The sequence below is a fragment of the Flavobacterium sp. FG19 genome, assembly GCF_057809475.1.
In genome coordinates this window covers 115344-173014 of the sequence record NZ_JBMDKA010000011.1, presented here as the reverse complement: position 1 = coordinate 173014, position 57671 = coordinate 115344, and the positions used below count along the sequence as shown (strand labels likewise).

Below are 57671 nucleotides of genomic sequence, written 5' to 3'. Positions count from 1 at the left end.
GATGTAATGGCCGCAGATGCGATTGGAAAACTTCCGGATCGTAATGCAGCTGAAGCGGTGCAGCGTATGCAGGGTGTAGCTGTTGCCCGTTATCACGGAGAGGCCGATCAGGCAACGGTAAGAGGTACTCCTTTTGCATGGACTTCTACTTTATTTAACGGAAATCGTCTTCCGAGTTCAAACGTGATGGGAAATCGTTCATCGGTTTTAGATGCAGTTCCTTCAGAAATGATACAGTATGTACAGGTTTCAAAAGCAATTACTCCCGATATGGAAGGAGATGCAATTGGTGGTTCTATCAATTTCATCACGCGAACTGCACCATCAAAACGTATACTAAATGTCAGCGCTGCCGGTGGATATAATACTTTCAGTGAAAATGGTACTTATAACGGTTCTGTCACTTACGGAGATCGATTTTTTAATAACAAACTGGGAGTGATTGTTTCGGGAGCAATCTGGAGCAGACAATGGGGTTCTGACGAATTTGCTGCTACTTATAATACAGGAGCAGCTGTAGTCGAACAGAAAAAATCACTCAATACAGTACTTTTTAAACGTTACATGGGAGAACGCGAAACTAAAGGCCTGAATGTAGGAGCTGAATATAAATTGACACCATCTGATAAAATATTCTTTAGAGGAATGGCTAATAAGTTTGACGATATTCGTCCTGTTTATGAATCTTATATCGATTATACCAATTCTCGTTTTCAATACAATTACAGATATTCTCATTATCAGACAGCCTTAAACGGTTTTGAAGCTGGCGGAGAACATCAGATGAGCGAAAAATTCAAACTGGACTGGAGTTACAGCAATCATAAATCGGAATATTATTTGGATACTCCTCCAACTTCAGGTAATAAAGGACTTCCTATTGCAACTTTTCGTCAGAGAATTACAGGAGGTTTCAACGATCTTTCAAACGACGGAAAGCGTTACTGGGGATTTGATTCTCCAAACGGAGTTGGCGGCACAGTAGATCATTTTGAAACCGGTATTGCAAATCCTGCTGAAGTAATGGATCCGACAAAACTGCTGTTAAATCAGTTGGTAATTGCACAGCTTGATAATAGTGAAAGAGACCAGATTGCACAGGTGAATTTAAAGGTTGAAGCAACTTCTAAAGTGAATTTAAAGTTTGGCGCTAAATACCGTCACAAAGACAGAACAAACAGTTATGGCTCTAATTATGTATATCTTCCGGGAGCAGCCGTTGGAATTCCAAACTCACCTGCTTTAGTACCGCTTGCGTCACTGCAAACCACAAATTTCCCAAGCGGAAGTAAATTTTTCGGAAACATGAACGGCGATTTCAGCCAGTTCATTGTAAATCCATTGACAAAAAATCAATTGTTTGATATGTACGGACAATCTTTCCAAACCGCAAACGGATTTATGGATTTTACTTCCAAAACAAATGCTACTGCTTTCTATACAGGCGATGAAGACGTAATTGCCGGATATATAATGGCTGAAATTGATGCCACAGATAAATTAAAAATTGTTGGAGGTGTGCGCAATGAATACACTGCTATGACTTTGAACGGAACAAAAGCGACTACAGAAGGAACTCCTGCTGTAATTACATTAAGCCCTTCTATGGTAGAAAACAATTACACTTCGTTTCTTCCAATGCTTCATTTAAAATATCAGTTAACCGAAAAATCAAATCTTCGTGCTGCTTATACACGCACGTTTGTACGTCCGAATTTTGGCGATATGACTCCCGGAAGCTCGACCAATACAACCGCATCTCCTAATACGATTACGCAGGGAAATCCGGATCTGAAACCAACTTTCAGTAACAATTTCGATGTAATGGGAGAATACTACTTTGATAATGTTGGAATTCTTTCCGGTGGTGCATTTTACAAAAACATTACAGATGTCGTATTTACGGATGTAAGTATGCAGAATATCGACGGAAATGATTATCTGGTTACTCAGGCAAAAAACTTAAACAAAGCTTCTCTAATTGGATTTGAGGCTGGAATCAATAAACGATTTGATTTCCTAAATGGCTTCTGGAGCGGATTTGGAGTTGAATTCAACTACACCTTTTTAGATTCAAAAACGGAAGTTCCCCGTGTTAGCGGAACTACGACGGTAAATGATAAAACAAGTCTTCCAAACCAATCTAAAAACTTATTTAATGCGATCCTTTTCTACGAAAGAAATGGGGTAATGGTTCGTCTTGCCGGAAACTACCGCGGTAATTCTGTAGAAACCATAAATCAGCAGCTAGGTCCTGATTATTACATCTGGTCAGATTCTAATTTCACTATTGATGCTTCAGCAACTGTTAATATCAATAAAAGACTTAAGGTATTTATCGAACTGAACAATTTAAGCGATTCTCCTGTAAAAATGTATATGGGAGATAATAAAAAACGTGTCACTTCTCAGGAATGGTATGGAAGCCGCGGACAGGCAGGTTTACGCTACGACATCTTTTAAAAACAAATAATTTAATTCAATATAAAAATGAGAAAAACAATAATTATAGCTGCAATTCTGGTTCAGACATTGGCAAACGCTCAGCTAACAGACAGTATAAAAAGATTGGTTCCGGTAAAAGGAGCATTAAATTTCAGAGATGTGGGCGGATACAAAACTACAGATGGAAAAGAAGTTGTCTGGGGAAAAGTATACAGAAGTGCCGGCATTGATAAACTGACACCGGAAGACATCAAACTTTTAGATAAAAAGAAAATCCATACAGTTGTTGATTTTAGGGGTGTTGCCGAATCGAAAGCCGCTCCGGATCGCCTGCCGCAAAACACAGATTATACTTTGAGTCCGGCTGGAAGTGACAGCATTCCAAATGCTGCACAGATGGTTAAACTTTTAAAAGAAGGCGGTTTTCTTGAGAAATTTTATGGTATAGATGCGGTAAAATACAGTGGTGACCGATTCCGCCCTTTGTTTGTAAAACTACTAACTGCTGATAAAAAAGAAGCGGTAATGTACCATTGCACCGGCGGACGCGATCGTACAGGTATGGCCACCGCACTGTTTCTTTATGTTTTACAAGTTCCACAGAATACTATTGAAGAAGATTATGTTGCCTCTAACATTTATCTGAAAAAAATGAATAAAGGAATGATGGCACCTCTCGCCAAAATGAGCGGTATGACTGAAGCCCAGATTGAAAACGAAATGGCACTCAAACCAGAACTTATTCGTTCATTCTTTGGCGGAATTAAAACACAGTACGGAAGCGTAGAAAACTTCCTGCAGCAGGAAATAGGAATTGGACCTAAAGAAATAAATCTCTTAAGAAAAAAATATACTAAATAGTATTTTCAAGTTGTTGTTGATGTTTTTGTAAAAGCGGTTGATTTATTCAATCGCTTTTTTGCATTTAGCTGCTTTTAGCCTCATTAATCATTTCCAAAACAACATCAAGAGCAATCAGGCTCTTTAAACGCGTTCCGCAGCTTAAATAAATCCAGGTCCCCTTGACTTCGTCTGCCGGAAACATACAGGTAATATGATTAATATTGACCGTATACTGTGTAAGGTCATCTGTTCTGAACTGGATTGTTTTCATAGCATAAAGATTGAGGCAGTTAAATTAAATTCTACTCTCAAAATTATCTAATCTATTCTATTTTTATCCACCGGAATATTTAAAACAACATTACAGCTTTTTAAAAAATCTTAAAGAACAATCCACAAAAACTACTCTTCAAAAGTGATAATCGGTTTAATTATTAATAAAATGAAAAATTAAATACTTCGCTGCGATATCTCTTACAGCACTCTGATTTATTAATTTAATATTAGATGAATTTGATAAAACTGTCGCAAAAAAATCCGATCATTTAGATCAGACTTTTCAAAAACAATTTAGGATATTTTATGGGCAGCTGCAATCCAACTGTAAATTTCAGTCTGTGCCCGTCTTGGATTTTCATTATCGTCATTTTCTAATTCACTATTGCCCTGACGGTTTATAATTCTTCTTTTGGTATTATCTTCTAACTGCAGCTGAATTACTTTATTTATTTCTTCAATATGTTTTTCATCGTATATTGGAAATGCCGCTTCTATCCTTCTGTTTAAATTTCGACTTAACATATCTGCAGAAGATAAAAAGATTTTTTCGTGTCCGTTATTTGCAAATTTATATATTCTGGAATGCTCTAAAAACATATCGACAATGCGGTAGATTTTTATGTTTTCTGATACTTTTCTAATTTCTGGCAAAAGCGTGCATATTCCGCGGACTATTAATGTAACTTCTACACCTGCTTTATCAGCTTCAATAAGTTTATCAATAATATCTTTTTCATCCAACCCGTTTACTTTTAAAAATATCGACGCCGGTTTATCTGCTTTTTTATTTTTTATCTCAGTGTCCATTAATTCCAGTAATTTTTCCTTCATATTAAATCCAGCGGCTAAAATATGCTTTGGCTCTGCCCCTTTTTTCTTGGTTTTTAGAAAGGCAAAGATCTTTTTTAAATCATTGGTATACGCCGTTTCTGCTGTAAAAAAACCAAAATCCGAATAGACATTTGCCGTACTTTCATTAAAATTTCCTGTTGACAAATAGCCATAATTTTTTTTATTGCCGTATTTGTCTTTCATCGTAATCATCGCGGCTTTGGCATGCACTTTTAAATTAGGAAGACTTTGAATGATTTTAATACCGGCATTTTTCATTTCTTTAGACCAGTACAAATTATTATGTTCATCGAAACGTGCCTTTACCTCAACAAAAACGGTTACTTTTTTTCCATTCTTTGCTGCACTTATTAAAGCATTTGCAATTAAGGATTGAGAAGAAATACGGTACAACGTAATTTTAATCTCCGTAACATTTTTATTGATTGCGGCCTGATTAAAAAATTGAAGTACGTAATAATACGACTGATAAGGGAAATGCAGTAATTGATTCTGTTTTGTTATGACATCAAAAATCGATGTTTTGTTTTCAAAAGGCAGATGCGGAAGATTTGGATAATATTTTCCCTGCAGCTTTGGTTTAACCGGATTTGGAAATTTGAATAAATCGAAAAAATTATGATGGCTTCCGCCTTTTATCATTTCACTTTTATAAAGTTTGAAGGCTTTTTTACAGATCGAAAAAGAATCGGCATCCATATTAGAATCGTACAAAAATCTTGTGGCCGAACCTCGTTTGCGTTCTTCGATTTTTTCTTCAATTTTGGCTATTAAATCACCTGTATTTTCGTCTTCAATCAGATAATTTTCATCCCGGTTTAATTTTATGGCGTTACACGAAATGATTTTATCTGCCGGAAAAATCAGTGGCAGACATTTTCTGATTATAGTATCGATTGAAATAATATAATGAGTATTTTCCAGGCTTTGCAGCTGTTTAAAACGATCCAGTTTGTCTGACGGAATATTTAAATAAGCAAAATTATAATTGCCTTTGCTGTCTCTTAATTTTACTAAAAAGTATAAACTGCGATTATTTAGAAAATAGGTTTTAGGTTGATTCAACGTGATATAAACAACCTGAATATAAGATAAAATTATACTTTTAAAGTAGTATTCGATTTCCTCTAAATGTTCTGGCAAAAGTTCCTGATATTCATAATATATAATATCATTTAGAGCTAATTCAGTTAAAATTGAATAACTCCATATTTTTCCAAATCTATTTTGCTGTAGATTTACCTCACTTAAAACATCTTGTAAAAGATTGGTGTTTTTCTTATTCTTTTTTTGCAGTTTATATATTTTGACTCTGAAAAACTCATCTAAATTAGAGGAATGAATGGCCAAAAATTTGATTCGGTCATATACTGCATTATTTAAGTCTTCCGCTTCATCCAAAATACAATTATTGAAAGAAAGCCATGAGGTTTCTGAAGGAATAAGATGCTTTTGCACGTTTTATGTTTTGATGGTTAGAACTGAATTAACAATACTAACTTCGTAAATTTACCTCATTAATTTTTCTCTCTTTAATCATAAAATCAAGCAATTAACCAAAAAATAATCAATTGCTAACATTAATCAAATAGTAGACTCTGTAATTTAAAAGCATTTGGAGACAGTTGATACTATTTTTTAGTTCTTCAGAACCATTATAAACTCTATGAAGCAAAAAAGAAATTAAACAGAAATTGAATCTTCAGCTAAATTATAACTTGAAAATGTGTAACAAGTTTTTGGCAGCAATCCTCCCAAAATTAAAAGATACAATCAGTTTACTTAAATTTAATTAATCCACTACTTTTACCAGGGTTAGATTAATTCCTAACGGTTTTTTTATGATTTTACAGATTAAAGGAAACTCCGGATTTTTTACAATCCACATTTCGGTTTCGTCAATCTGGGCTTTTATATGCAATGTTTCTATTGTTTTTCCGTCAATTGAAATGCCGTTTTTATCTTCCCATTTATTTTCTAAAGCGGCTAAAACGGTGTTGAAATTCCAATGCGGGATTTCGATTTCTATATTATTCTTCGCTTTTAATTCACTTAAAAAGGAAATTCCAATTTTGACATTTAATTCTTCTTTTCCGGAGTTTCCAAAAGAAAGCAACGCTCCAGTTTTCTTTCCGGAATCAAATTGTGCTTTTTGATTGTTGTAAAATTTTCCGTCTTTAAAAGTTACATATTTAGCAATCGGCTGATCGAAAACAGCCCAGAAATAAACCGTATAAGCTCTTCCGTTGTTCCAACCTCCTCTGATTCGGCTATACCCTCTTACTTCGGTGTCCGAAACTATTTCGATCTGCGAACCTACAAACTGTTGTGCTTCTCTGGCATCAGGAATCTTTTCTTCTCCAAGGAAAAATCCCGGGTCTATTTTTAATTCTTTTGATTTGTTTTTTGGATAAGTAATTCTGTAAAATGAAACTTTCTCTCCTGTCGTGATTTCGGTTTTAATATTGTTTTCTTTGAAAACCGTTTCATAATACCCCAGTTTTACATTTTCTTCTGCTCTGAAAGAAGTCTGATCCATTTTATCCAAAGCTCCCGAAAATGGCATAATGGAGATGTTTCCGTATTTTGGTCCTCCGCCGGTTCCGCTCACGTGTACCTGACTAAATCCTGTTACTTCTTTGGGCATTGGAAGCCATCCGCTGTTTGGACTTACGGTACAATCCGGACTTGGTTTTACCATTCCATACGGACATGAGGGACCGATGAAAACCCTGCCCACTCCTTCTGAACCAATCATTGGTTCAACGTATTGATGAACGGTTTGCTGGGCAAATCCTTCCGTCATCAACAGCAGTAATCCTGATAAAACTACAGCTTTGATATATATCCTCATTTTTCCGTTTTTTTAGCCTTTAATTTAACATCTTACTTTTTCTCTAATGCTGAAAGTATTTTATGGAACACTTCGTTATTTTCGTACACTCCCTGAAAATCCTGTGAATGGGGTCCGTATGAAAATAACGGAACCATCGTGGCTGTATGGTCAATAGTTATAAAATCACCTTCAATTTTGTGTTTTTTCACATTACCCTGCGGAATCGCAAATCCGGAGGTTTCATGATCTGCTGTAACAATAACTAATGTACCCTCATTTTTATCCGCAAATAGCAAAGCCTGAGTAATGGCAGTATCGAAATCTATGGTTTCAGCTACGATTCCGGCAGCATTATTCACATGACCAAAACTGTCAATCTGTGCTCCTTCTGCCATCAGGAAAAAAGGTTTATTCTTTTTGTTTAAAAATTCCAAACTATATTTTACGGCATCAGCCAATACTTCTCCCCTTCCTTCTAAAACAGACGGTACTCTGCCCGAAGAAATAAAAACACCAACCGTATCACTATTTACTGTCTGCATTTCTTTAACAGAAGACAATAGCTTGTATTTAGCCTCTAACGGCATATTTTTAAAAGTAGAAGCTCCTCCTCCAACAAACAAATTGAGTTTGCTTTTTAATAAATCCTGAGCAATTTTTTCTGTATTTGATCTTTCTTCTGTATGTGCATAAAAAGAGGCCGGTGTAGCACCCGTAATTTCATCGGTCGTTATTATACCAGTTGAAAAGTTTCTTTTTTGTAAAATTTCTAAAATATTAATAATGGGTTTTCTTAAACTATCAGTCCCAATTGCTCTGTTATTAGTTTTTTCACCTGTTGCCAGTGCTGTTCCGGCAGCGGCAGAATCGGTTGTAAAATCATCTGCCGACTGTGTTTTGATAAAACCAATACTCTTCATCTGTGTAAGTGACAAAGCACCGTTATTAGCCAGAACAGCTGACGATATCTGCGACAAACCATTTCCGTCGCCAATTAAAAGAATTACATTTTTTACCGGAAGGTTTTTTTGATCTGTTTTGTAATCTGGTGTATACACTTTTGATGCATTACCTGCTGTTATAAGTCTTTTAGGCAATAAATTTATATATTGAACACAATCATAAGGTTTGTCTGTATTGATAATATCTACACCTAATTCCAGAAAGGCTTTCCAGGCTGTTTTGGTATCCGGACAGCCCCAGAATCTGAAAGGTTTATGGAGTGCTTTTGCTTTAGAAATGACGGAACTTATACGATTATAATCGTCATGGGTTAATCTTCCTAAACCATTCCAGACAGAATATTTTTTAAAATCCATACTTATCATGGCTACTTTTTTCCAGTTTTCTTCTGCAGCCGGTTTTTCTGCTTCCTGAAAATCAAATAATATAAAATCAGGATATTGGCTGTAGGTATCCACATTGGGCCTGTTACCCGATATAATGATTTTAACATTCTTGTTCTCTGTTACAGATTTGTATTTTTTTAAAATAGCAATAAGCTTATTAAGAGTTGGTACAGCTTCTGTTTTAATGTCAATTAACAGAAATAATTCATGCTCCTTTTTATAATTCATTTTTAGAGCCGTTTCTAACGGTTTTAAATATAAATCTTCCAAAGTTCGTGCGGCAGTAATTTCTTTCTGATCGTGAGAAACATATAAGTTATTCTCTTTTAGAAAAATATCGGCTTCTATAGACGATACTCCGTTTGCATAAGCATTCCAAAAAGGAACTGCCTGATTATAATCGTTATGAGAATGTATTTTAACCGCATTTTGAGAATGCAGTTGATTTTCTGCTCCCCAAAAAAACAGGGACAGCCAGATGAATAAAAATGATGATTTCATTTGCGGGAATTAATAAATTTTGGATAAACAAAAAGAAAATACAGTGTGATGAAGAATATATCGTTGAAAAATCCTTTTTTCATTGTTCAAAATCTTAGAAAATGAATAAAAAAACAGGGCGTCTGACGCCCTGTTTCAAATAAATAAACACAAGAAGACTGCTTTTTTATTGCGACAGTATAAAAACCGCAGCCTTCAAATTCAACGTAAAAAAAACAAACTAAAACTAGTATCCTTTATTTTGTATTAAATAACCCGGAGTATTTGAAGCTCCGTCAATTGCTACCTGTGGAATCGGGAACAATCTCTTATTAACATCTGTATCTGATTTTTCAGTCCATTTATCTTCAAAATGGCTGAAACGGATTTGAGTATTTCTTCTTAAACCTTCCCAGTAGAATTCAAAACCATATTCTCTGTACAAAATATCCAGACTAATGGCCGGAAGCGCAGCCGGAATTGGAGCACGGGCAGTTCTTGAAGTTCTAACTGTATTCATATCTGCTAATGCACCAGCGTTATCTCCTTTTCTTAATTTAGCTTCGGCACGCATCATAAAAATTTCGGCATATCTAAGCATTACCATATCTACACTGCTGTAGGTATTACCATCAGGAGAAGTGTGGCTGAACTGATATTTAGATACTCTGTATCCTGAATAGTGCATACTTCCTTCTTTAGTAAAATCAACTTGTTCTGTAAGGTTTACGTAACCTACGTTTTTATCAGGACCATTTCCTTTAATTTGTTTAACCGGATAAATTCTATATCCGCCGTCACATTTGTAAAATGCTCCATTCGCATCTTTTCTTGCAGCCCATGGAATACCTCTCATAATTCCTCTGTCTATTTCAAACTCTTCCGCTTTAACGCAGTAGTAGTGGTTTTCATCATTTAACGGAGAAAGTCCTGTAAGGTCTTTTAAGTTATCTGGTACTTTTGCATTGTTTTTATAAAATCTTGAATCAGCATCTGCCGGATCTACAGCACCATAAGCGTTTACCCATGTACGATAGAAATCGGACGTAATAGCAGGTCCGTCTGTACCATCTGCATTGATTGATTCTGGTCTTGGGAACATAGATCCCGGAATTGACCAATAAGCCCAACGGTTGTGCTCATCAGCTAAAACTCCACGCTGATCTATTGAAAAGATTACTTCTTTGTTTGTATCATTACTGTCATCAAATAAGTCAAAATACTCCGTAGAGAAACTGAATTTACCAGAGTTAATAATGTTATCTGAGTATTTGATAACCTTATCCATATCTGCAGTAGTAAATGAAGGTACACCATATGGATCACGATATACTGCTGCATTTAGATTTAATCTCGCAAGAAGTCCCCAAACCGCAGATTGCGTCATTCTTCCCGGACCTTTATTGGTATTGATTACATCCGCAACAGAAAGTAATTCATTTTCGATATAAGTTACAGCATCTTGTCCGCGAAGGATTTCAGAAGTACTGGCCGATGACTCTTTTTTAAACACCAATCCCCAGCTGTCTAATGTCTGCATATTTAAGTAAGCTCTTAAGGCCTTCATTTCATAAAGAGCTCCCTGTGCTTCTGTATTTCCGCCTTCTGCAAGAGGAGTTAATACTTCAATAGCAGATAATGTTCTGGAAATATTTTTGGTAAGAGCATTCCATGTACTTGTAACCAAGTCATTAGTAGGTGTTGTAGTATGCGCATGTACTGCTAAATATTTACCACCATCGTACCAATCTGTTCCTCCTCTGTAAGGTAAAATACCTTCATCACTGGCAATTAACTGTAAACCAAAATTATTTGTATGGTACCATGTTGCTTTTAATTGTCCATAAGCCGGAGCAATAGCACCGCTGATTGCTTCTGCCTGTCCTGCACCATTTAAGGATTCGTCAAGGATCTTTTCTTCTAAGTCAGTACAACTCCAGGTAAACAATACACCTAATGCAAGAGCTGCTATTATTATTTTATTTTTCATGTTTTTTTATTTTTGATTAAAATGCAACGTTTAAGCCAAATACAATAGTTCTGCTTCTTGGGTAACTGAAATAATCAATACCAAAAGACTGAATTTCGCCTACAGAAGTTCCTGTATTAATTTCAGGATCAAAACCGCTGTATTTTGTAATTACAAATAAGTTCTGACCTGTTAAAGAAAGACGAATGTTGTCCATTACATCTCCAAGTCCAACTAATTTCGGGCTTAAATTATATCCTAAACTCGCATTATTTAATCGTAAGAAACTTCCATCTTCTAAGTATCTTGTAGAAACTGTATTAGAGTTTGTAGAGGCTTCGTTTAAATATTCTGAAGCTCTGTCTGTTGTATTAAAAGAGTTTGCTAAATTTCCTCTGTTGAATGAAGTCATAGCAACGTGGTTGTAAATTTTGTTTCCGCCTGCACCATTAAAATTAGCAACGAAATCAAAATTCTTGTATTTTAAATTCAGGTAAAAAGCATAGATATAATCTGGCAAGGCACTTCCTGCAACAATACGATCGTTGTCAAGGATAGAACCGTCTCCATTTGTATCTGCAAACTGGTTTTGACCATCAGGACCAATTCCGGTAAAATCAAGCATATAGAAAGAACCAATTGGGTGTCCGTTTAAAACTCCGTTAATAGTTGCTCCGGTTTGCCCGCCTCCCTGCGCTGCTCCGGTTGTCAATATTTTATAAGGAGAGTTTACTACTTTGTTTTTTGTAAAAGATATGTTCCCTCCAATGCTGTAAGAGAAGTCTTTGCTTTTATCACTGCTGTAATCTAAAGCTACTTCAATACCGTTGTTCCGGATTTCCATATTAGGAATGTTTGTCCAGTACTTTGATGCAGGCTGAATAGGATCTACAGGAGCAACCTCTAACAAAATATTATCTGAAACTTTGTTGAAATAATCTACAGTACCTGATAATCTGTTATTGAATAAACTAAAATCTAAACCAACGTTTGTTTGTGTTGAAACTTCCCATTGAAGATTTGGATTTGCTAAACGAGTATAGATAGAACCATAAGGATAACTAGCTAAATCAGTATCGGTTGGATCCAATGGATACGTATCATAACCGCTGTTACTTTCTGTATAACTTGTTTTGGTAATTTTTGAAGGAATCTCCTGAACACCAGTCTGACCCCAGCTTGCTCTTAATTTTAAGTTGTTCAGCGTTTCAGATTCTTTTAAGAAATCTTCTTTTGTAATATTCCAGCCTAATGCTACAGATGGGAAATATCCGTATCTGTTGTTTTTACCAAATTTAGAAGAACCATCTGCACGCATAGTGGCAGTCAATAAATATTTGTTATCATATCCATAGTTTAATCTTCCGAAGAAAGACTGAAGTTCATTTTCTACTGCTGATGAAGACTTGCTTCTAAGCTCAGCTGCCGCTCCAATTTGATTTTTAGGTTCTACACCATTATCCGGGAATCCTTTAAAATCATAATTCTTCTGATTCACCTGTATTTTCTGGTAAGACTGACCAGCTAAAACCGTAAAATTATGGTTCTTAACATTAAAGTTATAGGTTAAAGTGTTTTCGTACAAAACGTTATTATTATTAGTAACAATGTTGTTTAAAGTACTTTCAGTTGTATTAGTAGCCGAAGTATATGGTAAAACCTGTATGTCTCTTTCCGACATAGAATAATCCACTCCAAGATTAAATTTATAGGTTAATCCTTTTATAAATTCGTATGATGGACTAATGTTCGCAAGAATACGATTGTTGTTTGTTTCATCAGAATAAATTCTCTGGCTGATTAAAGGATTTACAGCATCGTTGCTTAAGTTAACATTTGGCTGTCCGTTAACATATACGGCATCAGTAGGATTCAGTGTCAGCATATTTCCAACAACACTTCTTGCATCTGGTCTTGAATTTTCAAGTTTAGTTGCTGTCAGGTTAAAGGCAATATTAAGTTTATCGTTTAATCCTTTTTGGTTTAAATTCAAACGTCCTGAATAACGTTTTAAATCACTATTTTGGAAAATACCTTCCTGATTATCCATTCCCACAGAAGCAGCATAAGTTGATTTGTCTGTTCCGCCGCTCATCGATAAATTAACGTTTTGAGAAACCCCTGTTCTTGTTAATTCATCCTGCCAGTCTGTACTTGCACCGCCATCTTGTAAATTTCCGTTTACAGCAGCAACTTGTTTTCTAAATTCATCAGCACTGAAAACATTTACTTTATTTGCTAAAGAAGAGAAACCAGTAGTCATAGAAAGGTTAATTTTTGACTGCCCTTTTGAACCTTTTTTAGTTGTAATTACTACTACTCCATTTGCAGCTCTGGAACCATAAATAGCCGCTGCAGAGGCATCTTTAAGAACATCAATGCTCTCGATATCCTGCGGGTTGATAAAGTTTAAAGGGTTTGTAGCAACACCATTACCAGAATTGTCAAGAACAAATCCGTCTACTACATAAAGAGGTGTTGTTCCGGAACGTAAACTTCCAACCCCGCGAATAATGATATCCTGATTTGCTCCTGGCTCACCACTCGCTGCCATTACATTAACTCCGGCAACTTTACCCTGAATTAACTGCCCTGCGTTGGCAGCCACTCCTTTATTAAAATTTTCACTTTTTACAGAACCAATAGCTCCCGTTACATCAGATCTTTTTTGAGAACCGTAACCTACTACTACTACTTCATTTAAAGTGCTCACTTCTTCTGCCATAGAAACCGTTAATTTTTGGTTACCGGAAAAAGAAACTTCTTTTGTTTTAAATCCTACATAAGAAAAAACTAAAACACCATCGTTTACATTGGCTTTAATTTTAAAATTACCGTCAAAATCTGTTGTAACAGCTCCCTTTGGCTCTCCTTTAATATAAACAGAGACTCCCGGAACGGGTACTTTTTCAACATCAGAAACTACAACTCCTGATACATTAACCTGCGCATAGGAATAGGACATACATCCAAAGGCAAGAATTAACAATGCGTAAATTTTTTTCATTTAAAATACTTTTTTATGTTTTGCCAAAAGTATTTTATCGGTCTCTTCAAAAGGAGGATTTTTGTTTTTCAAAAGAGGACTTTTAATTCAATTTAGGACATAATTAACGCTGAAAAAGGGGTATTTTTGCTCATTAACATTAGGCTAACTTTCTCTAAATCCAATGCTAACAAAAATCTAAACCGGAAATTCTTTAAATTCCTTCGGACTTTTGCCAAAATACTTCTTAAAAGAACGTCCAAAGTATTTTGGATCATTATAGCCGCATTCAAAACTTATTTCTGAGATATTCAGTTTTTTAGTTTTTAAAAGGATTTCTGCTTTTTGTAATCGAAGCGACATTAAAATATCAGAAGGGGACTGATGTAAAGTTTCTTTAAACAAGCGGTAGCATTTTACTCTCGAAATCCCTAATTGTTCTCCCATCATTTCTACGTTAAATCCGGGATTTTGCAATTCTTCTTTAATAATCTCCAGTGCTCTTTTTAAAAGCTTTTCATTAGGAGTAATACTTTCATTATTTTCGGTCAGAATCTCAAAAATTTTCTGCTGGATTTTATGTTCTTTAAGAGGTTCTTTATTTTGATTGATAAGTCGGTTTATCTTTTTATTTACAAATGACAAACTCGCCGGCAGTTTAATATGGGTATCAATACCTAATTCCAGCAAATGTTCATCCTGCTCATAATTAATATCTTCTGAGATATAAATCATAGGGATTTTTAAACCGGTGTTTTCTTTATTCTGTTTTAAAAAATGGACCAGTTCTTTAGAAAATGCAGCCTGATAAAAAACAAGGGCCGAAATTTCTGCCTGTTTAATTATAGCATTTAAATTTGAAACTGAACTCTCAAAAATCAGATTGTAATTCTCGTTTTCCAGAATCTGGCTGGCCGCCGGATTATTATAGGAATCTCCAAAAACCAAAAGATGTTTTTTTTCTGAAGAAATCTGATCGAGGTAATTAAAGTTTTTCCATGAAATCGTTTCCTTAAAAGTAGCGTCAGAGTCAGAAAATTCTATTGGGATACGCAATACAGACTGAAATTGTTCTTCTGAAGAAGAGGTAATACTGCCTTCCAAATCCTGAAGTAAAACCTGCAGTGCTTTATAATAAGGACTGTAATGTAAAATATTGTACCAGTTGTTTTTTAAAATTACACTGTCTGAAACTGTTTTAATTTCGATACTGTTATCCTGATAAGTAATGCCAATACTTAAAGTACTGTCCTTATCAGAGTATTTATTGAGGTCATTAAAAAAATACTGAAGACAAAGTTTTAAACGCAGTACATCAACAACTGCAAAACATTCCGTACTATCTATCTGACAGTTAAAATTTACTTCATTGAGCTGTGAATCTTTTTTCAGCTTTTCTATATTATTTTTTAAAACCGGGAGTAAATAAGCCGCCGTTTTTTTTACTGGGCCAAGATCTTTAACATGTTCCAGATAATTCCATTCTGAAATAAGATTAACCAGTTTCCCCGATTCTGCCACTAAAGTGCGCTGTGTTTCTGTATCTTTTTTTAAAGCACCCGAAATTTTAATTATTTTCGATATAGGCTCCTGAAACTCAGCGAGCATAAAAGTCTTAAACTTTTCAATCTCAAAGTTTTCATTCTTTAAATTGCTGTGAAGAACCAGAAGTTTTTCCTTTTGCTCTATGATCTTTTTATTTTTCTGATCCAGTTCAGCATTAATTTCTTCCAGGTTTTTTTTCTGTTTTTCAATAACGGCGGTACGGGCTTTTACCAATTCTTCCATAAACTTCTGCTGTTCAAGAGTATTTTTATTTTTAATATAAATCACTACAGCACTGGCAAGCAGTATCAAAACAGACAAAAGAATATAGAAAACTATCGATTCATAAAATGCTTCTGTAATATGAAGATTAAAAAAAGCAGGAGCAGGTATTCCGTCCTTTCCTTCTTTTATCATAAAACTGTAATTTCCCGAAGATAAATCATTGTATTCTATTTTATTATCTGCAGGCAGTAAAGTCCAATCCTCTTCTTGTCCCTCCAGTTTGTAATAAATCGTACTTTTTGTATTTCTTGGAAATAAAACAGGTATGACTTCAATTTTTAATTCATTATTCGTAAAACCTTTTTCTATCGCTGCTGCATACTCTTCACTGCCGTCAACTTTCAGTTTTATTTTTGATTTTGAAGTATTGGAATGAAGGGTGCCGGGATTAAAATAATTTAGTCCGTCTACACCTCCAAAAAACAAATTCCCTTTAGTGTCCTGATAATAAGCCCCTTCGGAAAACTCAGGTGCCTGCCATCCGTAATTAGGATTATAAGAGGTTACGGAATATGTTTTTTTATCAATAGAAGCGATTCCTTTTGTAGTACTGATCCAGACTTTACCGCCATTATCTATAAGTCCGTAAACCATGTGGCTTGGCAGTCCTTCAAACTCTGTAATATTTTTTACTACACCCTTTTTTTTATTAAAAACTGTTACACCGCCCAAAGAAGCAATCCAGTAATTATCTGATTCGTTATCAGCAAAAACAGAGTAGATACTGTTGCCTAAAATCCCCTCTTTAGTCGTAATTTTTTTTAAAGTCCCGGTATTTAAGTTAAACACCACTAATCCATTATTTTCTGTTGCCAGTAAAAGGTTTTGGTAATTTTGTCTGACACATCTTATATGGTATTTACTTAATGCTTCCTGTCCTTTAAACTTTTCAAACTTTCCGGTAATCATATTAAATTTAGCCAGACCGTTCCAGCATCCCATCCAAAGCTGTCTGTTATGATCTTCGTATATAGAATAACATCTGTCTACAGACACTCCCGCAATACCGCTGTTTTCGTAAACCGTACAATTACTGCCTGAAATACGCAGAATTCCTTTATAAGTCCCCGCCCAGACTGCTCCGTCACTTGAAGTAAATAAAGTCCTGATACGTTCCGAATCAGGGTTTAAGCCGGACTTATCAATCTTAAACTTTTCAAAAAAATTGCTTTTTTCGTTATAATAATAAAGCCCCTTTGTATAATAGCCCAGCCATATTTTCCCTTTATTGTCTTTGGTAACTGCCCTGATCGTTTCATCCGGAAGATAAGGTTCTTTTAACGGATGGGGCATAACCGAATTTATTTTTTCAGAGCCGCTGTAAGCCATACTTAATCCGCCGTCCTTCTGCCCTAACCAGATATTTCCAAAATCATCTTCATGAAGTGTTTCTATCTCATTATTTTTAAAGGAATAAGGCGAATATAAATCAGAAGTAAAATGCAGTATATTATTTTCTACAGATTCGTTTGTAATTATGTACAAGCCGTTCTCGCGGGTAGCAAACCATATATTTCCTTCTTTATCTTTTAAAATGTCATTGATAACCAGTTTAGGATATTTTCTAAGTAAAATACTTTTCAGGTTTTTAAAGTCTTCTGTTTTGACATTATTACGGATTATTTCAACAAAAGATTCATTTTGATATTCGAAATATTTTTTATTTACCTGTACAACAATATTTCCTTTTTGAGACAAATGAATATCCGTTGGTGTATTTTTAAATTTAAATTCCTTAAAATCACCATTTCCGAGGTACTGGTTTATATGCCCCTCTTTTGTAATAAGCCAGATCTGGCCCCGGACGTCTTTTTGTAACTTGGTAATATAGTTGCTGCAGACTGTTTTTGAATTGCTGCAGTTGTTTTTGAAGATCTTAAAATTATACCCGTCAAAATAGTTCAAACCATCCCAGGTAGCAATCCAAAGCCCTCCATCATTGTCACTTTCTATATCAGTTACTGAATTATTAGATAATCCCTGATTGGCTGTGAAATTTTCAAATTTTATCTGCTGTCCAAATGAATATGCGGTAAAAAAGTAACATAATAGTAGTATCCTGATCATCGTGTATTGTTTAACTCACAAGGATACGATGGCAAGTTTATTTAATCATAAAGGGTATGTTAAGTTAAAAAATGAAAAAGACTAAAAAAAACAGAACCTTATCATATCTTTCAAAGCAAAACGAACAGGGTATATCGTGTCAAATCAAAAAAGAAAAATACCAACGATGATGTCAATTAACTATAAAACCTTCCAGAAATTCTTACTGCCATCGTTTTCATAATTTATTCACAATTTCAAAAAAATACTCTTTTTTGGACAAATCATGGTACATAGAGACCTACACAATTACAGTGGGACACTTAAACTCCAATTTACATGAGTTCAAAAATCGGGATTCTTCCTCTTAGCATATTTAGACACTAAACGTTAGATCCGTTTTTCTTACAGAGCCAGCCCAAAATTATTTTAGTATACTAGTAGTAAAAAAAGATCTTGTAATGCTCATTTAATTAAATTTAATTCTGCAGAATGATGCATCAAATATGTTAGTATAGGCTTCAAAAATGATATAACTTATTTGAACTTTCAAACTATTTTTACATAAGCATGCGCCGTCAAAGAGTACTATTTGTTCTTCCTTTTTGACAAAACAACATGATCCGTTAAAGCAAAAATGCAGCTTATATATTTATGGGAAATAAGTCAACAAAACTTTCTGTACTGGAAAAAACAGGTTACGGTTTGGGGGATTTTGCAGCAAATCTGATTTTTCAGACCCTGCTCACATTTTTAGCTTTCTTTTACACCGACGTTTATAAAATTCCTGCCGCAACGGCCAGTATAATTATTTTTACGGGCGGATTTATTGGTGCTTTTTTCAATATCATTATGGGAATCATTGCTGACCGCACCCGCACGAAATGGGGAAAGTTCAGACCCTGGATATTGTGGACTTCCCTGCCTTTTGGAATTGCCGCTGTTCTTTCATTTTTAACTCCTGATTTGGGAATATCCGGTAAGACAGCCTACGCTTTTCTGACTTATTTTTTATTAGTACTGGTATATTCCGCAAACAATCTGCCTTATGTGGCTTTAAGCGGTGTTTTAACGGGTGATATGAAGGAGCGAAACAGTCTTTCATCTTATCGTTTTGTTGCCGTAATAACAGCACAGTTTATTGTACAGTCACTTTTACTTCCCTTTGTTTACATTCTGGGAAATGGCGATAAAACAGTTGGCTTTAAAAACACAATGCTGCTATTTGCCCTTATTGGAATTATCTGTTTTCTGATTACTTTTTTTACTACTAAAGAACGTGTTATTCCGGCAAAAAACCAGGAATCCTCTGTTAAGCAGGACTTTATGGATTTATCTAAAAATGGTCCGTGGTTAGTCATGCTGCTGGTTACCGTTCTGGTATTTGTAACTTTATCTTTAAAAGGCGGTATGTATGTTTTTTATTTTAAATATTATTTAGATTCTGAGGCTCAGATTATTTTTTTAAATGATACAGGTATTACCGCCTTCATCGATAAATTAAATCAGGCATTATCAGCGATGGGATTTGTCGACTTTCACTGGCCGAAAGACGCTCCAACTTCAGCATTCAGTCTTTTTAATGCCGGAGGAAATATTTTTATGATACTGGGCATTATGTTCTCAAAACCTCTTGCCGATTTGTATGGCAAAAAAAATGTATACATCTGTTTTATTTTATTGTCTGCGCTCACTCTTCTGTTATTCAATTTCTACAGCAGATCGGCAGTTACAATGGTTTTTCTCACTCAGTTACTGCATGGATTTATTTACGGTATAACCATTCCGTTATTGTGGACTATGATTGCCGATGTGGCGGACTACAGTGAATGGAAAAACAACCGGAGAGCCACTGCCATTGTTTTTTCTGCCATGATTTTTGGATTAAAAACCGGAATAAGCATAGGCAGTGCGTTAGGTGCCGCTTTTCTTTCTAAATATGGTTATGTAGCCGAAGAAGTGAATCAGGTTCCCGCCGCTGTTGAAGGTATTAAACTTTCTGTAAGTATCTATCCCGGCTTTATATTTATAATTAGTGCCGTTCTGTTATGCTTTTATACAATAGATAAAAAAATGGAAATTCAGATCGAAACTGATTTGAAAGAAAGAAGAGAAAACGAGGTATTGTAGAGTGTAGATTGTAGATTATAAACTAATCAATTATCAATTGTAAAGTAACTGCCGCTAAAAAATAAACAGCGCATTTTCATGCGCTGTTTATCCAACTACTAACTTAACTTAACTCAACTAACATAATTTAATCATTTAATAACCAGGATTATTATCACTTGGTTTTATATTGGGATTAGATGATGTTTCTCTGTTAGGGATAGGCCATAATTCGTTCCTGCCAGTCTGAAAACCAGTACCTGCCAGTTCTGTACTGGCAATACCCCATCTTATAATATCATCAAAACGACTTTGTTCACCAGCAAATTCTACTTTTCGTTCGTGAACTATGGCTGCGAAAACGGCTTCTTTTGTCGGGGTAATATTAGTTGTTAAACCTGCACGGTCCCTGACTTCTTTAATGTAAGAAATAGCTGCGGTTTGTGAACCTCCGTCTCTCTGGTTTTCACATTCTGCTTTCATCAGCAGTACATCTGCGTAGCGCATAACTTTGAAGTTAATACTGGATTGTACAGCTTCATCGTCTTTCTTATAGTAGTTTTGATACTTTTTCCAGCCGGCATTTCTCAAACCTGCAGAGGTATTGAAATTTTCCGGTGTCATGGTACGTGTTCCGTTCAAATATTTTGAGCCCGGCACATAAAACGTGTCTCCAAAACGCAGATCCCCTGCTTCGTAAGAATTCAGTAAAGCATCTGGAGGATATACGTTGTACCAGCTTAAATTACCATATTCCTGTCCTCTCAGGGTCGATTCGGCAAAACCTGTTCCGCCGCTGTTTCCTGCATCATCCCATTTATTACCCGTTCCGTTGTTTTCATTAAATTCAATTTCAAAAACAGATTCTTTACCATGCTCGGTTTCCTCCATAAAGTTGTTATAAAAACTGCCTTTATCCTCAAGACTGAATCCTGTAACATTATTCAAAGCGGCCAGAGCCAGGTCGTATTTCTTTTCATACAGCAGTACTTTTCCTAAATAAGCATAAGCAGCTTCCTTAGTTGCTCTTCCTGTTTGTTCTACAGTTTTGGAAAGCAGATTTTTGCTGGCAAAATCAAAATCTTCTCTGATTAAATTATAAACTTCTGCCTTAGGGCTTCTTGCAGCTCCTATAATGGTTCCGCTTTTATAAATGGGCAGGTCGCCAAAACGATTCAGTAAAAGAAAGTAATAATAAGCTCTTAAAAAATGGGCTTCGCCTAAAAATTTATTCTTTCTTTCCTGTGATAAAACGGAATTCGATAAAGCATTGATTTTATCTTCATTATCCAATACAAAATTTGCTCTTGAGATTCCTAAAAAACAGGATTCCCAGTAGTACTGAATAATATCATTTCCGGCATTAAAAGAAAAGTCCTGAAAAGGTTTTTTATTTCCTTCTAACTGTGGATTTCCCGCAGCATCCTGTCCCATAAGATCCATTGCAAAAGCAAGGTTCCGGGCATAAAGTCCTCTTGTCTGTAAATTGGCATAAGCGGCATTTACAGAAGATTCTACCTGCGCTGCTGTTTTAAAGAACGTATCGGGCGAAAGTGTATTTGGATTTTTTAATTCTAATTCCGACGTGTCGCATGAATTCATTGTGAAAGCTAACAATGCTGCTGCTATATATTTTATTTTTTTCATCACATTATATATTAAAATTTAACATCAAGTCCAAAAATCACTGATTTTGGCTGTGGATACCTTCCTAAATCAATACCGGCAGAATTGGCATTGCCATCTGTACGTGCAATTTCAGGATCCAGTCCAGTGTATTTTGTAATCGTAATTAGGTTTTGACCGCTGACATAGAATCTTATATTGGAGAAATGATTGTCAAATGTGTCTCCTGATAAAGTATATCCTAAAGTGACGTTTTTTAATCTGGTATAAGAGCCGTCTTCAATATAACGCTGATTCGCCGAAGACCAGTTAATATCGGCTCCCTGTGCCCTTGGCAGGCTCGCAGATGGATTGGTAACTACGCCATTTACCACAATTGCTCTGTCCAGAACCTCTGTACTGGCATTAAACAAACGATTCATTCCTTTTAAATCAAAAGTGTTTGCATTGTAAATATCATTTCCCTGAACACCTGTAATGAAACAGTTAAAATCGAACTTTTTATAAGCTGCCGTAATATTCAGACCATAGGTAAAATCCGGATAGGGATTTCCAATATTCGTTTTATCATTGGAATTGATCACTTTATTACCGTCACGATCAATAATTCTGATATCACCCGGTTTTATATTAGTCTGTCCCGGTCCAAAAACAGCATCTACTTCTGCCTGATTTTGATAAATTCCGTTGGTCTGATAACCATAAAAGTAAAATAACGGCTGCCCTACTTCCAGTCTTGAAAAATTCTCTAAACCTGCTCTCGGCACTGGTCCGCTTAACACACTTGTAACGCCTGGCGCCAAACTTACTACTTCATTTTTACTAGTTCCCAAATTGGCTACAGCAGACCAGGTAAAATCTCCTTTTCGGTCATTATAACCTAAACTTATTTCATATCCTGATACTTTTACATCGGCAATATTCTGGATCTGGGTACCGCCTCCTGCTGATCCCACAGAAGCAGATAAGGGAACGGCAAAAAGAATATCACTGCTTTTGCTGTTAAAATATTCGAATGACCCTGTTAATTTGTCATCAAAAAAGCCAAAATCCAAACCTATGTTTCTGTCATTTTTAGATTCCCATTTCAGATCAGGATTTGCAGCAACCCCAAGAGAAACACCTGGCGCATTACCCCCTGCGATTGGATAGTTGTAATCTGCAAGCAGCGTGGCACTGTACTGGTAATTATCGATCCTGTCGTTTCCGGTTGTTCCTGTACTTGCTCTGAGTTTTAATGTACTGAAAAAAGAATCTGCCATAAAAGACTCTTTGGCAATGTTCCAGCCCACCGCTACCGAATAGAAATTCCCCCAGCGGTTGTTAGCCCCAAAACGAGAAGAAGCATCACGTCTTCCTGAAACCGCAAGCAGGTATTTATCTTCATAATCGTAATTGATACGGGCAATGTATCCAATGTTTTTTTCGACATAATTGGCCGAACTCAGGTTTCCTTCATTATATCGCAGCTGATCAATTTCGTCCGAAATATAGTAACGGCTTCCGGCTACCACATTTTGTGATTTGGAATCAATTTTTGTAATAACTCCTAAAACTTCTAAATTATGTTTGGAAGCAATAGTAGTTTTATAGGTCAGACTGTTATCATAAACAATGGTCTGGCCCTGTGAGTTGGTTTCATTTGTTGTTGAAAAAGCCTGTCTGTGATAGGAACCATCACTATAACTGGGTACAAACGTATGGTCTTTACCAGTATAATAATCCAATGAAACTTGTGACTTAAATTTCAGACCTTTTAAAATCTCTAATTCGGCGTAAATATTTCCTATTATAGACAGATTGTTGATTTTTTGGTACCCTAAATTGGCCACACGAACCGGATTCTCTGCGTCGTTACCATCAATAGCACTTGGCCCCTGATACCCTCCTATACTGCTCTCGTTATAAACAGGTAAATAAGGCGCCATTTTGATAGCATGTTCGAGTAAGGTTCTTCCTCCTGCACTACGCTCCGGATTGATTTTACTAAAAGAGACTCCGATATTACTTCCTACTTTTAGCCTTCCGATATCCTGTGTGTTATTGGCTCTGAAAGAATAACGTTCAAAACCGGTATTGATTACAGCCCCATCCTGTTTCAAATATTCAGCGGAATAACGGCCTGTAGAAGTTTCAGTACCATTTGAAAAACTTAAATTATAATCCTGCATCACACCACTTTGAAAAATCTGATCCTGCCAGTTGGTGTTTATATTGCCAAATTCTGCCGCTCTTGCTGTAAGATCACTTCCCAGATCTTTGGCATACTGCAGGTACTGCTGGGTATTTAACACATCATATCTTTTGGTAATAGTCTGAAAACCTGCATAGGTGCTAAAGCTTAACTGACCAGGTCCTTTTTTTCCTTTTTTGGTAGTAACCATAATTACCCCGTTAAAGGCCTTTGAACCATATAAAGCGGTAGTTGAAGCATCTTTTAAAACAGACATCGATTCGATATCGTTAGGGCTCAGTCCTGATAAGTTTCCTGTCAAAACCCCGTCGATTACGTATAAAGGCGCACTGTTTCCCATTGTAGCCAGTCCGCGGATCGTAACTGTAGGATTAGAACCAGGAGCACCGTTTACAACAGTAACACCCGCTGCCCTTCCCTGCAAAGCCGACTCGGCATTGGTAATGGGCACCGCCGCAATATCTTTTGAACCTACGGTGGAAATCGCTCCGGTTACTTTAGCTTTCTTTTGAGTTCCGTAACCTACAATAACCTCATTTAAATTTTGTGTAGATAAGGCCAGCGTAACATCAATATTATTTCTCGTTCCTACTGTGATGGTTTGAGAAATCAAACCTACAAACGAAAAGGTAATCTTATCTGTAGGACTGACCTCTTTTAGAGTATACTTCCCGTCAAAATCTGTAGAAGTACTGTTTTTCGAACCTTCTACATTAACGCCGGCACCCGGGAGAGGAAACCCTGAAGGATCTGTAACAACCCCTTGTATTGTTTTTGACTGCGCCATCATATTATGACAGCTGACTATTAGCAATGTTACGATTGCAAATTTTAATTTTAACATCATTTCTTGGTTTTTTGATTAGTTTAAATAGTTATTCGGTTGTAAAGTTTTTTATTTATTGTCCTGCTTATTTTAAGTTTAAAAAGCCGTTTTCTTCTTTTTGGTTTTATGAGTTAAAGAAGATCAATAAATAATTCAGGTTTCATTTCATACTGTGATTTTTAAATTTGTTAATACTTATTTCCTGGGGTATTTTAATTTTGTCACTATCCAAAAATATGTGCTTAACCTAAATTTCATCTATTAAAAATGATGCAAAAACTATCAATTTTGTAGCATGATAATTACAAAAAACGCCTAATTCCCAGTTTTCCGGCTATTTAATACCAAAAACAGAAATAGGATATTGCTAATTATAGTGCTGTTTTTTTTTCGCATGAAATAAAAAACAGCACTCATTAACCATTATTCGCTAAAGACTTAAAAAAACAGTTTTAGCAATATGGGTTTGTTTTTAACAAAATGGGCGGACTGATTCTCTTCTTAAAACAAAAAAAGACGGTAAAAACCGTCCTGATAATTTTTCAGAATGAAAAGCTATTTAGTATGTGTAGGAAGCTGTCCGTACTTCTCTTTATAACATTTTGTAAAATACGACGGAGAGCTGAAACCTGTTTTAATACTTATTTCGGTAATATTATCATTACCCAGTTCTATTAATTCCCTGGCTTTTTCTAAGCGTACATTTCGTATAAATTCATTTACCGAAACGCCGGTCAGGGTTTTAATTTTTCGATATAACTGGCTTCTGCTCAAAAATACTTTAGAGGCCAGTACTTCAACGCTCAATTCATATTCGTTCATATTCTCATTGATATAACTGAGTACATTTTTTATGAAATCATTATCGAGTGTTGTCGTTTTTTCTTTTGCTTTGGGAGTAATGCCGTTATAGAATTTATTAAAAATAATCTGCCTGCTCTTCAGCAGCTGTACCAGACTGGACCTCAAAATATCCATATCAAATGGTTTACTCAAATACATATCGGCACCAGAATCAATTCCTTCGAGCTTATCTTTGACCAGCGCTTTTGCAGAAAGCATCAGCAGCGGAATATGGCTTGTTTTTAAATCTGCTTTGATACTTTTGCATAATTCTAAGCCATTCATAACTGGCATAATTACATCAGTTAAAATTAAATCAGGCAGTTTTTGCAAAGCGGTTTCAAGGCCTGTTTTGCCATTTTCGGCTGTTAGTACCTTATACTCTTTTTTTAGTTCATTTTTCAGATAATTCCGCAGTTCCGTATTATCTTCAACAATCAAAATGGTATAAACCCGATCATGTTTTTCCTTATCCTCTATTGATTCAAAAATTTCTTTCTCAACAACCGGCGTATAACTTATTCTCTTTTCTTTTTTAAATTCATCCTGCTGTATTTCGCTTTCACTGAAAAATTCTTTTCCCATAGGAAATATTAATTTAAAAGTGGTACCGGCTCCCAATACACTTTCTACTTCGATAATGCCTTTGTGCAGTTCGACAAATCCGCGGACTACTTCAAGACCTATTCCTGTACTTCCGTAATAGGCCTTATTTAAATTATTGACCTGATAAAAACGATCAAAAATCCGTTTAATATCTTTTTTGTCGAGCCCTGCTCCGGTATCTTCAACAATAACTGAAAAAGAAGGATTGGTATAAGCCGGACTTAGTAATGGAAAGTATACCAATTCTTCGTTAACTACTACTTTGACCGTTATTTTTCCATTATCCGGAGTAACTTTAAAAGCATTTGAAATGACATTAAAAATAATTTTCTCGAACATTTTAGGATCTGCCCAGTCTTTTAATATCTTTTTATCAGATTCAAATTGCAGCTCAATACTGCGGCTTACGGCTTCTTCTTCAAAATAACTTACGATTTCCTTTGTAAAACTAACTACTTCCAGCTGCTGTACTTTCAGCGTCATTTTATTAAACTGAAGCTGATTAAAATCCATAAGCTCGTTGATTAGTCTCGAAAGTCTGTCAGAACTTTTTTGAATAGTAAGCAGTTTATTTAAAACACCATCGGGCAGACTGTCGTCATTTTTACTGATTATATCGGCTAACGGATTTAATATCAAAGTAAGCGGTGTTCTAAACTCATGCGAAATATTGGTAAAAAACTGTAATTTTTTATCGTTCAGTTTTTCAATCTGAACTGCTTTTTTCTGTTCAAATTGTATCATTTGTTTCTGTTTAAAACGATCCTGATAATACTGATTACCAAAATAAACTGCAGCCAGTGCCAGCAGCGAATAAAAAAGATATGCAAATGACGTTTTCCACCAGGGCGGCAGGATTTCAATTTTCAACTCTAAGGGTTTCTGGCTCCAGACACCGTTCTTTTCAGAGACCTTAACCTTAAAAACATATTTGCCCGGCGGTAAATTAGTATAAGTGGCAGAGCGTTTACTTCCTACATAATTCCACGAATCTTCAAATCCTTCCAGATAATAGGCAAATTCATTCCTGGCCGGAAAAGAATAATTTATGGCAATAAAATCAATTGTAAATACAGATTGATCCTGTTTGAGGATTATTTTTTTTGTTTCTGAAATTACTTTGATTAAGGGTGAGTTTTTTTCAAGGGGTTTTACAGATTTATTGAAAAGTTTGAGGTCTGTAAAATAAATAGGAAGCTGTTTACTGCTTTTTTGGAGATTGTCGGGATTAAAATAATTTAAGCCTTCATAACCTCCAAAATACAGAATTCCTTTTTCATCTTTTAAAACAGAATTGTTATTAAAATCATTTCCAAGCAAACCGTCGTAGACAGAATAATTGACGGTTGTTTTATTTTTCAAATCAAGTCTGCTGATTCCTTTTTTTCCGCTTAGCCAAATTCCGCCGTCATTTGATTCTACAATAGAAGCTATTGATTTTTCATGAAGCCCGTTAAAATTTATATACCATTTCAGATCCGCCTTTTTTTTATCATAACTAAACAAGCCCGCACCATCGGTACCAATCCATATTTCTTTGTTTTTTGTTTGATAAAGTGTATTTATGGTATGAATGCTTTTATGGTTTTTAAGCTTGACTGACATTTTATTCCTGAGGGAAGCCACCGAGAAAGAAACAAAATCCTTTGTCCTGACACGGTACAATCCGGTTGTTGAACCCACCCAGACTTCATCATCAGAATCGACAATTATTTTTCGAATATCTGCATTCGCTATCCCATTAGTATAAAATATTTTCTGACTGCAATGATGAAAACGACCATCAGAAGGGGTAAAATAATGCAGGCCTTTTGAAAATGTGCCAATCCATATCACGCCTCTGGAATCTTCAGCAATACTCATTATATTGTCTGAGGTCAAATCCGGAGTATTTTTGGTGTTGTAGTTAATAAAATTACGGCTTCCTTTTTTCAAAAAAAAGATTCCTTCATTCCAGCTCGCAAGCCAGACATTCTGTTTTTTATCGATAAAGACTTTTGTGATATTATCGTTGGTCAAGCCCGAATAAAAACGACTGTCTGATTTGGTAATATGTTTGAAATCTTTAATTTCAGGATTATAAACATCAACACCACCGCCTTCCATCGAAATCCATAACTGCCCGTCATGGTCTTTAGCAATCCCAGTAACGCAGTTTGTTTGTAATGACTGGGGATTTCCTGCTAAACTTTCAATTCCCCGTACTTTACTATTTATCCGGTCAAAAACACCTAACCCTGTATTGTAATACCCCAGCCAGATTCTTTTTTCCTTGTCCAGCAATAACGACCAGACAGAATTGGAACCCAGGCTGCGGTTATTGTATTTGCTGTTTACATATTTTTTTTGAACAGCTCCCTGCTCATTTACGACAATTAAGCCGTCATTTTCTGTTGCACAAAGAATTGTTTTGGCATCTGCCGCCAGAATACACATAATCCTTTTTCTGGTAACAGGATAAGAAACTGCTTGTTTTACCTCAGAATATAAATTGACTTTTACCAGTCCTTTGTAACCGTTACCAATCCATAAATTTTGCCTGTCGTCAATAAACAGGGATACAATGGACCCCGATATTAATTCATTATCTTTAGGAAGTCTTACTTTTTTGACTTCATTCTTTATAGGATCTACTACTTTTAAACCTGAATTTGTTCCTAAATAAATAGTACCATTTTTATCTTTTACTAAAGAGTTGATTAAATAATTTGAAGTGTTTGGCGTATCCAGTTTAAGTCTTGTAATTTTTCGTGACTTACTATTTAATTTCAGCAGACCATTATTAAAAGTTCCCAAATAAATATTTCCTTTATTATCTTCTATGATACTTTTAACAGAAATTACCGCTTCTTTTTGTTCTTTCTTATGGAGATCAATATTTTCAAAAGTATCCAAATCTCTATTGTAAAGGCATAATCCTTCATCTGTACCCACCCATAAATGGTTCTGCTTATCTACATAAACAGTATAAATTAAATTGCTGTTGATCGAATTATTACGCTTGGAATCCTGTTCATAAACGATGTAGTTGATTCCGTCGTACTTGTACAATCCAGCACCATTTGTTCCCATCCACATCACTCCAAACTGATCCTGTGCAATGGTATAGATACCACTTTTTGAGGCTGGGCTGTCTACAAGACGAAACCGATAGTTTTCAAATGTATTTTGAGAAAACAAACTGTTGATAATAAAAAACAAAACTGCAAAACATTTCTTTGGGGACATTTAAAATGATTTTTAAGTTAAAATCTTATAAATATTGGTTTCTGCTATTCATTACTTATTTAATTTTTATTGTCATACTGATCATTTTTTTCTTCTAAAACTATTGTAAAAGCTTTCCAGGTCTGTTTTATCAAAATTGCATGCCGCTTTAAAATAAATTTTATCACAGAAAGGATATGCTTTTTTACGCCGGATCAAAATCATTTTGTGATTAAGAAAAGCCCAAAAAATCAGTTATAAAAATTAATTTAAATTAAAATTTGGTTTGGTTAATTCAACTTTATTCAATACAAATATAAAAAAAAGAGCATATTACACAATCGGTTGCGTTATTTTTATAAGAGATACCTCCTTTTCTATTAAAAAAACTCAGGCAATTTTACTAATAATTCGTGTTCAGGTCTTTATATAATAAGATTCCGCACAATTCCATAAGACTTAAATAAAAACTACTTATCTGCAATTAGTTTTTATTCTATATTTGTTAAGAGTCTTTAAAGCAGCAGCCACATACCATCCATTTTAATTATGTTATTTGCTTATAGGACAATTGAACCACGTCTCAAATTAAACCAACTAAAAACAAATAAATTATGGCAAATTGTATCCTTTGTTCAACTGAACTAAAATTTATGAATACACCCAATTTTGGTGCAGGTAAATTAAGTGACGGCGGGGCTGTTTGTTCTCCCTGCTTTAGCAAAATAAATAGTGTAAGTCCGAGAGTTGCTTTCAAATTAAAAAAGCATTCCACGACTGACATTAAAAGTTTACTTCACGAAACCTTAGCATCAGAAGAACAAAAAAATTCAAAACTTGAAGAAATAAAAAAAACAATTCAGGGGCTTAAAATTAGTGGTTTGTCTACTTTATTAGGAAGAAGGGAAATAAATGAACTTCCAAACATTCTTGCTCCTACTGAAACAATTGACAATTTAGCACAGGGAACCTACAACAAAGGACAAGGAATTCTGGTTTCAACAAACAGACGATTATTATTTGTTGATAAGGGAATGCTGTACGGATTAAAAGTAGAAGATTTTGCTCTAGACAAAATTAACTCCATTCAGTATGAAACCGGGTTGATTTATGGAGAAATAAGAATACATGCATCCGGGAATATTGCCAAAATTGAAAATGTCGAAAAAACATCAGCAAGAAGTTTTTCAGAATTTGTCAGAAATAAACTTTCTCAACCCAAAGAAACTGTCGCCCCACCAACAGCTTCTGAACCAAATGTTCTGGACCAGCTTGAGAAATTAGCAAAACTTAAAGAAAGCGGAATCGTATCAGAGGAAGAATTTAACGAACAAAAAAAGAAATTACTTGAAAAACTATAAAGATTTCAGTCTGAATATTTAGCCTGATGTATCTTACAAAAGAGCAAAGGGTCTGCCTCACTTTGAGACAGATCTTTTTTTTTATGCTTTTAATTCTGTTCGACAAAATAGAAATGACTTTACAAACCACTAAAAAGCCATAAACTCCTCCCCTTTCTTTATTACTTTTTATTTCAAAATGAAAATTCTGTAAACAATTCCAAAAATCATATAAGATTAATTTGTAGTACTAATAATACTTTTAAGTAAAACTTATTGCTTCTACTAAATTAAACTCAATTGATATGATATTTGAAAATTACCATACACGCGAAAAAACTCCAGCTGAGAAAATCTCTTATGAAGAGCAGCTTTTATTAAATTATGATTCAGCATACACTGAAAATAACTGGGAAGCAGAAGATTCAAATGCTAAACTGGCAGGAGAATATGATGAAAATGAGGAGCATCCTGGTACATTTGAAATTTTAAACTAAAAAAACAAATAGGGTTATGAGAAATTCTCCTGTGTTTTTGCTGGGCATTTTACTTTTTTCATGTCAGACAAAAGAAAATAAAAACACGACAACAGTAAGTTCTGACTCGATTACTAAAACTGAAAAAACAGAGACTGTTAAAGAAGTCAACCAACAAATTGGTGACACTGTCTTTATGAATTTTAAAAACGATAAAAATGTATTTACTGCCGAAAGTACTTTAGATTCCGTTCATTCAAAAGTATATGTGAAATTTAAAACAAATAATTCTGGAGAATTAAACGCAAGAATCATAACCACTACTGGCAGTGGAAACATTCGCTTTAACCAGATTATTTTTCCTGATAAAACCTCAGACGGACCTTTTGGAATGGATTTGAAAATCCCTGTTGAGCAAAAAGGGAATTATTTACTGATAATAGGGCATTCACAAATGGCCGATAATCCTTATCTGGGAAAGTTCAGAATAGAACTTGAAAACAGAGAAGAATAGTTGTTTACTAAGCGTTATTTTATTCATATTTGTACTCCAATTGCAGCTCGTATTTCATAATTCATTGTCCATACTGAGTTACAAAGTTTTACAAATAAAAATAAATGACCGTACAAGATCTAATTGGAGATTACTCTATTTCCGGCAGTAACCAGGAAGAAAGCGACCAGATAACCTATAAAGGAATTCTCAGCTTATCTCTGGATAATAATAACCGTATTAAGGCCAAATGGCTTATAAACAATTCACAGGTACAAAAAGGAACCGGCTTCTTTAAAGATAATATCCTCGTCATTAACTTTAGTTATAAAGGCGAAGACAATCTGACTTTTAAAGGTGTTGCTGTTTACAGATGTATCAATAAAGACATTTTAGACGGCTTTTGGTCCGAAAAACACGGAAATCCTCTTTATTTAGGAACTGAATACTGTTTACGAATGGAGAGTACAGAACGACTGAACTAAACCCTGTTTCTAAGTTTTATCCAATAAAAATCAAATCTTTTGAAGAATATATTTTTAAAGAAGTATCTCTAAAAATATACTCGTTTATAAAAAAACTGCCCTAAGAGCTGTTCTTTTATAAATAAGTTTTGATTAGTTAAAAATCCAGTTTTTCAGTAACACAGTTATTGGTCGATCTGGTATAAATTCCTGATTTAGTATAAGTAGTTCCATTCCAAATATAACTTCCGCAGGCTGTTTGTGTGGTTATATTTTCCGTATTCTTTTTTGAATCCTCGACATAACCTCTGATACCCCCTTTATTAACAAAATATTTAAAATATTAAAAGGCAAAAGACTACTATAGGAGTTTTCAGAACAACTGTCTTTTTTTTCAAATTTTGTCACCCTTTTATTCCCTTCGGTTGTCTTATATAGTACACTGTGTAAGTATTAATTTTTAACCGATACGCTATTTTATGACAAACATTACTTCTGCGCTGCTTATCCTTTTTCTTTTTATAAATTCAGCGGGTCAAAATCCTGCTGACGAAAATGAAGAAGGTGTTTATATCATTAACACACAATTATTAGGATACTCTAAAAAAGGGAAACTTCTAAGTTATAAAATGCCTGATGACAGTATTTTTATAAGTAAAGGGTTTGCAATTGAAAAAATACTTCAGTCAAATCAAATAGACTATGGAGAGTTGTTTGAATCTACAATATCCGTAAACAGCTATTGTCTCATCGATTTAAAAAAAGATTTGTATAAAGACCTGGGGCCGGATCTTACTAAAGAAGCCAAAGACATTTCTTCGCAAGATTTAAAAAATAAAACAAATGGTTTTAATTTTCATTATGTTATACATACAGATGAACCTTATACAGTTAAAGATACCCTTTACGAAGGAAGAAGCATTCAAAAAATGAGTTATAAAAGCAAAGACTCTATTACAACTTATGAAGTTTATATGGAGAAAAATTCACCCGGCAGTAAAAACCTGGTACTTTATCATGGTATCGAAGACCAATTTAATGCCACTGCTTTAAAAATAAGGGTGAGCGTTACAACTAATAAAGGAATTTTGGAAACGACCAAAAAATTTATTCCTTTAAAAGACCATGAAGTTTTACAAAAAATAAGAAAATGTACTCAGGAGCCTTAAACAGGTTCCTGTTTTTTCTATTCAACAACTGTAATCTCCAATACGACACTGCTTTCTCTTTTAGAGGAAGAAACTTTTAAACCAATTTTCATAAGGAAATCACCTGAAAAAACATTGCCGGATTCTTCAAAGGTATTTTTTGCTTTTGGCATGATATTGATTTCTTTTACGGTATATTTTTTTAAAGGATCCAGACCCTGTAGTCTGACTAAACTGTAATTGGGATCTGTTAAGGGGTTGAGTGTATAGGAAAATAATACAGCCTTTGTTTTATCTTTATTCGCATACAGTAAAACTGCCCTGCTGTCTTCGTAAGGCGAAACCAGTCGGTACAAATCGCCCTGCCAGATTACCGGACTTAGTCGTTTGTAATTCGCTACTGCATCTTTACAATATACCAGTTCATCTTCTTTTAATCCGCCAACATGAATATCAAACCCCAGTTTTCCCATCATAGCCACATCAGTCCTAAACTTAACCGACTGATTTCCCATTGAAGTTACGTGATTACAGACCGCCAGTGCAGGATAAAAATTAGAATACCCCCATTGTATATAAATACGGTCAAAAGGATCTGTATTGTCGCTGGCCCAGAATTCTGTAAAATAATTCAGCATTCCATAATCGACCCTGCCTCCTCCTCCGGCGCAAAGCATCATAGGGAGGTTTGGATACTTGTTTTTAATCTTATTCAAAACGTTGTATAATCCTTTGGTATATTCGATAAACAAATGCGATTGTTTGTTTTTTAAATATACTGAATAGGCATTGGTCATCATACGGTTGCAGTCCCATTTAAAAAAGGAAACACCAGATTCCGTCTGCATAATATCGTCTACAACTTTAAATACAAAATCCTGCACTTTTGGATTGCACAAATCTAACACCAGCTGTGTACGGTACAGGCTTTTTTCTCTGTTGGGCAGATTTAATACCCAATCCGGATGTTTCTCATACAATTCACTTTTTTCATTAATCATCTCGGGTTCAATCCAGATACCAAACTTTACATTGGTTTCTTTCGCCTTTTCCATCAAAAAACCAAGACCGTCCGGCAGTTTGGCTTTAGTAGCCTGCCAGTCTCCTAAACCGGAGACGGAACCGCTTCTCGGATACTTGTTACCAAACCAGCCGTCATCCAGTAAAAACATATCCACTCCCAGTGTTTTGGCATCCTCAAACATTCCGGCCAGTTTGGACTGATCGAAATCAAAAAAAGTCGTTTCCCAGTTGTTCAGCAGGGTTAAACGTGATTTTTCGCCGTCTTTAAGTCCGTATTTTCGGGCCCAGTCGTGCAAATTTCGGCTAGCCTGTCCTTTGCCCTGAGCAGAAAAGGTATAAATAAACGAAGGCGTTTTAAAAACTGTCCCGGGTTCCAGACTGTATTCTGAAGCAAATTCGTTAATTCCCGAAATAATTCTGAGCTCATTATTGTTGTCAAGATCAAAACTAAACTTGAAATTCCCGGACCAGGCAATGGTTCCGGCAATAACTTCTCCTGTATTTTCAGTAGATTTTGAATTTAACGAAAGAAAAAAGGCCGGAGCGGCAAACATGTTGGTACGTACCCCCAGATTAGAATCGATTAGTTTATTTCCTCTCGTAAGCTGGCTTTCCTCCATTCGCATTTCCTCTACCACATCACTATGATATTGAGTCAGCCAATAACGGTCCGCATCTAAATGCAGTGCCGAAGAAGCATAATTATACAGCACGACTGGCTTTTTCTCCTGATGTCTGATTTCGGTCCAGGATTCGATTACATTTTCTTTATAATAGGTTTTATAAAAAAGAGTGACCCACACCGGATACTGGGGATCTTTCAATTCAATCCTGATTTCTGATGAATTGGCATCCAGTTTTTTACTGCTGTGACTTTGATATTCTAAATCTAGTGACGGATTGCCGTCGTTATGCGTGAGCCGGATCGCAGGTGTAAACAAATTATCGGTTCCAAAAGTCGGATACGCTTTATGACGCAGATCAATCAGAGGATTTCCATCGTTTATGACGAACTTTTTTGTGTTTTCTTTTGATACTAATTCATATTCCAAATCGTTCTGCAGTTTTGTGCCCAGATACGTCTGATACAGCTGTTTGTTTTTACCTGTTTTTAAAACCAAAGCCGAATTTTGGGTTTCAATCTGAATTCTTGGTGTTTCCTGTGCCTGAACAACAGAATAAACCATTAATAGCGATAAAAGCAGCAGCTGTTTCATTTTACATTATGTATTAATTGGGGAAAAATTAATATCCAAAAGGATTGTCAATACTCAGCATGGGTTCGGTGAACCATTTTGGTCCTTCTTCGGTCATATAAAAATGATCTTCATGTCTGATTCCGAATTTTCCGGGAATACAAATCATAGGTTCATTACTTACTACCATGCCTTTCTGCAGTTTTATTTCACTGCCTCTAACCAGATACGGGTATTCATGAATATCCAGTCCGGTACCATGTCCTACTCTGTGTGGTAATCCCGGTAAATTGTAATCCGGGCTTAATCCGGCTTCGGCCAGTGTTTTTCTTGCCGCATCGTCTACTGAACCGCAGGAAGCTCCGATCTTAGCGGCTTCAAAAGCGGCAAGTTGTGTTTTCTTTTCCAGATTCCAGATTGTTTTATATTCCTCTGAAGCTGTTCCGTAAGCATACGATCTGGTAATATCAGAAAGATAACCTTCGAGCCTGCAGCCTGTATCGATAATAACGGCCTGATTTTCCTGTAAAGGCTGAGGTACCGAAACACCGTGAGGATATTGTGTATCATCTCCAAACAATACAATACAAAAATAGGAACCGGAAGAAACGCCTGCTTTGATATGGGCTTTATTGATAAAATCAGTGACTTCGTTTACGGTAATTCCCGGTCTTAATATTCGGGCGGCGGCTCTTTGCACCTCCATTGTAATTTCTTTTGCTTTCTGGATAATGGCAATTTCATTCTCTGATTTCTGCATCCGGCAGCCAGCTGTAATTGGCTGTGCATTTATAAAAGTATAAACACTATTGGCTTTTGAAACACCGTCTGCTAAAAAATAAGGAGCCGATTCGTCAAGCGCTATGGAACCTGAAGAAATGTTTTTAGTCTTTACAATTTCTCCCAATAAAACATATGGTGATTCGTGTTCTTCCCAACAGTTTATAGCTGCTTCTACTTTTCTGTATTTTTTAAAAGTCCCTTCTTCAAATTTAGGTACAATATATTCTAAGGAGCCGTCATCAAAAAGCAATGCCCCTACCATTCTTTCTGATGCGCTCCAAAGTGTTCCCGTAAAATAATACAAGTTGGTTCCTGCATTCAGATACAGCACTTTAACCGATTGTTCTTTCATCAAACGAATGGCATTCTGTATACGTTCTGTATATTCCTCAATCGGAATTGGTTTTACACTCTGAGTTCTGTTTTCTATTTTTTCTAATTCAACGGCTGCGTCTGAACCTCCTACTCCTATTGTCATTGTTTTTATAAAAATTGTAAATTATTGATTCTTTATTGCGGGTTTTGTCTGCTGCATCAGTTTGAGAACTTCTTTCTGATGAAGAGCATAATCATACATTCGTACTGAACTTATCAAACCTGAAAAATATTCTCCAATATCTGACGCCCCAATTATAATTTCAGCCTTTTCTATGGCTGAAGACAAAAGCATAGGCTGCGAATTATCTAACAGACCGTCTACATATACTTTTTCGCTAACTCCATCAAAAGTTAAAACGATATGGTGCCATTTACCGGCTTCGGGTACTTTTTTATATTTCATATCAAAATGACCGTCTAAATGTACTCCCGCTCCATAATTTCCACTGTTATACGCCAGGGCATTATACGAATTGGCTAAACCATAAGCCTCTCTGTCGCACCATGAAACCATGATTTCTCCCTCAGCGGCTATTTCCGGATTCTGAACCCAGACGGCCACAGTATAAGAACCGTTCCATGCCAGACTTTGGGGCACGGGTTTATTTAAGGTCAAAGTTCCTCTTTTAAAATTAAAAACCTGCCTTCCGTTTATTTTTTCTAACGTCACTTCGCCCTTTTTTGTAAAACTGCCTCCCAGTGATCCCTTGTTCGGGAAAACTGCTGTATTTTGATCAACAGTGTTTTCAGCATCCAGATTAACAAACAGCTTTTTGGTACTTTTTACAGCAGGAGCCTTAACTGACGGTTTGTTCTTTAAAGACAGCGGAATATCAAATAAGGAACTGTACACTTTGATATTCCAGACTGCCGGATACAATCCTGTTTTTTCAGCCCCCAGAATGGTTAATTTTAAATAACGGGCCGTTACATCATTATCATCAATCATGGGGCTCCCGGCGGTCTGATTTTGAGATTGATCGGCATAAAGCTTCCAGTTTTTTCCGTTTAGAGAATATTCTAATTTGTACTGATAATAATAAGAGGCAAATTCAAACTGGGTCATTACTCTTTTTACTTTTTTCTCAGCACCTAAATCAACTGTTATATATTGAGCACTTGTATTATCAGCCGCTTTCCACATGGTGGCATTATTATCATCTGTGGTAAAAGAGGGTTTGTATTCATAATCATACGCTGCTGCTTTTAAATGATAAAAAGAAGAAGCTGTTGTTTTGGCCTTAAATGCTATATTTTCGGGAATTTCATATTGTACTAAATCAGTTATTCCTTTATTAGAAGAAACGACTTTTTGAATAGTCGAATCATTTTCGAAGATCATTTTATCGATACAAACCTGCCTCGCCAGTCCGCCTCTGGTCATGGGATAATCGTGTTTGTGGTACACAATGTAATACTCTCCGTTTTCTTCTAAAACGGAATGGTGTCCCGGACCATGTGTACTTTTATCTTCACTGGTACTTAAAATAGGATTGTTTTTTCCGGGAACAAAAGGCCCGTACGGAGAGTCCGAATAAGAATACCGTACATTATAGGTTTCGTCATGACAGGAATCTCCGGAATACATTAAAATGTATTTAGATCCTTTTTTCATCATATAAGCAGCTTCAAAAGGGGAAGGTGTCTGTGCTAAGGGAATATTGAGGGAATTTTTCATTCCGCTCATGGTGTTGGTATCTAATTCTCCCGCAGCATATCCGCCGTTATAGTGTACCCAGGTTCCCCAATATCCATATATCCTGCCGTCGGTATCTTTAAAAAATTGGGCATCCAGTGACGGGAAATTTTCTCTGGGAAAACCGTTTGAAATCACCGGAACATCGTTTTCACTTAATTTGGTCCACGGTCCCACAGGTGAATCGGATACATAACCGTAGATATTACAGCCTAGTTCGCAGTTTCCAAAATACAAATAATACTTTCCATTGGCGGCTTCTATAATATCCGGAGCCCAGAAATTAGTAATGTTTTTTGCCGAAAAAGCCGGAATTTCCATGATGTAATTATACCAGTTTTTCAGGTCTTGACTGTACCAGACTGTCGGAGCACCAGATGCCAGCATTTCATTATCGGTAGTAGCATAAATATAATAGAGGTCTCCAAATTTCTTAATAGTAGGATCAGCAAACCAGCCCGGTAAAACGGGGTTTCCGGCTCCGGGACTATTTACCGGAACATCCTTCTGTGCGATGATTGCTACAGTAAACAAAAGTGCGGTAAGACTATAAAGAAATTTGGTTTTCAACATTATCTTTTTCTGATTATTTTAATATTTCCAAACCAGTACTCCGGCTGTTTTCAGGGCTTTGTTTCCCATAATGATCTCTGCATTTTTTGGTAAATCAAGGACATAGATTTTATCTGAATAATTAACCGCAATACCAAAGCCGTCACGATAGTCGACCATGATTCCTTCAGGATAATTTTCGATGGAGACATTTTGTTTTTGATATAATTTCTGCAGTACCTTTTTTTCCAGTTCTCCGTTTTTGGAATCAGCACCAATATAAGTTACAGTCCCTTTGCCTAATCTGCGCGAAATAACAGCGGCGGTTCCAGAATAAAAATCACCTTCGTATACTGCCCAGGTCTCTGTACCTTTTTCCGGTTTTAGTAAATCGCCCCAGCTGGTCCACGAAAACTTCTGATTTTCAAAAGTGATGGTACCCGGCGACTGCGGCATTAGTAAATCATACGATTCAATTTGAGAACCAATTAAATTCCACATAGGTTCATAAAATTTAGCTTCCCATAAATGCCCCTGACGGTTCTGAATACCCGAACGGCAGCTGAGTACTAAATTCCCTCCGTTTTTAGCATACAAAGTCAGCTTATCAATCATTTTCTGATCAATCATCTGATAGGCCGGAACCAGTAAAAAAGGATATCGTGAAAAATCAGTGGTATCACGGACAAAATCCACTGGTGCTCCAAAAGATTTTGAGGCTTTGTAATATTTCAGAAAATGCGAAATGGTATTCCATTCTTTTGTCTGTTTATTCAGTTCTATACCCATCACATTATCGCCATTGAATAAAATTCCGGTTTTACGTTTTAAATAATAGTCCGGTAATTGGGCTTTGGCATTGTATTTTTTTCGTAAAGTATCGATTTCCTTTATAAACTGTACAAACTCCTTTCCGCCTGTAGTTGGTGTCACACCATCTGTTCCCACAATACCGTAATGAAACTGCTCATACCCGTACAATGGGGCGCGAAAACGATACGTACAGGTAAATTTACTTCCTCCGGCAAAAACATGCCATAACCACATTCGTACACTGCCCGGTAAGGGCTGCGGGTTAATGCTTCCCCAGTTTACCTGACCGGGCTGCAGTTCCATACAGCCATACATGCCTTTTAGAGGCCTGAAGAAATCATTAGACATTCCGATACTGGTATAATCTCCCAAACGATATCCGTTAGCCCCAATTCCGGAACTTCCGCCATAAACTAAATAACGGGTATAACAGTCAAAGTCCAGTTCTTTGCTCATTCCCACAAAACTTTCATTATAATTGGATCTGTAATTAGAGGTGATCCACTGGTCTTTAGAGACATATTTCCGAATGGTAACAGCCTGATCATCCAGAAAAGTAGCCGTTTCTTCGTCGGCAAAACGATAATGGTCTAACTGCGAGTGCAGATTCATTCCCCATTCTTTATGAAGCGGAATATTAATTTCACTAAAATCAGAATAAATGCCGCTCCAGAAACTGTTTCCCCAGGCTTTGTTTAAAGCTTCAATAGTGCCGTATTTCTGTTTTAGCCAGTTACGGTAGCGCTGTTGTGCATCTGCACCATAATCCAGGAAACGGGAAGGTTCGTTATCGACCTGCCAGCCTATAATTTGTTTGTTATTCCCGTATTTTTTAGCCAGCTGTTCAATCATTTTTAAAGAATAACTTCTGTAATAATTACTCGAAAATGACGCATGCTGCCTCGATCCGTGATCTGTTTTGGTTCCGTCTTCATAAGTCGCCAGTATATCCGGATGTTTGCGGACCAGCCATACAGGAGGTGTTGCAGTCGAAGTACACATAATCACTTTGAGTTTATACTTTGCCGCAATCGCTACGGCTTTATCCAGCCATTTAAAATCATATACTCCTTCCTGCGGCTCCAGCTGTGCCCAGGCAAATTCAGCAAAATGGGTAAACTCAAAACCCATTTCGGCAATTTTTTTCAAATCACGATCCCATTGACTTTCTTCCCAATGTTCCGGATAATAATAAACGCCCACAGTGGTAAGGTCTTTTTTAGGAAAATAGGTATCAAACTTCTGAGCCTGTAAACTAACACTGACGAACAGGCCGAATAAAGCCGTCAGTACTCTCCTAAAGTGTGTTTTTGGATCCTGATTCATTGTATTTATAACTTAATTTGGAGTGGTTTTGTTTTTAAAGGTATTTTATAAGCCCCTCTGACTTTTTCATAAGGCAGATTTACCTCTTTGTCTGTTCTTAAATACGCATAAGGAGTGTATTTATTTTTAGGGTCTAATGTAAGGATAACAGCACCTGTTTTACTGTTATAGCTAACTTTTTTAAAGGTTCCGGCATCGAGTGTATAGGCTGTTTTTTGAGGTGCAATATACACTTTTGATTTTGCAGCGGTTGTAAGCTCTACTTCTATTTCATCGTCTTTTTCTTTGAGATTTCCTCCAAAAGCCAGCCAGCCGTATTCTTTTTCATGGGTAATAAAAGCAGCGGTATTGACGGCATAACCGAAGAAACCTGATCCATAATCTCCTGACAAATAATCAATTTCCAGAGTTTCAGGATAGGAATGAAAAGCCGCAGGGCCAAATCCGTCCTGAGTAATATTTGAAATTCCGCCTAATAATCCGCCGTACCCCACTTTTAATAAATGAAAATCATCCGGTGTTTTTTTATACTGTTCCAGAACCGGGATAGCATTGAGTGCTGAACCATAATGGTGGATCTGGCGTTCCACTCTGGATAATTTTCCTCCGTAAAGGAAATCCCAATACCTGCGGGCATTTCCGTTGTAAGCCCAGTGCGGCATTGCCGGCATATAAGCCAGAATAGCATCAAGGGTAACTTTTGCTTTATCCGTATATCCAAAATAATCCGACCACATATATACTTCTTCCTGTCCGGTAGAATCCCATGGCATTTCGCTTCCAAAAGGATAATTAAGCGTTTTCCAGTGATCTGCCCTGACTTTCATTTTGGTTTCCAGATTTGCGGCCATTTCGGTATACCCTTCTGTTTTCAGATCTTTTAAAATTAATAGAAAAACAGTGCCTTCCATCTGTCCGAATTGTGCATAATACGGTGCCAGAGTTGTCATGGCTATACTGGTTTCATACGCATTTTTCAAATACCAGTCCCAGTCATGATTGGTAACCAGTCCTTCATGGTATCTGGCCAAACGGTACATGGTCCAGTAAGCAGCGGCAACATGCGGATAATTATACGATCTGCCGGGATCATCTGCTCCTTTTTTGTTCCAGGCTGCCCAGGTTTTGTAATTAATATCTTTGCTGTAAGTGCCCGGAGGCATTAGATCTGGTTCATAATAAAATACGCTTTTCTTTACTCCGTATTTAAGGGTATCGGCTGTATTATACTGAATACCGCCCCATAAAGTTTTATCTATAAACTGCTGCAGTTTCTCTATTTCTTCCTTTTTGGGATCCACTAATTGTTTCATCACGGCACCCAGCCAGCTTCCTGCTCCGCCTTCATCGCTTAATCCGGCAATCCATGCACGGCTGTCCTGGCTGACTTGTTTTTTGGTTTCATAATCATAGGAAATCACGGAAGGATTACGATGAAAAGGATCATTTTTATCATCAAACCATTGTGCGGTTGTCAAAAAATGACCAAAATCAGCAATAGTACTGGTTTCAGATTTAATAACTTTATAGTTAATGGTTTGTTCTAATCCGTCTTCATAAGTTACGGTTAACCTTGCTCTTCCCCACTTTTTTCCTAAAACTTCATATTCAGAATAACCGTTTTTGTTATTGGTTTTCTGTTCGATCGCAAGAGCGCCTTCGGGTTCTGTTTTTAGTGATTTGACTGCTTTTTTATATTTTAGGAAAAGTTTTCCGTTAACGTCCAGTGGCAGCACATAACCCGGAACTCCAACAGCAACAGGACGTTCGTTCTGAATTAAAACGGACTGAATGTTTTCAATCTGATCGGCGAGTACGAATTTTAGCGAGAAGTTTTTGATCTCTCCCGCATGAAGTATTAATGAACCTGGTGTATTCCATTGTTCGGCCTTTTTCCATTCCTGTTCTGCATAAGCCTTACTTAACGGCATCCATTCATGAAAGCCTTCAAAAACAATGCTTCTCGGGGTTTCGTCATCCAGTAAAGGGCGATAAGCTTCAAAAGGCATATTGGCTTCAGGCAGCACGAGTAAAGCAGGTCCGTGTCCGCTTAATCGTTTTACTTCCAGATAACCGGCATCTTTACCAATATAAGGATCAAAAAAGACATTCTGCAGATGGGTTTCATCGAGTGTTTTTCCTTCGAGAATGTTATTAAAAATCATCGGAATTCCCAAAGCTCCTATTTCTACTGCTGTATTCGACTTGTTTGTAATTTCAAAACGCAGTACCAGATTTCCGTCTTTCTCTTCATAAAAACGTTTTATAGTAAGGGGAATTTCTGCCGGGAGTGTATTCGAAAGATCTGCGGCTGCCAGAATACTTCCCGATGTCTGTAAGGCAGTAACAGCATTTCTTCTGGCTGCCGTTGAATAGCTTTTCCAGGATCCGTCGGCTGCTTTAACTCTCAGGTTAATATCTCCTAACTGGTACAAACCGTCTTTATCCCGAATGGTCAGTCGGTCGCCCGGCGTAAAATCAAAAGTTTTGTCTGAAACAGGAGATAAAGAAGCAACGGTCTGAGACGATTTCACTAATTTCAGTTCAAAAGATTTTGTATGTACTGTCGTAAATCCTTTTTCTAATTCCAGTACTGCTTTTTTGGCTTTAATTTTATCCCAGTATTCCTGTGCCTGAAGGTTCGAAATAACAGAACAGCAGATTACCAAAGCCCATATTTTTACTTTTTTCATAGCTTTATTTTTTTAAAGTGAAACAGACGATGTCCGGCTTCTTTATTATATCTGATTAGAGATTTTTATTATTTAAAATCAGTCGAAAATTTCCAGTTTGTTTTATAGTCTTCTGAAACAGGCAGGTCTTCCAGCAGAATCCGGAGCATTTCTACGGGCATTATATTTTCTTTTAAAACACGGTCATGAAACTGTTTTTCTGTCCATCCTTTAGCCAATAATTCATTTCGCAGGGCAAAAAACTGTAATCCGCCCGTCATATAAGCTACCTGATATAAAGGTGCATCGCCGCTGGCAAAAGAACGTCTTACTTCTGCTTCTGCATTTGCTCTTTCGTGTCCCACTTCATTTACTAATAAATCGATACACTGCTGTGGTGTCATTTCCCTCAAATGGTATTTTAAGGAAAAAATAATGCGGGCACAGCGGTGGATTCTCCAGAATAACATTCCCAACTTTTGTTCCGGTGTCTGCGGAAACTGTTTGTTCCAAAGTATAATTTCCCAGTATAAAGCCCAGCCTTCCATCCAGAAAGGAGTATCAAAAGGCTGACGGTAGGATTTGTACCTGCTGTTCATAAAAAACTGTAAATTATGCCCCGGAAGCAGTTCATGCTGAACTGTTGCGAAAGAAAAATTAGGGTTGTTTCCCCGCATGCTCATCAGTTTATCTTTCTGGTCCATATCTTCGGTTGGATAGGAAATACTAATCTCCCAGCCTCCGGTAAAAAACGGGTTTATTTTTTGACGCTGCGGTGTCATCATAATCATCTGCCAGGTTTCCTTGGTGAGTTCCGGCAGGGTAATTAAATCCCGGTCTTCAATAAATTTTACTGACTGATTGTACAAATCTGTAATGGCCTGCGGCTGTTCACCGGCAGGAACATACGTATCTTTCACATGTTCAAGTGCTTTTTTCCAGTCGTTTCCGTAACCTAATTCGGTCGAAGCTTTAATCATTTCTTTTTTGCACCATTCAAACTGATTCTGTGCTGCGGCAATCAATTCTTCGGGTGAATACGGAATATATTCATAAGCCAGACTTTTTACTATGGCTTCTTTACCAATAGGTTTGCCTATAATACCGCTGCCATCGTCTTTTACACTAGTTTTGGAATAATTGGTCTTTAAAAACTCCTCATAGTTTTTAAGTTTACCAGACAGGTTTTGATAGGGCTTTTCCATCCACCAGGTAAAATCAGGATCATAGCTGTAGTAAAACCCGTAAGCTTCTTTTAAGGCTCTGGCAAATGCTGCTGTTGATTTTGCTGCTTTATCGGCGGCAAACCAGTCTTTAAAAGGTTTGTTTTTGAGCTGTTCTGTTTTTTTATCAATAGTAACCGCCGCATCATCAAAGATTTTGGCAAGTTTACTGGAAACAGGTCGTTTTCCTCTTCTTCTTTCCTGAATAAAAAGGGTGATCTCGTTTGTAAAGTCTAATACTGATTCTATTTCTTTATAGGATTTAAACTCTAACTGTAAAAAATAGTTTTCTTTACTAATCAGGTTTTTCAGCAGCAGATAATCGACTTTGGCATCTTTTGACAAACTTTTAAAATCAACCTCTTTGAGCTTTTTTGTCCAGTCGTCGTAAAATTTGGAAAATCGTACATAATATTCTTCTGATTCGTTGTTCGAATAAAAATTCTGCAGTGCGTTTTTATCAGACTGATAGGTATTTACCATATCGATAAGTTCACTGGAAAACAGGGGCGTTACCATAAATAAAAATAGAATAAAACTTAAAATTGATTTTTTCATGCTTTTTGGTTTCAGATGTTTTCGGTTTTATTTTCAGTTATTTCAGGGTTACATCGAGGTAAACAGAATGACGTCCGTAAGTTTCATAGAAGGGTTTATACAAAATCCCGTCTATGGTAAACTCTAATTTCTTAGGATCACCGCTTATAGAACGGCCTAAATCTTTGGCATCTAAAGTTATTTTTCTCCAGTCTTTTCTTGGTTCCGGTTCCTGCGCGGCCAATAATACCGGGCCGTAAAATAAACTGGCTACATTCTGCTGGTCCATTACGGGTTCCAGATGAAATTCAAAAGGCATACGCAGTTCTATACGGTCTCCGTCTTTCCAGCTGCGGTTTAAAGTCAGATAGGTTCCCGGCTGTGCTTTTACTTTCTCGTCTTTACCGTTTATAGAAACAAAAAATCCTTTGGCGGCCCAATGCGGTACACGAACATTAATGGCAAACTTTCCGTTTCCTTTAATTAGTAACTCAGTATGATCTTCTTTTGGGAAAGCTGTTTTTTGTTCAATGGTTATGTTTTTTTCTTTCCAGTTTAAGGTCGAAGGCACAAAAAGGTTTACATAAAGGGCTTTATTATCGGCACTTTTAAAATAAATTGAATTCTGAAATTTGGTATTGCTTTCTATCGCCGTACCATTACAGCAGGTAAAACCTGTCATATGCGGGTTACCAAACTGTTTTACCGAACCCGGTCTTAACGGAACATGATAGGTATTGGCCGGACTGTTTTCGGCTACAGAAGCCAGAATATGGTTGTAAAGTCCTCTTTCATAATAATCCATTAACTCGGCACGCTGTTCGTACAGAAACAAATCTCCCGTTAATTTGAGCATATTGTAGGTGGCGCAGGTTTCGTTTTGTCCGCCGGATGAAAACCCATTTTCATAAATCGTGGCCGGCTGGCTGATAAAACATTCCGCATTAGCCGGATTTCTTGCTCCTGCCACTCCTCCAATACTGTACATATAATCGTTTACTGCCTTATACCAGAAATTATCGGCTATATGATAATAATCCTCTTTGTCTGAATCACGGTACATTTCAAGCGCTCCCATTATCTGGGGAATATGCTGATTGGCATGCAGTCCGCGAAATGTATCCACATTTTTAGCAAGTCCGTGTGAATGACCGGCATCACCATAGAACATTTTAATGTTGTCAAATAATTGGGCTGTTTCGAGATAATGTGGATTTTTTGTGATTCTGTACAGTCTTGCCATGGCTTCGTTCATTCCGCCAAATTCACCAGCAATATAACGGTTCCACATACTGATAAGGGTTTCCGAAGGCAGTTTTTTCATACGGGCATACACCCAGTCACCCATGCCTTTGGCAGTTTCAAGAGCTTTTTCGTTACCGCTTACTTCGTAAACATCCATTAAACCGGCCAGAATTTTATGCAGGGTATAATACGGCGCCCAGATTTGTGTTTTCTGTCCGCCATAAGTCGCTCCGTTCTCTAACATTATAAACTGATCCGGCGGATAGGCGCTGATAAATCCTTTTCCCCAATTCCAATAATCGGTTCGAATCCCTTCTGCACTCAAATCAGAATCATAGGCCGTTTTACCTGGTCCAAAAGGTACAGCAGTTGGATCTGATACATATTTTCCGCCGGTTTCTTTTGGATTACCTGACAATTGTGACAGTTGATACAGGGTATTAACCATGTACTGCATTTTCTGTGCAAAATTGGACTGAAGTGTTTTATCATAGCCTGTACCTGCATACGCCTGGGCGATTGCGGTAAGATAATGTCCTGTAGCATGCCCTCTTAACTTGGTTTCCTGAGTATCCCATACCCCAAGCGGTTCTGCTTCTTTTGGCTGCTGCTGCCCGAAAGCATTACGAAACATATATAAAAACGAATCAGGATCAGTCTGGGCCAGTGTTGTAAAAAACTTATCCCTGTTTTCAATAAATTTGGTCTGGCTGCCCTGATCGTCTTTATTTAAAGCTACCTGATCCAGACGAAAAGCTTCCAGTTTACGTTCCGGTTTGTTTCCTTTTTTAGCTTCTTTTACAGTTACAACTGCTTTTGGTTTAAAATCCGTACCCGGAACATTTCCTGTAATGGTATAACTGCCTGTTTTTAGTACCGAATTATTATCTGTGGGAGCAGGCCAGATTACACGAACTTCGGGTCCTGTCATGCCGTCACGGTATACCCCTTTTACAAAAACCGGAAGCCGCGGCAGGCTGCCCAGTGCCGTTTCTACTTCAATATCTGAAACGCTTGTCAGATACTGATTGTACAGCTGCGGTGTTGTTTTAGAAAATAACGGAAGGTCTGCTTTTTGATCTTCTCTCGGTTCTTCTTCCTCGCCTTCGGTAAAAGCATTTTTGTAAATTCGGTTAACCTGTTTATCGCTTAATGCTATTCTGTAAATTCTGAAATCGTGTAATTTGGCATTCAGATAACCGTTGTCTGATTGTATTGATTTTCCAATGTACAATTTATTATTGTTCCCGTTATTTTTATCAAACAACTGGTCCAACAGAAATCCGGCGGTTTTGGATTCGCTGACCAAAACTCCGTTGACATAGGTACTGATTAACTTAGACGGAATGTTTACTACTACGGCCAGATGATTCCATCTGCCTTCTTCAAGAGCCGGACTCTGTGTTTTGTACTGACCTCCCGGAGTACTGATTTCGGCATAAAGTCCTTCTTTCTCTTTTGTCCCTGCAGGGGCAGCATAAAAATGAGCACCCGCTTCTTTTCCAAAATCAAAAAAACGCTGGTCTTTTTGTTTAGAGCGTAAAAAAATCCATCCCGTTATACTGAGCATTTCTTCGCCCGATAAAGCATCTCCCGGAAGGGATACAAATGCCTGATTATCGGCCGGCAGGTACAGCACCCGGCCAAACTGTTCATCGTTGACAAATCTGGCTTTTGACTCGTCTATTTTACCATGCCAGTTGTTTCTTGACCAGTCTTTTACATCACCGTTAAATACATAACGGGCAATAAGTCCCGTCTCTCCGATTCCGTCTAAAATCTGATCTCCGTTTTGAGCTTTTACGGCTGTTGTACACAATACCCAAAAGCTTAACCATGTCCAAATAAATACTCTATATCTTTTCATAATTCAATTTTTGTCAACACTTAAAAAAATCCTTTTACAGTCTTTGCTGTTTTACTTGTAAATTTCATCCCAGGAAGGCGGCGTAACTCCTAACAGGTATTTTACAAAATGATCACGGCGTTTTCGTTCTCCAAAATCACCTCCGGCAGAATGTCCCATTCCGGGAACGGTTACGAGTTCAAAATTTTTATTGGCTTTAATCAGGGCATTGGCAAACTGCATCGTTGAAGCCGGATCGACATTATCATCCAGTTCTCCCAGTATAAGCATTAAATTTCCTTTTAGCTGAGCGGCATTTGCCGTATTGGAACAGGCTTCATATTCAGGACCAACCGGATAGCCCATCCATTGTTCATTCCACCACATTTTATCCATCCGGTTATCGTGACAGCCGCAGGAAGCTACGGCAGTATTATAAAAATCGGAGTTAAAAACCAAAGCTGCTCCGGCATTCTGACCTCCGGCCGATGTTCCGTGAATACCTACTTTATCACTATTCATATAAGGATATTGGGCTGCGGCGGCTTTTATCCAAAGTTTTCTGTCCGGAAAACCTCCGTCTTTTAAATTTTTCCAGCATACATCATGAAAAGCTTTAGAACGGTTGGAAGTTCCCATACCATCAATCTGAACTACAATAAAACCTAATTCTGCCAAGGAGGACATCGCCCAGTAATACGGCTGAAAATTTTTAGGAACAAAAGAATCCTGGGGCCCGGCATAAATGTATTCTATTATAGGATATTTTCTATTTGGATCAAAATTCGTCGGGCGAACGATGACACCCCAAATATCCGTTTTTCCGTCCCTTCCTTTGGCTTTAAAAACTTCGGGTGCTTTCCATCCTGTCTGCTGCAGATCTGAAATATCAGCCTGCTGCAGGAGCAGAATTGTTTTTTGGGTTTCGGTACTTTTTAAAAGGGTAACAGGTGCAGTATCTACTCTTGAATACTGGTCTGTATAAAATTTATAATCCGGTGAAAAGGTTACTTTGTGATTTCCATTTTCTGTTGTTAATCGAATAAAGTTTTTTCCGTTAAAATCAATTCGGCAGAAATGCAGCAGATAAGGATCCTGATCGCTGTCCAGTCCGCTGGCTGTAAAATAAATTTGTTTCTTTTCTTCGTCCACTTTTAATACTTCTCTGACAGGCCAGTTACCTTTTGTTATTTGATTTTTTACTTTACCTGTAATGGCATCATATAAATACAAATGGTTCCATCCGTCACGTTCCGAAGCCCAGATGATTTCACTGCTTTTTTTAGTGTCATAACGGTATCTTTTTCCGCTGTATTCCACAAAAGTAGGACTGGTTTCTTCTATAATTACTTTAACCTTTCCTGTCACGGCATCCACTTGCAGAATACGGTATACCTGATGACCTCTCTGATTGTATTCAAACGTAAAACCACTGCTGTCAGCTTTCCATTCGATACCCGAAAGTTCATACTGCTGCTGAAACAAATCGGTCGAAACCGGAATTTGTTTTTGAGAAGCGACTACAAAAAGCTGCGGACTTTTAAACGGAAGCTGATCCCCGGGTTTCAAATAATCACGGGTCTGTAATTTTGGCTGAAACTGATCTGACGGACTTGATTCTACGAAATAGATTTTATGTTCTTCACCCGGTCTTACTTTATACGCCATTATTTTCTGACTGTCCGGCGACCACTGCAGATACGATGAATAATAAAATCCTTTTGAACCATCATAACTTAACTGGGTTTCCGTCTTTGTTTTTTTATTTTTTATATAAAGATTGTAATTTTTAATAAAGGCAGTATGCAATGAATCAGGCGAACCTACCGGTTTATTTCCTAACTCATCAAAGTTTCCGCCCCAGTATTCATTTCTTTTCTGAGGCTTTTTATAAGGACCTGTTTTCGTTATTTCATACGTTTTTAAATTACAGGAAAACTTTAATGTATCGACCGTAAAAGATAACGAAGACAATGTTTTATCAAACTCAGGGTTTTCAACCGAAAGATCGCTACCCTTTACTTCTTTTCCCATAAGCTTCGATAAGGAAAGTGCTAATTTAACATGATCAAATGCAGGAGTTTGTTTTTGCTGTTTCACATCGGCCAAAAGGAATTCTTTTCCATTTCGAACGGGATTAGTATACCAAACATAATCATTCCCAATCCAGTGAAATTCTTTTGGTGCATTAAAAACTTTATTCTTAAATAAAGAATCTATTGCATTTGCTCTTTTGTAGTCTTTCAGTGTACCCTGGGCCTGACTTATCAGACACCATCCAAGTGTTAAAAATACACTTATTTTTTTGCTAATTGTCTCCATAATCTAAATAAGAATAAAAATATAGAATATTTACTGAGCCTGCTGGGTTAATATTAACTTATACTGGTATTATATTACCCATAGGAATTATAAGGTGAGGAATAAACTGGTGTTAAATACTAACAGAGAAAAAGAATTCCCTTTAGACAGCATCTAAAAGTAGAAACCAATGGTGTTCTCAGTAAATGACCAAATGCTCTATTATATCGATTTTACTGTTTAGTTATCTGACTTCTCCTTAATACAATAATAAACCGGAATTCCCAATAACATAATCAGAACGCCCCAGCCGCAGGTTGAAACCTTTGTAAACAGCAGCGAAACAGAAACAGCCGATGCAATCACAATATATAAAACGGGCAGAAAAGGATAACCGATGGCTTTGTAAGGGCGAATTCTGTCCGGCATTTTTTTTCGAAGACGGATGATTCCGTAAATGGTCAGGATGTAGAAAATAAGGACAATGATAATGACATAATCTAGTAAATCGCCGTATTTTCCGGTAAGACATAATACAGAAGCCCATAAACACTGTGCCCAAAGTGCCCAGGCCGGAACACTCTGATGATTGAGTACAGCCGCTTTCTTAAAAAACAAACCATCATTTGCCATCGTATAATATACCCGGGCACCGGCCATAATTAAACCGTTGTTACAGGCAAATGTTGAGATCATGATCATGAGGGCAATAATGAGTGTTCCGATATTTCCAAAAATGTACTGAGAAGCTACGACCGCCACCCTGTCTGACTTGGCTCCCGCTATTTCGCTAAGCGGAATTACAGCTACGTACATTAAATTCGTTAAAACATAAATAACCGTGACAATGAGTGTTCCTAAAAACATGCTTAAACCGACATTGCGTTTTGGGTTCTTGATTTCACCTGCTATAAAAGTAACACCTGTCCAGGAATCGCTGGAAAATAGTGTTCCCACCATAGCCGCCGAAATCCCCGAAATCAATGCTGTGGTGCCGATTGGCATCCATGAAGACGTGGCGGTATCAAAAGAATGAGGAGTCCAGGCATCTGTCCAGTTCATATCCCATACCGAAGCTTTAGCTGCTAGTGTAAAGCCAAAAATAATCAGACCGGAAATAGAAAGGATTTTTATAATCGTAAGAATGGTCTGCAGTGTTTTACTGTTTTTCACTCCTCTTGTATTGAGATAAGTGAGAAAAAAAATAGTCACAATAGATACGATCTGAGCTACATTGAGTTTAAAACTGCCTATCTGATATAGAATATTTTCGTCGCTCACTGCCGGAATGATATAAGCTGTAAATTTTGAAAAGGCAACACCAACAGCTGCAATAGTCCCGGTTTGAATGACTGCGAAAAAACTCCAGCCGTACAAAAAGGCGGTTAATTTATTATAAGCTTCTTTTAAATACACATACTGTCCTCCGGCATTGGGAAACATAGCGCTTAATTCACCATAACTAACCGCAGCGATCATGGTTATGATTCCCGAAATCAGCCAGATCAAAATCAGCCATCCCGTTGATCCTACCTGTCTGGCAATATCGGCGCTGACAATAAATATTCCCGATCCGATCATCGAACCTACTACAAGCATAGTTCCGTCGAGAAGCCCTAATTCCTTTTTAAATTCTTCATGGTTCTGGTCTTTCATTTTTTGGTTTGTTTGGTTGTTTTTTATTTGTTTTTTGATCAGGATTACAAAGAATGACAGAATTCAAAAATGGTTTTAGTTCCTGAATTCGATTGTGAGTTGAGGTATTAGTTCATTTGTAATCAATAGTTAATGATAATCACAATGTCAATGTCAATATCAATGTCAATGGCAATATCAATGTCAATGGCAATCACAATGTCAATAGCAATGTCAATATCAATGAAAATGGCAATGACAGTGTTAATTTCAATGGCAATATGCCGCCCCAGTGGGGCTTTTGCATAACATTGTGTAATAATTCGTGAAAATTTGTGTAATTCGCGGCAGCCTTCAATAAAAAAAAATCAGCTCCATTTTTAATCATGAAGCTGATTTTTTTAAAGCTGAAACATCTCTGTATTTACAGAAACTGGTTTATCAGCAATGATTTCTGAAACTATTTTTCCGGTTGCCGGAGCAAGGCTTAATCCCATCATGGCGTGTCCCGTTACTACAGTCAGGTTTTTTAGTTTTTTATCACGGGCAATTACGGGCATACCGGAAGGGGTGCAAGGCCGGAAACCAAACCATGTATCTTCCTGCTTAGGCATTTCTATCTGCAGTTCCGGATAAAAGTCATTAATAGAGTTTACGATGCCCTGCAGTCTGTTTTGGTTAATTTTAATATCGTTTGTATGGGTAATTTCCATAGTTCCACCAAAGCGAATATCTGTATCCATAGGGGTTACGGCCACTTTACCTTCACATAAAATAGAAGGAATCGACGGTTTATGTTCCTGATTTTTTAAGGTAAAACTGTATCCTTTTCCGGGCAGCACCGAAATGTTTATATTCAGCTTTCTGGCAATATGCGGACTCCATGATCCGGCGGCCAGAATTACCTCATCGGAAGTAAAATTGCCTTTATTGGTTACGATTTCGGCAACGGTATTGTTTTTTATAACAAAATCGGTAACCGTAGTATGTTGTTCTATTTTGACATTTAACCTGTTTAATTCTTCTTTTATAAACTGCATGAATTTCTGCGGATATAAATGAGCATCACTTTTGTAATGTACACCGCCTATTACATTGGCTGCTGTTCCTTTTTCGAGTTGTGAAACTTCTGCTTTGGAAAGAAAATCAACCTCAAGTCCGAGTTTTTCTGCCAGGATTCCTTCATGTTCTATTTCTTCCCCGGTTTTTTCGGTTTTATACAACATTAAAAGACCTTTTTCTTCATAGAAAAAAGAGCTGTTTTGTTTCGCAAAATCCTGGTAAAGTTCTTTACTTAAAAGTGACAGATCCCGAAGTGCAGGCATCGCTTTTTCAACATGTTTAAGATTAGCATGTTTGTAAAACTGAAGTCCCCATTTCATTAAATCGACATTCAGACGGGGTTTTACATAAAACGGACTATGACTATCGAACATCCATTTAATACCTTGTGCTATCATTCCGGGCTGTGCCAGCGGGATGATATGAGAGGGAACAATCATTCCGGCATTTCCGTACGAACAGCCGTCACTCATATCCGACTTATCAAAAACAACCACCTCATACCCTTCTTTGGCCAGATAATAGGCCGAACATAAGCCAATTATTCCACCGCCAATTATACTTACTTTTTTCATTATAATTATAAATTTAAAAATTCACCGGCCAGAAAAAGTTCTGTAAACCAGTGAATTTATGAGCGTTTTTATTTCTTTTTAAATTACCTGAAATCCGAAGGCATACGGATCATCGTCTTCATCAATAATGATGTTGTTGTAACCGTATACTTTTGCCCATCCCTGAATACTGGGTACAATGGCTTTTATATCTCCTATAGCGGTTTCTTCTTCTACTTTACCAATAAATTTGCTGCCAATAAAACTTTCATGAATATAGGATTCTCCTTTTTTAAGTTTTCCCTTGGCATGAAGCTGTGCAATTCTGGCCGAAGTTCCGGTGCCGCAAGGAGAACGGTCAATGGCTTTATCTCCGTAAAAAACAGCGTTTCTTCCGGAAGAAGACGGATCTAAAGGATCGCCTGTCCATAACATATGGCTTACATCACGAATCGTATCATTTTCCGGATGAATAAACTTATCAGGATATTTCGCGTTGATACGTTTACGGACTTCCTGACTGTACTGTACAATTTTTGCTGCGGTATAATCCTGAATGCCTGAAAAATTCTTCTGCGGGTCTACAATGGCATAATAATTTCCACCGTACGCCACATCAAATACGATTTCTCCTAATTCCGGGCAGTCAATCGTAAGGCTTTCGGCGGCTAAATATGATTTTACATTAGTTAAACGCACCCAGTCTACTTTTTTTCCGGTCTGCTGGTATTCGATGTTTACTAAACCGGCCGGAGCTTCCATTTTGATTTTTCCGGGAATCTTTGGAGAAACCAGACCTTCTTCAATGGCAATGGTTATGGTTCCGATGGTTCCGTGTCCGCACATAGGCAGACAGCCTGAGGTTTCGATAAATAAGATTCCAAAATCATTTTCAGGATTACTGGGCGGGTATAAAATACTGCCGCTCATCATATCATGGCCTCTGGGTTCAAACATCAGCCCTTTGCGAATCCAGTCGTATTCTTTTAAAAAGTGCTGGCGTTTTTCGCTCATATTTTTTCCAGCCAGATTTGGGCCGCCTCCGGCTACTACCCTTACCGGATTACCACAAGTATGAGCATCCACGCAAAAAAAAGTTTTTCTTGGCATAAACTAAATAGGATTCTGGGTTAATATATCATTTACTGTTCTATAAATACCTAACGGATTTTGATCCTGTAATGCGGCTGGCAGCAAGGTTTCAGGCCAGTCCTGAAAAGTAACCGGACGAACCCATCTTTTAACAGCTGTTAACCCCACTGAGCTGAACTTACTGTCGGAACTGGCCGGAAAAGGACCTCCGTGTGTCATACCTGAGCAGACTTCGACTCCTGTAGGAACGCTATTAAAAACTAAGCGTCCTACTTTGTTTGTAAGGTTTTCGATTACTTCTTTAAAGGTATTGAGCTCTTGTAAATCTGTATTCAAAACGGTTCCTGTCAGCTGTCCTTCTAATTCTAAAATAATGGTGTTGAGCTGCTGTACATCATCGCATTTTACCACTATAGAAAAAGGCCCGAAAACTTCCTTATGAAAGGCTTTATTTTTTAAAAAAGTACTGCCTTCTACTGCAATTATCTGCTGCAGCGCATAATTGGGTTTTACTTCCTTCTCTAAAGTTGTTTTTTTTGTATATCCCTGCTGCCCAAGCACTTCTGCTTTTTGATTTTCATACTGGCTTTTTATAGCCGGATGAAGCATGCAGCCAGGATCTAATTTATCAGCCTCTGACGCTAAAATAGTAATAAAATTCTCTAATTCTGCACTGTTTATTCCTAAAATAAGCCCCGGATTGGTACAAAATTGTCCCGTTCCGGCCATAATGGATGCGGCATAGTTCTGCGCCCATTTCTGAGTATCTGTTTTTAAAGCAGAAGGTAAAACCAACACCGGATTTATACTTCCCATTTCGGCATAAACCGGAATTGGAACGGCTCTTGAGGCGGCTATCTGACAAAGTGCTTTACCGCCTTTAATACTTCCTGTAAATCCTACTGCTTTTACAGCCGGATGTTCTACCAGCATTTTTCCTACTTCAGTTCCGCTGCTGTTGAGATTAGAGAAAACACCATTTGGCATTCCGGTTCTTTTAGCTGCTTTTATTACGGCAGAGGCAATTAATTCTCCGGTTCCGGCATGAAGCGGATGCGATTTTACCACTACAGGACAGCCGGCAGCAAGAGCGCTGGCTGTATCTCCTCCGGCAGTAGAATAAGCCAGTGGAAAATTACTGGCTCCAAACACTACGACAGGTCCTATAGGAATCTGCAGTCTGCGGATGTCGGGTTTCCCTTCGGTTTTATTGATAATGGCTTCTACCCAGGATCCTTCTCTAAGCATGACAGCAAAAGCTTTTAACTGCCCCATCGTTCTGGCACGTTCACCGTTTGCCCTTACAGCCGGAAGTCCGGATTCCTGCATATAAACGGTTAGTAGTTCGTCTCCAAGTGCTTCAATTTCTTCGGCGACAGCTTCGAGGAAATCAGCTCTTTTGGCATCTTCCGTTTTGTTGTACGTTTTAAAAGCTTCTTCGGCCAGAAGTACGGCCTGATTGATTTCATCTGGAGAAGCCTCATAAAAAACGGTTTCATTTTCTGTATTCAGTTCCGGGTTTATGGTTCTGAATGTCTTTTGCCCTTTTGCGGAAAGCTCCTCTCCTATATAATTTTTACCTGTAGTCATCGCTTTCTTTATAAAGTTAATTTAAATGTTTTTGTAGTCCGGTAAAACGGGTCTGCTTTTCATGGCTGAGTCAATAACCGCTAAAACACGCTCTCTTTCTTTCCCCTGAAGAGGCAGTCTTGGAGCTCTTACGTTTTCGGTTCCCAATCCGGTTGCTACCTCTGCCAGTTTTATATTCTGTACCAGCTGCGGAGAAATATCCAGTTCTAACAAAGGCATAAACCATTTGTAAATAGCTACGGCTTCGTCTACTCTTCCGGCTTTTACTAATTTATAAATAGCTACGGTTTCTGCCGGATACGCTACTACCAATCCTGCTACCCAGCCATCGGCTCCGGTTACTAAACTTTCAAGGGCCAGAGTATCTACACCACAAAACACTTTTAAACGGTTTCCAAAACGGTTTCTGATTCGGATTACATTACTAATATCACGTGTTGATTCTTTTACGGCCTGAATGTTTTCAAGCTGTAATAATTCTTCAAACATATCCAGTGTCACTTCAATTTTATAGTCAACCGGATTGTTGTAAATCATAATAGGCAGTGAAGTACTTTGGGCAATTTCTTTAAAGTAAACTACTGTTTCATAATCAGTTGCTTTGTAACGCATTGGCGGCAGTAGCATTAAACCGTTTACACCTAATGCTTCGGCACGCTTAGCCAAAGCAACAGCTTCACTGGTAGTCTGCTCGGCAATATTTACGATTACCTGAATTTTTCCCTCTGCTAATCTTAAAGTAGTATTTATTAAAACTTCTTTCTCTTCCTTTGTTAAGGTACTGGCTTCTCCAAGGGTTCCACCCAGTATAATTCCGTTAACTCCGGCTTCGATCTGCGCCTTAATATTTTTTTCGAACATTACGAGGTCCAGTTGACCTTCTGCTGTAAACTTAGTGGT

31 protein-coding genes (2 of these 31 cut by a window edge) are annotated in these 57671 nt (G+C 37.0%); 8 read left to right on the top strand and 23 right to left on the bottom strand.

Annotation, left to right across the window (positions count from 1 at the left end; translation table 11 throughout):
• Together ACODST_RS12935 and ACODST_RS12930 are read left to right on the top strand one after the other, a co-directional pair.
• Window positions 1-2463, top strand: partial view of a TonB-dependent receptor gene (locus ACODST_RS12935; RefSeq protein WP_488932528.1) — the 3' portion only. Its footprint begins 441 nt before the window's first position; the window shows 2463 of its 2904 coding nt (coding positions 442-2904); its start codon lies off the left edge, out of view; its stop codon occupies window positions 2461-2463.
• A gap of 27 nt (window positions 2464-2490) precedes the next feature.
• Window positions 2491-3306, top strand: a complete 816-nt coding sequence (locus tag ACODST_RS12930; RefSeq protein WP_488932527.1) for a tyrosine-protein phosphatase — start codon at window positions 2491-2493, stop codon at window positions 3304-3306.
• Window positions 3307-3370: 64 nt separating this feature from the next.
• Here ACODST_RS12930 and ACODST_RS12925 read toward each other — a convergent pair whose 3' ends face one another.
• The 7 genes from ACODST_RS12925 to ACODST_RS12895 all read right to left on the bottom strand — a co-directional run bounded on the left by ACODST_RS12925 (window position 3371) and on the right by ACODST_RS12895 (window position 17936).
• Window positions 3371-3559, bottom strand: coding sequence for a hypothetical protein (locus ACODST_RS12925; protein ID WP_488932526.1), 189 nt, complete (start codon window positions 3557-3559; stop codon window positions 3371-3373).
• Between the two features lie 299 nt (window positions 3560-3858).
• Entirely contained in the window at window positions 3859-5877 is a 2019-nt protein-coding gene (gene ppk1 / locus ACODST_RS12920) for a polyphosphate kinase 1 (RefSeq protein ID WP_488932525.1), read from the bottom strand.
• Window positions 5878-6211: 334 nt separating this feature from the next.
• Entirely contained in the window at window positions 6212-7273 is a 1062-nt protein-coding gene (locus ACODST_RS12915) for a hypothetical protein (RefSeq protein WP_488932524.1), read from the bottom strand.
• A gap of 32 nt (window positions 7274-7305) precedes the next feature.
• Entirely contained in the window at window positions 7306-9105 is a 1800-nt protein-coding gene (locus tag ACODST_RS12910) for an alkaline phosphatase (RefSeq protein ID WP_488932523.1), read from the bottom strand.
• 226 nt (window positions 9106-9331) lie between these two features.
• Window positions 9332-11074: a RagB/SusD family nutrient uptake outer membrane protein gene (locus tag ACODST_RS12905; RefSeq protein ID WP_488932522.1), complete on the bottom strand. Its 1743-nt coding sequence runs from the start codon at window positions 11072-11074 to the stop codon at window positions 9332-9334.
• Window positions 11075-11090: 16 nt separating this feature from the next.
• Window positions 11091-14060, bottom strand: coding sequence for a SusC/RagA family TonB-linked outer membrane protein (locus ACODST_RS12900; RefSeq protein ID WP_488932521.1), 2970 nt, complete (start codon window positions 14058-14060; stop codon window positions 11091-11093).
• Window positions 14061-14237: 177 nt separating this feature from the next.
• Window positions 14238-17936 carry a two-component regulator propeller domain-containing protein gene (locus tag ACODST_RS12895; RefSeq protein ID WP_488932520.1) on the bottom strand — a complete coding sequence of 1233 codons (3699 nt, stop codon included), beginning with the start codon at window positions 17934-17936 and terminating at the stop codon, window positions 14238-14240.
• Between the two features lie 633 nt (window positions 17937-18569).
• Here ACODST_RS12895 and ACODST_RS12890 point away from each other — a divergent pair.
• A complete protein-coding gene (locus ACODST_RS12890; RefSeq protein ID WP_488932519.1) occupies window positions 18570-20045 on the top strand; it encodes an MFS transporter in 1476 nt (491 codons plus the stop codon).
• Between the two features lie 135 nt (window positions 20046-20180).
• Here the strand turns inward: ACODST_RS12890 and ACODST_RS12885 are convergent, their stop codons facing one another.
• From ACODST_RS12885 to ACODST_RS12875, 3 genes are all read right to left on the bottom strand, one after another.
• On the bottom strand, window positions 20181-21671 hold the full coding sequence (locus ACODST_RS12885; protein ID WP_488932518.1) for a RagB/SusD family nutrient uptake outer membrane protein: 1491 nt from the start codon (window positions 21669-21671) through the stop codon (window positions 20181-20183).
• 11 nt (window positions 21672-21682) lie between these two features.
• Window positions 21683-24691, bottom strand: a complete 3009-nt coding sequence (locus ACODST_RS12880) for a SusC/RagA family TonB-linked outer membrane protein (protein WP_488932517.1) — start codon at window positions 24689-24691, stop codon at window positions 21683-21685.
• A gap of 534 nt (window positions 24692-25225) precedes the next feature.
• A complete protein-coding gene (locus tag ACODST_RS12875; protein ID WP_488932516.1) occupies window positions 25226-29347 on the bottom strand; it encodes a hybrid sensor histidine kinase/response regulator in 4122 nt (1373 codons plus the stop codon).
• A gap of 632 nt (window positions 29348-29979) precedes the next feature.
• Between ACODST_RS12875 and ACODST_RS12870 the strand changes: the two genes are divergently transcribed.
• From ACODST_RS12870 to ACODST_RS12850, 5 genes are all read left to right on the top strand, one after another.
• Entirely contained in the window at window positions 29980-30687 is a 708-nt protein-coding gene (locus ACODST_RS12870; protein ID WP_488932515.1) for a PH domain-containing protein, read from the top strand.
• Between the two features lie 284 nt (window positions 30688-30971).
• Window positions 30972-31163 carry a hypothetical protein gene (locus ACODST_RS12865; protein ID WP_488932514.1) on the top strand — a complete coding sequence of 64 codons (192 nt, stop codon included), beginning with the start codon at window positions 30972-30974 and terminating at the stop codon, window positions 31161-31163.
• 16 nt (window positions 31164-31179) lie between these two features.
• A complete protein-coding gene (locus ACODST_RS12860; protein ID WP_488932513.1) occupies window positions 31180-31656 on the top strand; it encodes a hypothetical protein in 477 nt (158 codons plus the stop codon).
• A gap of 104 nt (window positions 31657-31760) precedes the next feature.
• On the top strand, window positions 31761-32120 hold the full coding sequence (locus ACODST_RS12855; protein WP_488932512.1) for a hypothetical protein: 360 nt from the start codon (window positions 31761-31763) through the stop codon (window positions 32118-32120).
• A gap of 458 nt (window positions 32121-32578) precedes the next feature.
• Complete coding sequence (locus tag ACODST_RS12850; protein WP_488932511.1) at window positions 32579-33268, top strand: hypothetical protein; 690 nt, start codon at window positions 32579-32581, stop codon at window positions 33266-33268.
• Between the two features lie 17 nt (window positions 33269-33285).
• Here ACODST_RS12850 and ACODST_RS12845 read toward each other — a convergent pair whose 3' ends face one another.
• From ACODST_RS12845 to ACODST_RS12785, 13 genes are all read right to left on the bottom strand, one after another.
• On the bottom strand, window positions 33286-35487 hold the full coding sequence (locus tag ACODST_RS12845) for an alpha-galactosidase (protein WP_488932510.1): 2202 nt from the start codon (window positions 35485-35487) through the stop codon (window positions 33286-33288).
• A 28-nt stretch (window positions 35488-35515) separates the two neighbouring features.
• Window positions 35516-36727: a M24 family metallopeptidase gene (locus tag ACODST_RS12840; protein WP_488932509.1), complete on the bottom strand. Its 1212-nt coding sequence runs from the start codon at window positions 36725-36727 to the stop codon at window positions 35516-35518.
• A gap of 21 nt (window positions 36728-36748) precedes the next feature.
• Entirely contained in the window at window positions 36749-38896 is a 2148-nt protein-coding gene (locus tag ACODST_RS12835; protein ID WP_488932508.1) for a family 43 glycosylhydrolase, read from the bottom strand.
• An 18-nt stretch (window positions 38897-38914) separates the two neighbouring features.
• Entirely contained in the window at window positions 38915-41014 is a 2100-nt protein-coding gene (locus ACODST_RS12830) for a beta-galactosidase (RefSeq protein WP_488932507.1), read from the bottom strand.
• A 5-nt stretch (window positions 41015-41019) separates the two neighbouring features.
• Window positions 41020-43707 carry a DUF5695 domain-containing protein gene (locus tag ACODST_RS12825; protein WP_488932506.1) on the bottom strand — a complete coding sequence of 896 codons (2688 nt, stop codon included), beginning with the start codon at window positions 43705-43707 and terminating at the stop codon, window positions 41020-41022.
• A gap of 68 nt (window positions 43708-43775) precedes the next feature.
• Window positions 43776-45467: a DUF885 family protein gene (locus tag ACODST_RS12820; protein WP_488932505.1), complete on the bottom strand. Its 1692-nt coding sequence runs from the start codon at window positions 45465-45467 to the stop codon at window positions 43776-43778.
• A 37-nt stretch (window positions 45468-45504) separates the two neighbouring features.
• Entirely contained in the window at window positions 45505-48558 is a 3054-nt protein-coding gene (locus tag ACODST_RS12815; RefSeq protein ID WP_488932504.1) for a beta-L-arabinofuranosidase domain-containing protein, read from the bottom strand.
• A gap of 51 nt (window positions 48559-48609) precedes the next feature.
• A complete protein-coding gene (locus ACODST_RS12810; RefSeq protein ID WP_488932503.1) occupies window positions 48610-50859 on the bottom strand; it encodes a S9 family peptidase in 2250 nt (749 codons plus the stop codon).
• A gap of 219 nt (window positions 50860-51078) precedes the next feature.
• Complete coding sequence (locus tag ACODST_RS12805) at window positions 51079-52494, bottom strand: APC family permease (RefSeq protein ID WP_488932502.1); 1416 nt, start codon at window positions 52492-52494, stop codon at window positions 51079-51081.
• Between the two features lie 380 nt (window positions 52495-52874).
• On the bottom strand, window positions 52875-54110 hold the full coding sequence (locus tag ACODST_RS12800; RefSeq protein ID WP_488932501.1) for an NAD(P)/FAD-dependent oxidoreductase: 1236 nt from the start codon (window positions 54108-54110) through the stop codon (window positions 52875-52877).
• A gap of 78 nt (window positions 54111-54188) precedes the next feature.
• Window positions 54189-55199: a 4-hydroxyproline epimerase gene (locus ACODST_RS12795; RefSeq protein ID WP_488932500.1), complete on the bottom strand. Its 1011-nt coding sequence runs from the start codon at window positions 55197-55199 to the stop codon at window positions 54189-54191.
• Between the two features lie 3 nt (window positions 55200-55202).
• Complete coding sequence (locus tag ACODST_RS12790) at window positions 55203-56771, bottom strand: aldehyde dehydrogenase (NADP(+)) (RefSeq protein ID WP_488932499.1); 1569 nt, start codon at window positions 56769-56771, stop codon at window positions 55203-55205.
• Between the two features lie 21 nt (window positions 56772-56792).
• Window positions 56793-57671: the 3' portion of a dihydrodipicolinate synthase family protein gene (locus tag ACODST_RS12785; protein WP_488932498.1), read on the bottom strand. The gene runs 36 nt beyond the window's last position; only the last 879 of its 915 coding nucleotides appear in the window; the start codon falls outside the window, past its right edge — the gene reads right to left on this strand; it ends in the stop codon at window positions 56793-56795.

Bases quoted from the DNA above. Each gene is read 5' to 3' on its own strand.
- ACODST_RS12860 (WP_488932513.1), top strand. From the start codon at position 31,180: ATGAGAAATTCTCCTGTGTTTTTGCTGGGCATTTTACTTTTTTCATGT.
- ACODST_RS12810 (WP_488932503.1), bottom strand. From the start codon at position 50,859: ATGGAGACAATTAGCAAAAAAATAAGTGTATTTTTAACACTTGGATGG.
- ACODST_RS12825 (WP_488932506.1), bottom strand. From the start codon at position 43,707: ATGAAAAAAGTAAAAATATGGGCTTTGGTAATCTGCTGTTCTGTTATT.
- ACODST_RS12900 (WP_488932521.1), bottom strand. From the start codon at position 14,060: ATGAAAAAAATTTACGCATTGTTAATTCTTGCCTTTGGATGTATGTCC.
- ACODST_RS12815 (WP_488932504.1), bottom strand. From the start codon at position 48,558: ATGAAAAGATATAGAGTATTTATTTGGACATGGTTAAGCTTTTGGGTA.
- ACODST_RS12805 (WP_488932502.1), bottom strand. From the start codon at position 52,494: ATGAAAGACCAGAACCATGAAGAATTTAAAAAGGAATTAGGGCTTCTC.
- ACODST_RS12895 (WP_488932520.1), bottom strand. From the start codon at position 17,936: ATGATCAGGATACTACTATTATGTTACTTTTTTACCGCATATTCATTT.
- ACODST_RS12905 (WP_488932522.1), bottom strand. From the start codon at position 11,074: ATGAAAAATAAAATAATAATAGCAGCTCTTGCATTAGGTGTATTGTTT.
- ACODST_RS12880 (WP_488932517.1), bottom strand. From the start codon at position 24,691: ATGATGTTAAAATTAAAATTTGCAATCGTAACATTGCTAATAGTCAGC.
- ACODST_RS12845 (WP_488932510.1), bottom strand. From the start codon at position 35,487: ATGAAACAGCTGCTGCTTTTATCGCTATTAATGGTTTATTCTGTTGTT.
- ACODST_RS12830 (WP_488932507.1), bottom strand. From the start codon at position 41,014: ATGAATCAGGATCCAAAAACACACTTTAGGAGAGTACTGACGGCTTTA.
- ACODST_RS12910 (WP_488932523.1), bottom strand. From the start codon at position 9,105: ATGAAATCATCATTTTTATTCATCTGGCTGTCCCTGTTTTTTTGGGGA.
- ACODST_RS12890 (WP_488932519.1), top strand. From the start codon at position 18,570: ATGGGAAATAAGTCAACAAAACTTTCTGTACTGGAAAAAACAGGTTAC.
- ACODST_RS12850 (WP_488932511.1), top strand. From the start codon at position 32,579: ATGACAAACATTACTTCTGCGCTGCTTATCCTTTTTCTTTTTATAAAT.
- ACODST_RS12915 (WP_488932524.1), bottom strand. From the start codon at position 7,273: ATGAGGATATATATCAAAGCTGTAGTTTTATCAGGATTACTGCTGTTG.
- ACODST_RS12885 (WP_488932518.1), bottom strand. From the start codon at position 21,671: ATGAAAAAAATAAAATATATAGCAGCAGCATTGTTAGCTTTCACAATG.
- ACODST_RS12925 (WP_488932526.1), bottom strand. From the start codon at position 3,559: ATGAAAACAATCCAGTTCAGAACAGATGACCTTACACAGTATACGGTC.
- ACODST_RS12930 (WP_488932527.1), top strand. From the start codon at position 2,491: ATGAGAAAAACAATAATTATAGCTGCAATTCTGGTTCAGACATTGGCA.
- ACODST_RS12855 (WP_488932512.1), top strand. From the start codon at position 31,761: ATGACCGTACAAGATCTAATTGGAGATTACTCTATTTCCGGCAGTAAC.
- ACODST_RS12870 (WP_488932515.1), top strand. From the start codon at position 29,980: ATGAATACACCCAATTTTGGTGCAGGTAAATTAAGTGACGGCGGGGCT.
- ACODST_RS12820 (WP_488932505.1), bottom strand. From the start codon at position 45,467: ATGAAAAAATCAATTTTAAGTTTTATTCTATTTTTATTTATGGTAACG.
- ACODST_RS12835 (WP_488932508.1), bottom strand. From the start codon at position 38,896: ATGTTGAAAACCAAATTTCTTTATAGTCTTACCGCACTTTTGTTTACT.
- ACODST_RS12800 (WP_488932501.1), bottom strand. From the start codon at position 54,110: ATGAAAAAAGTAAGTATAATTGGCGGTGGAATAATTGGCTTATGTTCG.
- ACODST_RS12875 (WP_488932516.1), bottom strand. From the start codon at position 29,347: ATGTCCCCAAAGAAATGTTTTGCAGTTTTGTTTTTTATTATCAACAGT.
- ACODST_RS12790 (WP_488932499.1), bottom strand. From the start codon at position 56,771: ATGACTACAGGTAAAAATTATATAGGAGAGGAGCTTTCCGCAAAAGGG.
- ACODST_RS12840 (WP_488932509.1), bottom strand. From the start codon at position 36,727: ATGACAATAGGAGTAGGAGGTTCAGACGCAGCCGTTGAATTAGAAAAA.
- ACODST_RS12795 (WP_488932500.1), bottom strand. From the start codon at position 55,199: ATGCCAAGAAAAACTTTTTTTTGCGTGGATGCTCATACTTGTGGTAAT.
- ACODST_RS12865 (WP_488932514.1), top strand. From the start codon at position 30,972: ATGATATTTGAAAATTACCATACACGCGAAAAAACTCCAGCTGAGAAA.